Raw genomic sequence first — 57,671 nt, forward strand, 5'->3', positions numbered from 1 at the left:
GCGGTGTGTCAGGTTGAGAAATATCGCCTGACACACCGCTTTCGCGAGCAAGCCCGCTCCCACATTTGATCGCATCTAGCCGAGGTTTTGCTCGGTGAGTCGCTGTACCACCAGCCGCCGGTAATGCGAAGGCGTCATGCCCTTGAGTTGCTGGAAGCGCCGGTTGAAGTTGGAAATATTGTTGAAGCCCGATTCGAAGCAGACATCGGTCACCGGTTTGTCGCCATCGGCGAGCAACTCGCAGGACTTGCTGATGCGCAGGCGATTGACGAACTCGATGAAATTGCGCCCGGTGGCCTGTTTGAAAACCCGGCTGAAATAAGTCGGTTTCATGCCCAGGTGTTTGGCGACTTCCTCCAGCGTCAAGTCCCGGGCGTAATGGGCGAAGATGTAATCCACCGCGCGGTTGGTGCGATCGATGTTGTGCTCGTCGGCCAGTTGCGGGGTCGTGGCACCAGAGAGCAATTGGTAGTCGTCGGTGGCGGCGAGCAATTCGAGCAGGATAAAGAAGTGCCCGAGCCGGGTAATGCCGCTGGTATCGGCAATGCGCTGCATCAACTGCATGGCTTGGGCAATGGTGTGCTTGCTGCGAAACTCGATGCCGTACTGCGCGCGTTCCAGCAAGGGTGCCAGGGTCTTGAGCTCGGCGAACACTTGATAGGCGCTGTCGAACAACTCGTCGGTGAAGTTGACCAGCATGTCGCGCTTGGGCACCACTTCGTCCTGGGCCACCTGGCTGATCCAGTTGTGGGGCAGGTTGGGGCCCGTCAGGAACAGGGATTGCGGATAGAAGTTGCCGATGTAATCGCCAATGAACACCTTGCCGGAACTGGCGACGATCAGGTGCAATTCGTATTCCTTGTGGAAATGCCAACGCACCAGCGGGCAGGGAAAACCATGCTGGCGGTAAATGATGGACAAGCCATTGTGGTCGTCCATCAACTCATAGGAAGGATCGGTGACTCTGGCAATACGGGGCATGTCGATACACTTTTCTTGTTATCGCGTCCTGATCATGCCTCTTGTGGGGGGGCTAATGCCAGTTGTCGATGTCGCGAAACCTGACAGGAGCTTTTTCGGCTTTCGGGACTATCTGGCTTTTCTGGCTTTTCTGGCATTTATCAAGCTCGCGCTTCGGCAGTAGGCAACCAGTTGCGACTCCTCCATGAAATCGACATTGATAATGTTGCACCTTTCGCTTCGGTTGTGGGAGGCGGGATCAAACCAGTTATCCAGTTCATCATGGATATCGACGGGGCCTCCAACCTTTGAGTAGCTTGTGGCGGACAGTGACCACAAGCTGGTACGGGGAGGTGGCGTCCTCAACACGTTCGTGATGTGCTGCTCCAGTTCCTTGACACTCGTGTCGCCAATCCCGCTCCATTTGTGTTCGATTTTCTTGCAGAACCAGTCGGGATTTAAATCCGGATGTTGTTGGGCCGTTACCAGAACTCGCTGCTCGCCGCTGATTTTCTTAAGCACGCCAAGTGGCAGGCCTCTATTGCCGGTAGGGATTATTCTCTCGCCAAGATAACGGAGCATCATCTCGTTGAAGAGTGCGTAGTCGAACAATTGTTGCCCGCCCTTGAGTTGATGAAAATCCAGAATCACAAACTCGTCAGGGTTATCGCGCAAAAACAGATTCACAGCAGCAAATAAATCTAACACGTTACGAGATGAGCGATAGCCATTGTGCTGGAATCGGAATTTTTCAAACTCTATGGCCGGGCCGTCAAAGTCCAGTCGTAAATCGAGTACGCGTGAACCGTTGTTGAGTTGAGTTGCGAACGAATCGTGCTGGCAGGCCAGCCAGTGTGCGCCGGGGATCAGTGGATAGCTCGCTTGCAAGTCGCACCCTGCATTGTGCGTGCCGGGCAGTGTAAGTTCACCAAGCGAGAGGTTATCGATTTCCGGTGTAGCGCTCATCCAGTTATTGAGTGCGTAATCGTCTCGGGTCGTATTGTTCATTAATGCGTCCTTGCATTGATTGATGAATAACAAGTTGCGCCAAAGTAGTGTTGGTTGAAGGCGATTAATTATTTTGTCGTGGGGCGCGCGCGGTCAATCATCAACTTCATACGGGATGTTGGGTAGCGGCAGGCCAGCGAGTGCCGGTCCTGCGCACTTTGCTATTTTCTCGACTCGATCATGTCCCGTGCAGTGAAGGGCCGTAAACGGCCTTCATGCTGCTGGCACTCCAGCAGTAACGGACAATTTCAGATGTGTCGAAAAAGTCGGTATTGATGATGCTGCAACGCGTCACCCAGTCTCCGGTGGTATTGAACCAGTCGTTGATCTCTTCTTTGATATTCCTTGGCCCGCCAAATAGCGTGTACGCAGTTGCCGACAATGACCACAAAAATGTGTCGTAAGGCGCATCTTCCAGGGTTTTCGCAATATAGGTCCGCAGAATGCCGGAACTGGTGAATGTACTGTCGCGCCATTTGTGGGGGATGCGCGGCCAGAAATAGTTATCGTCCAGACCAGGCCTGAACTGCGCTGCCATGACAATTCGCCGACTTGTACTGGAACGCTTGAGTTCGCCCACGGTGGCATACCTGTTGGCGGGAAGGACGACCCGCATCCCGAGTCGCCGCACCAGTTGGTCGTTGAGCTTCTTATAATCGAAAGGCTTGCCGCCATCCCTGAGTTCATGAAAGTCCAGTACGAGGAATTCATCCGGGTTGTGATCAAGAAACGACAGCACTGCCTCGATCAATTCGTCCAGTACCCGACCAGAGCGATGGCCGCTGTGCTGAAAGTAAAAAACCGGTTTCGGATCTTCCGCGTATTCGAGGCGAATATCGAAGGCCCGTGCGCCATTGGCCAGTTGCCAGGCAAATGAATCGCTCTGGCAAGTAGTCCAGTTACCGGTCACATCATCAAAATCAGGTGCTTTTTTGTCCATACCGGCGTTATGGGTGCAGGGCCAGACAATATCGGTGAGTTTTAATCTGTCTACGTCGAGGATGTTGCTCATCCAGTTCTGTTTGTAGATAAATTCCGTTTTTTTGACTGTCATGGTTGTTCCTTTGTCTGAATGCACTGGCAACCCGAAGGCTTCAAGTTCAAGGCATCCCGAAACTATCCGGAGTGACAAAGGTAGGGGTGTTACTTATCTACAGCGTCGCGGTGCCTTGAATATGTTAGCCACCCTGAAATGCAAAACGCCGACAGAATTCAGTGAGTATCCTGTCGGCGTTTAGATGGGGATATGGACGAGCGCTACAAGGTTTGTGCTTGATTGCGATTTTTTTCCTCGATCCATTGCGCCATGTACTGGGTACTTTTGTGTTGATGATGGCGCAACATGCTGCCGGTAAAGTTATCGCGCCTGATCTGTGGCAGATACCTCTGGCATTCGATCAGCCTTTCGATCAACGCAGGGCCATGGGTGGACTGCGGGTAGCGGCTGGTCAATAGGTGACGGGCCTGGGTCTGGGCGACAAGCCACTGCGCCTTGTCCTGATAAAGCCGCACGGCGCTGTCGGCGAACTCGCGCGCCGTACGGGTTATGGCACCGGGCCAGGGCTCTTGATCGTGCATGGCTTCCGCGCCCACTGGCGTGGTGACATTGGGTGTTCCACAGAGCATCGCATCGACGATCTTGCCTTTGATGCCGGCACCGAAACGCAGCGGTGCCAGGCACACCCGCGTCTTCGACATCACCTGCAAGGCATCTTCTGCCCAGTTCAGCACATGAAAGCCCTGTGCCGCGTTGTGCAGGGCAGTGGCCTTGGGCGGGGTGTACGCGCCATAGATATGCAACTGCGCATCAGGCAATTGCGCGCGAATCAGCGGCCAGATCGCGGTTTTCAACCAGAGCACCGCATCCCAGTTGGGCGCATGGCGAAAGTTGCCGATGTGCAGAAAATGCGCGCGATCTTCGTACTCTACTGGCGCGCCGGCCGGAAGATCGACCATCAACGGACACCAGTGCAGCAGGTTACGCGGAAACCTGAATTGCTCGACCAGTAACTCGATTTCCACTTCGGAAACCATCAGCGTCAAATCACAACGATAAAACGAGGCGATCTCGCGCTTCGCCAGATCGGTATTGGCCATGTGCTCGAACTCTTCACGCGACGCCGGGGCGAACAGGTCGCTGAAGTCATTGTTGTCGTCACTGGCTTTCAGGCGCTCCTTGAGTCGTTGATGCCGGCCCTGCCTTAGGCTTTGCAGATCGCAGCTTTCGAGCACGCGCAAGGCATCGGGACAATACTTCTCGACCCGCCAACCGAACTGTTCCTCCATCATGAATTGATCGAACAACACGATGTCCGGCGCCAGTTCACTGATGAATGCGTCGAAACTGCTGTTGTTCAGCTCGATGGGGACTTCGTCAATACCCAGCGCCGTCAGGTCTGCCCGTTGCTCGCCGAAGCCTGCCGGGCTGCTGAACGTGATGTCCCAGCCTTGTTCCAGGAAAGTGTCGAGAATCTGCATGACATGCCCGCTGGCCGCGGAAGAGCGAGGCTCGGGCCAGACGTAACCAATGACCAGGACTTTGGTTGCGCGGGGCAAAATCATGTACGGGAATTCCTTGAAGCGAAGACAGGGCAGGGACGAAAAAGATGCGCATTAAACCATAGCGCAGCGCAGGGTCACCCGAGAATGGCTTTGACATTGTCGCGCAACTGATCAATGGAGAAGGGTTTGCCGATCACGTGCATGTCGACAGGGACTTCGATGCTTTCGGCATAGCCGCTGGCAAACAGGATGGGCAGGTTGGGGCGTAACGTACGGGCGAGGATGGCCAGTTCGCGGCCGTCCATGACCGGCAGGCCGACATCAGTCATCATCAGGTCAATGTGTTGGCTCGCGTCCTTAAGCGTCTCCAGCGCCTGTTCGCTGCCATTGGCTTGCAGCACCTTGAATTCCAGTTCTTCGAGTACGTCAACGATCAGCATGCGCACGATGGCATCGTCTTCGACGACGAGGATGGTGGAGGCGTTGGCGGATGACATGGTCGAATTCCTGAAAAGATTGGCATTGCCGGGCGCTGGAAATCACCGGGCTCTTGTATGAGTAAGTGGCGGATCCCGACAAGTTCCCTGCGTGATGGAGAAAGGATTGTCGGTGCAGGCCAGGCAAGGATAACGCGGGCGCAGCGCATTTAGGACCTTGCGCGCAAACATGTCAGATAATTGGATCAATGTACCAGTTTTGGGGCAAACTCCTTGCATTCTGACAGTTCGACAAGGCCTGCCCCATGACCTCAGCGTCCTCGGTTGATGAGCAACGATTTCGTAAACTGCTGAGCCGCAACATCAGCCTGCCCTTGGGTCTGGGTCTCATCAGCGCCGTGTTCTTCGTGTCGCTGATCACCTATTTACTGTCGACGATCCAGTGGGTGGAGCACACCGACCGAGTGATCAATAACGCCAATGAAGCGGTCAAGCTGACCGTGGATCTGGAAACCGGGATGCGCGGTTTCCTGCTCAGTGGCGACGAACACTTCCTCGATCCCTACGAAACCGCCAAGCCGCGCATCGCCGTGGAGCTCAACTCCTTGCTCGAACTGACCGCCGACAACCCGGCGCAGACTGATCGCTTGCTACGGTTACAGGCCTTGCAACAGGAGTGGACCCACTACGCGCAATCGTTGATCGATTTGCAGCGCAGCGGCGGCGATTATCGCGCCGTGGTCAAGGCCGGACGCGGCAAACGCCTGACCGATGAAATTCGCAAGCAGTTCGAGGCGGTGATCGACGCCGAGCAACAGTTACGCGCATCGCGCAATGATGAAGTGCGCCGTACCACAATCATGAGCATCAGCCTCTACCTGTTGTTCATCGCCGGGGTCAGCGGGTTGCTGGCATATGTCGGGCGCCGCGACTTGATGACCCTGTCGCAGAACTACGGCGTCAACCTTGCCGCCCAACAGGCCAGCGCCCATCGTCTGGAGCAACAGGCCTGGCTGCGCAACGGCCAGACCGAACTGGCCGAGCAGGTGCTGGGGCAATTGAGCCTGAGCATGCTGGGCCGCAACATCCTGCAATTCTGCGCGCAGTACCTGGGCAGCGCCGTGGCGGCTATTTATGTGCGCGAAGACCACGGCGGCCTCAAACGCATTGCAACCTACGGGTTCTCTCGCGAACAGGAGGAGCGTGAACAGCAGATCTGCAGCGACGAAGGCATTGTCGGCCAGGTGGCGCAGCAGGCACGGCTGATTCGCCTGGACGAGGTGCCGGGAGACTACTTCAAGGTCAGCTCTGGCCTTGGTGACGGGTTGCCCCGCAGTGTGCTGGTGGTACCAACCAGCGACGACGAGCGGGTCAACGGCGTGATCGAATTGGGCTTTCTGCGTCCACTGACGGACCGTGATGTTGAATTACTCGACTTGATAGCCGGCAACATCGGCACCTCGATCGAGGCGGCACGCTATCGCCAGCGTTTGCAGGAGGTGTTGGCCGAAACCCAGCAGCTCAATGAAGAATTGCAAGTCCAGCAGGAAGAGCTCAAGACCGCCAACGAAGAGCTCGAGGAGCAGTCGCGGATTCTCAAGGAGTCCCAGGCGCACCTGGAAACCCAGCAGGTGGAACTGGAGCAGACCAACGAACAGCTCGCCGAGCAGGCAGAAGTACTGGCCGAGCAACGCGACGCCATGGATCTGAAGAATACCGAACTCAATCAGGCCCAGGTCCAGCTCGAAGAACGCGCGATAGAATTGCAGCGCTCGAGCAAGTACAAGTCGGAATTCCTCGCCAACATGTCCCATGAACTACGCACGCCGCTCAACAGCTCGTTGATCCTGGCCAAGTTGCTGGCGCAAAACCAGGAAGAAAACCTCACTGCCGAGCAAGTCAAATTCGCCGAGTCGATCTACTCCGCTGGCAATGACTTGCTCAACCTGATCAACGACATTCTGGATATTTCCAAAGTCGAGGCCGGCAAATTGGAGATCCGTCCGGAGAACACCAGCGTGGCGCGGCTGGTGGACGGCTTGCGCGGCCTGTTCCAGCCATTGGCCACGGACAAGCAACTGGATTTCCAGGTGGATATGCACGACGGTGCGCCGCTGATGCTGTTCACCGACCGCCAGCGCCTGGAGCAAGTGCTCAAGAACCTGCTGTCCAATGCCGTGAAGTTCACGGAAAGCGGCAGCGTCAGCCTGTCCGTCGCCACGGTGCCGAACGACGGCATCGCGTTCAGCATCCGCGATTCCGGGATCGGCATCGAGGTCGAGCAGCACGAAAGCATCTTCGAAGCGTTCCGTCAGGCCGATGGAACCACCAACCGGCGTTACGGAGGCACCGGGCTGGGATTGTCGATCTCCCGTGACCTGGCGGCCTTGCTCGGCGGCTCCATCAGCGTGAGCAGCACGCCGGGGCAGGGCAGTGTATTTACCCTGGTCTTGCCACAGCAATACATGGACCCGGGCGATGTGCCTGTCGAGCCGATGCGTGCCACTCCCGTCGCGGCGCCGAGGGTATCGCCGCCCACGTTGTCGCCACTGGTGGCCGAAGTCGACATTGCGCGTTTCGACGATGATCGCAACAAGGGGCCGTTCACCACCCGCTGCATTCTGGTGGTGGAGGATGAGGCGAATTTTGCCCACATCCTCTACGACCTGGCCCATGAACTGGGTTATCAGTGCCTGGTGGCCCACGGAGCCGACGAAGGCTACGAGCTGGCCAAGGCGTTCATCCCCGATGCGATCCTGCTGGACATGCGCCTGCCGGATCATTCCGGCCTGACCGTGCTGCAACGCCTGAAGGAGCACGCCGAGACCCGGCACATCCCGGTGCATGTCATTTCAGTCGAGGACCGGGCCGAGGCGGCGATGCACATGGGTGCCATCGGCTATGCGGTCAAACCGACCTCCCGCGAGGAACTCAAGGACGTGTTTGCACGTATCGAGGCCAAGCTGACCCAGAAGGTCAAGCGTGTGCTGCTGGTTGAGGACGACGACTTGCAGCGCGACAGCATTGCCCGTCTGATCGGCGACGATGACATCGAGATCACCGCCGTTGGCCTGGCGCAGGAGGCGCTGGACCTGCTGCGCACGTCGGTCTTCGATTGCATGATCATCGACCTCAAGCTGCCGGACATGCTCGGCAATGACCTGCTCAAGCGCATGTCCACCGAAGACATCTGCTCTTTTCCGCCGGTCATCGTCTATACCGGGCGCAACCTGACCCGCAATGAAGAGGCCGAACTGCGCAAGTATTCGCGTTCGATCATCATCAAGGGCGCACGCTCGCCAGAGCGGTTGCTGGATGAGGTGACGCTTTTTCTGCACAAAATCGAATCACGGTTGTCCGATGAGCGGCAGAAGATGCTCAAGGTCGCCCGCAGCCGCGACAAGGTCTTCGAGGGCCGCAAGGTGCTGCTGGTGGATGACGATGTGCGCAACATTTTCGCCCTCACCAGCGCCCTGGAGCAAAAGGGCGCAGTCGTGGTCATTGGCCGCAACGGCCGCGAAGCGATTGAACGACTCAATGAGGTGCAAGATATCGATCTGGTGTTGATGGACGTGATGATGCCGGAAATGGATGGCTTTGAAGCCACCGTTGAAATCCGCAAGGACCCGCGCTGGCGCAAGCTGCCGATCATCGCGGTGACGGCCAAGGCCATGAAGGACGATCAGGAGCGCTGCCTGCAGGCCGGCGCCAACGATTACCTGGCCAAGCCCATTGACCTGGATCGCCTGTTTTCGCTGATTCGGGTGTGGTTGCCGAAGATGGAACGGATCTAGTGGAGCGCAATTTTTCAATGGAGCGAAACAGCGAAATCGAGTTGCGATTGTTGATCGAGGCGATCTATCTCAAGTACAGCTACGATTTTCGCGATTACTCCGGCGCTTCGATCAAGCGCCGGGTCAACCATGCGTTGAGCCAGTTCGAGTGCAATACCATCTCGGCGTTGCAGGAAAAAGTCCTGCACGATCCCGCTGCGTTCATGCAATTGCTGCAATTGCTGACCATTCCGGTCAGCGAGATGTTTCGCGACCCCTCGCACTTCCTGGCTATCCGCAAGGAAGTGGTGCCGCTGCTGCGAACCTACCCCTCGATCAAGGTGTGGATCGCCGGATGCAGTACCGGTGAAGAGGTGTACTCGATGGCCATTCTGTTACGCGAAGAGGGCCTGCTGGACCGTACTATCATCTACGCGACCGACATCAATCCGCGCTCGCTGGAAAAGGCCAAGCAAGGGATTTTCTCGATGGAAAACGTCCGCGCCTACACTGTCAATTATCAGCAGGCCGGTGGCCAGCGTTCGTTTGCCGACTACTATACGGCGGCCTATGGGTACGCGATTTTCGACAAGACACTGCGCGAGAACGTGACCTTCGCCGATCACAGCCTGGCGACGGACAGCGTATTCTCGGAAACTCAATTAATTTCATGTCGTAACGTATTGATTTATTTCAATAAAACACTTCAGGATCGAGCATTCGGACTGTTTCATGAGTCCCTCTGCCATCGCGGTTTTTTGGTGCTGGGCAGTAAGGAAACCCCGGATTTCTCAGCCTTCGGCAATCAGTTCGAGCCGTTGGTCAAACAAGAACGGATTTATCGAAAATCATGAACAGTGCAGCGAGCTTACCGGCGATCGAAGCGATCGTGATCGGTGCTTCCGCCGGTGGCGTCGAGGCGCTGTTGAACATTCTCGCCCCGCTGCGCGAAGGCTTTGCACTGCCGATCATTGTCGTGCTGCACATGCCGGACGAGCGCCGTAGCCAACTGGCGGACGTGTTTTCCCGCCGGGTTGCCCTGCCGGTGCAGGAGGCATGCGACAAGACCCCGGTCGAGGCCGGAACGCTGTATTTCGCCGCCCCCGGTTATCACCTGTCGGTGGAGCAGGACCGCAGCTTTTCCCTGAGCCTGGAGCCTCGCGTGCATCATTCGCGACCTGCCATCGATTACCTGTTCGAATCGGCCGCCGATGCGTACGGCGCCAATCTGGCTGCGGTATTGCTCACCGGCGCCAACTGCGATGGCGCGCGCGGCCTGACCCTGGTCAAGCAGCGCGGCGGCATGACCGTTGTGCAAGACCCGCAAGAGGCTCAGGTCGCCACCATGCCCCAGGCCGCGCTGGATATGCACCAGCCGGACCACATACTTCCCGTACGCGGCATCGGCCGTTTGCTTGTCGAGCTGGAACGAATCGCATGCTGAGTAATATCAAGGCCAAACTGCTGATCGTGGACGATCTGCCGGAGAACCTGCTGGCGCTCGAGGCGCTGATCAAGCGTGAAGACTGTATCGTCTACAATGCGCTGTCCGCCGACGAAGCCTTGTCCCTGCTGTTGCAACACGAATTCGCCTTGGCCATCCTTGATGTGCAGATGCCCGGCATGAACGGCTTCGAGCTGGCCGAGCTGATGCGTGGCACGGAAAAGACCAGGAATATCCCGATCGTTTTCGTCAGCGCCGCCGGGCATGAACTGAACTACGCGTTCAAGGGCTATGAAAGCGGTGCCGTGGACTTCCTGCACAAGCCGCTGGACATCCAGGCGGTCAAGAGCAAGGTCAGTGTGTTCGTCGACCTGTATCGCCAGAGCAAGGCGATGAAGGAACAAGTGCTTGCCCTTGAACAAAGTCGCCGCGAACAGGAGACCCTGCTCAAGCAACTGCAAAATACCCAGCTGGAACTGGAGCAGGCGGTGCGCATGCGCGATGACTTCATGTCCATCGTCGCCCACGAAGTGCGCACGCCGCTCAACGGCCTGATCCTTGAAACCCAGCTGCGCAAGATGCACCTGGCCCGGGACAACGCCGCCGCCTTCACCCTGGACAAGATGCATGCGATGGTCGACCGCGACGAGCGGCAGATCAAAAACCTCATTCGTTTGATCGAAGACATGCTCGATGTCTCGCGCATTCGCACCGGCAAGTTGTCGATCCGGCCGAAACGCGTAGACCTTTCGACGCTGGTTCGCGACTTGTTGCACAACTTTTCCCAACAGATCGATGCCGCCGAAGCGTCGGTCTCGCTCGATACCGCGCAACCGGTGATCGGAAACTGGGACGAGTTTCGTATTGAACAGGTCATTTCCAACCTGTTGACCAACGCCTTGCGCTACGGGGCCAAGAGTCCGATTTCGGTGAAGGTCTACATTGAAGGTGGCCAGGCGCTGGTGGACGTGCAGGATCAAGGGATCGGTATCAGCGAGGCAAACCAGAAGCGGATCTTCCAGCAGTTCGAGCGGGTATCGGCCAGGCACGCCGTTGCCGGGCTGGGCCTGGGGTTGTTTATTTCAGAACAGATTGTGGCCGCCCATGGCGGTACTATTACCGTCCAGAGCAGGATTGGCGAAGGCGCCTTGTTTCGCGTTTGTCTGCCGCTGTAGGAAAACAGCCAGGTAAACGCAACCTCTGATCGACCCCACGGTCGTATCAGCAGCAATTGACCGAACAAAGGCTTCCCCATGAGCGAAGATGCACAAGATGTAGTACTCGTCGTCGAGGACGATCCCTCGATTCTGATGGTGCTGTACACTTATCTGTCGGGCGAGGGTTACCGCGTATTGCGGGCCGAAAACGGCGAGCAGGCTTTCGAGATCCTGGCGAGCAAACCGCACCTGGACATGATGATCACTGACTTCCGCCTGCCCGGAGGAATCTCCGGCGTGCAGATCGCCGAGCCCGCCGTGAAGCTGCGACCGGAACTCAAGGTGATTTTCATCAGCGGCTATGCCCAGGAAATCCGTGAGACCGACAGCCCGATCACGCGCAAGGCGCCGATCCTGGACAAACCCTTCGATCTGGATAAGTTGCAGGAATTGATGCAGGACATGCTTTCGTAGGCATTCAGGCGCCGATCATCTCCCTGACCTTCGCCGTCAACAGGTCGAAGGTACGCGGCTTGGTGATCATCCCAGCGCGCACCGCCGCAACGGGCTACCTGGACATTTGCCCCTTGGCCAGGACGACGGTTCAACGAAATTTCAGTCAGGGGTCATAGCCCTTGTTGCAACGCCGGATCATCGGGGTTCATCTGTTCGAGTTGGGCCAACAGGATCTGCACGTTCTGCAACTGCCCGCTTTCCTTCCAGTAATTGATCAGCAGCACCCGGGCCTTGCGATCGTTCGGATGGCGCTGAACGACTTCCTGTAACTGTTTCTGTGCCGCTTCGAGCTCCTGCTCACCGTGCAGTGTGGTGGCCAGGTCGTAGCGGTAATCCCGGTTGTTGGGCTCCAGTTCAACGGCCTTGGACAGGCCGAGCAGGGCGAATTCGCTTTGCTCGTGATGCAGCAGCCACAGCCCCAGAGCGTGTTGCAGATAGGCCGAGTTGGGCTGTGCTTGCAGTTGCCTGGCCAACAGTTGCCGGGCGGCGTCGTTCTGGCCCTGTTTATCCAGCACCTCGATTTGCAGCACCAGCGCCGGCAGATTGTCCGGCGCCAGGCGCAGGGTGTTGTCCAGCGCCTGTTGCGCCTCGTTGAGTTCGGCATTGTGCAAGTGCAGCCGGGCCAGTTGGTATTGGTTCTCGGCGCTTTGCGGCTCGCTCTTGAGCACTTGCTCCCAGGCATCGATGGCTTGTTCCAGAGGTCCGAAATACAAACCCAGTTCATCCGGGGACAACCCCAACAGCGCGTTGATCGCCGCCAGCCGCACGCTTTGTTCGCTGTCATCGAGCAATGGTCCCAGCAGCAGACTGCGCTGGCCGTTCGGTACCAGGCCACTGATGCTCCTGATCGCCGCGATACGCACGTCGGGCGACTCGTTCTGCAAGTCGGCATCCGCCAGCTTCAGGGCCACCGAGCTTGGATAGTTGGGCAGCTCGGCATGCAACCAGATACGACGTTTGGGGGACAGGTCCGGACGGGCCAATTGCTGATAGAGCACCCGCGCGGCACCCGGTTGACCGGCCCGGGCAGCCGCCAGCGCTTCGCTGTAGCCATGCTGGATGGCTTCGGGAACCACTGGGGTGGTATCGCGCAGGGAAAACCATGCAAGGCCGATGACGAGCAGGGCGAAGAGACTGATAAACAGAATGCGGCGGGACTTGGGCATGCAGAATCCGGAAGCTGGCAAGCTATTGCAAAAGCGCCAGCTTCGGTCAGCCACGGCCTTGAGTCAAACCTTGACGACGTTCTCGCGCGATTCAAACCGTTGAACAGCCTTTCAGCCGACAATCAATGGACCGGCAAGCTGCGTCGACAGCAAAACCTGTCGAGGCACTGCGGCAGTGACTACGCTTGCTGGAGGTGTCTCGACGAGTGTTCCCATGCAAGGGTTGTTGCAGTACTTCAAGGCCATGCTCAACCCCGGGCCCGGGGTGTTGCTGTTTGCCTTGAGAACCATCGCGGCCGGGCTGTTGACCCTGTACCTGGCGTTCCTGTTCGATCTGGACCAGCCCAAATGGTCGATCATGGCCGTGGTCATCATCAGCCAGCCCCTGGGCGGCATGGTGCTGGCCCGCAGTTTTGGTCAAGTCATCGGCACCACCATGGGGGCGGTCGTAGCGGTGGCAATCATGGCGATTTTCCCCCAGGCACCGCTGCCTTTCATCACCACCCTGGCCCTGTGGCTGGCGCTGTGCACCGCTGGTGGCACGCTGTTGCGCTACACCAGTTCCGGGGCATTCGTGCTCAGTGGCTACACCGCCGTGGTCATCGCGTTGCTGGCGATTCCCAATCAGGATGGCACCTTTTTGCTGGCGGTGACGCGCCTCACCGAAACCTTGCTGGCCGTCGCCTGCGTGTGCGTGGTCAGCCTGCTCACCGCCAGGCCGGAAGCCGTGGCCCGGGATTACTTCGCCAGGATCGATCAAATCACCCGGTTGCTGGCCACCCATGCCGGCGCCGTCATCCGTACCGAAGAGAGCGAAGCGGATTTCCAGCAGCGGCAAATGCAACTGTTGGGTCAGATCAGTGGCCTGGAGGGCGTGCGCCGGCACATGTACTTCGATGCGCCTCGGCTACGCAGTGCCAATGGCCTGGTGCAACTATTAGGCAACCAACTGGTGTTGTTGACCGCACGGCTGACAGCTCTGCGCCATCAGCGGCTGTTGTTGACCGAGCGCTGGGAGGGTGAGTTGCCTGAAGAGATTCAGCGGTTACGCGCCGAAGAGCTGGCCTTTCTCGATGAACTGGCGCAGAAGGGGCGTTCGCTGTCCAGTGACCAGCGCCATCATTTCACGTCGCTGCAACAACGCTTTGATGAGTTGGCGTACAGAGCCGAACAATTGACCGAGCCGCTACCGGCCACCTTGCGTTCCCTGGCCTGGTCGCTGCGCTGGGAGCAAGCGCGTCTGCTGCAGCAACTGGAGCAGATTCTGGAATTGAGCGATGCAATCCAGAGTGGGCGACCCGCCAGCAGCGTGTTTCGCGGGCGGGAAAATCCGTTGCACCTGGACTTCACCCTGGCGACCATGAATGCCGTCCGGGCCTTTTCCGCGCTGTTGATTGCCGGCCTGATCTGGATCGAAACCGGCTGGGACGGTGCGCGAGGCGCAATGGTGCTGGTGGGAGTCCTTTGCTCGTTGATGTCGACGTTTCCACGGCCGCTGCTGGCCGTTCAAAGCTATGCGAGGGGATTCGGGCTGGCATTGGTGGTCTCGGCGCTCCTTGAGTTCATGTTTGTCCCGATGATCAGCAATTTCGAGATGCTTGCCTTGTTGCTGGCACCCTTGCTCTACGCTGCCGCGGTGGGGCTGGCCAGCCCACTCACCACAGGTACCGGCATGGGCCTGGGGCTCACGACTTTTCTGTTGCTCGGCCCGTTGAACGTGGGGATTGGGCAAAACACCGCCATCCAGTGGTTCGAATTTGCCGGGGCCTACACCTGCGCGACCGTGCTGGCCTTGAGTGTCTACGCGCTGATCTTTCCGTTCAGGCCGGATTTGCGCATGCGCCGGCTCCACAAAGAGAATGGCGAGCAGGTGTACGCCTTGCTGAAAACCTCGGCGACCGATGAACAGCAGTTTGCCTTCGAGAGCCGCATGGTTGATCGCCTGACCATGATGCTGGGGCTTCTGCCGGCGACCCGGGAGCCACAATCGCGGGAGCTGTTTCAAGTCAGCCTGGCCTGTATGGCACTGGGCATTGCCTTGAATCAGCTCAGGCAGCAGGGGCAGAACAACGCACTGCTGAGCCCTGACCTGCAAAGTCGCCTGTTTTCGACGGTCCGGGAAACGGGAAGGCTGGTCGCCGGCCGGCCCGGGGTCGAAGTGGCGCAGGTGCTTGATAGCCTGCACACCCTGGGTGACGATCTGGATGCTCTGCATACCGATGTCCATGAGCACTTGTGGTCGGTGTTCCGCATGCGTGTGGCGCTGTTGATCGTTGTGTCGTTCGTCGAACGCTATCGCGGCTACTTTCAACCCTCAGGCGATGAAGGAGACCCCGTCCTTGCCCATTGATCTGGAAGTGGGTGGCGCCTATCTGCCCCCGATTGCCCAGGCGCTGCTGCTGGGCTTGCCGATTTTCCTGCTGCTGGACTGGACGTTGCGGCGCCTCGGCGTGCTGCAGTTTGTCTGGCACGAGGCGTTGTTCGAAGGCGCGCTGTACGCCTGCGTCTGCGCCACGTTGATTCTGGTCATGGGAGCCTGATGCCATGAAGAACATCCTTTCCCGACTCTCGACGGTAGCGGTGGTACTGCTGGCCTTCATCCTGGGCTGGTTCGCCTGGGAGCATTACACCCGCGCGCCCTGGACCCGGGATGCCCGGGTGCGTGCCGATGTGGTGACCTTGTCCGCCGACGTTTCGGGGCGCATCGTCAGCCTGGCCGTGCAGGACAACCAGCATGTGAACAAAGGACAGGCGCTGCTGGAGATCGATCCGGCGCGCTACACCCTGGCAGTGGAGCATGCCAGGCGTGCGGTGGAGGTGGCGAAGGCCTCGCTGGGGCAGGCCCAGGCGGCCATCATCGCCAGCGAAGCATTGCTCAAACAACGTCAGAGCGAGGAGCAACGGCGGCGCACGCTCAAGGATCGCTCGGCGATTTCCGGTGAAGAGTGGGAAAAGGCCAACACCGATGTGTCGGTGGCCCAGGCCGACTTGCTGCGTAACCAGGCAAATCTGGTGTTGGCCCAGGCCAACGTGCAACTGGCTATTGCGGCCTTGACCCAGTCCGAGCTCGACTTGCAGCGTACCCATGTCGTCTCCCCGGTGACCGGCTATGTCACCAATCTGCTGACCCGGGAGGGCGACTACGCCTCGGCCGGCGGTCCCTTGCTGGCGCTGGTGGACAGCGAATCGTTCTATGTCAGCGGTTACTTCGAAGAAACCAAGTTGCCGCGGATCGGGGAGGGCGACCGGGTCAGGATCGAGTTGATGAGCGGCGAAACGTTCGGCGGCAAAGTGCAGAGCATTGCCTTCGCCATTGCCGACCGGGAAAACCTGCCGGGCGGCCGCCTGCTGGCCAGCATCAACCCCAGTTACACCTGGGTCAAACTGGCGCAACGGGTGCCGGTGCGGATCGAGATCGATGCCGACTATGCCGGTAAAAACAACCTGAGGGCCGGGACCACGGCCACTGTGACCGTCCAGGAAAACCATCGGACTGAAGATCACCGCTAACCCTTGTGGGAGCGGGCTTGCTCGCGAAGGCGGTGTGTCAGGCAATACATATGTTTACTGACGCACCGCCTTCGCGAGCAAGCCCGCTCCCACAGGGAACTGTGGTGGTTTCAGTATTGTGTCAAGGCAAAAAAAGCCCCGCGACCGAATGAGACGCGGGGCTAAGGAACTGGTTGGTTGCGGCCAACCAAAGGAGCGCTTCAGAACCGTATTACTTGCTGGCGACCGTCTCCGGCTGCCAGCCGCCACCGAGGGCCTTGTAGATCGCGACGATGCCGCGATACAGGTCGACCTCAGCCTGGGCCTGGGTGTCTTCGGCGGCCAGGCGTTCACGCTGGGCGTCGAGCAACACGAGGAAATCGGCCGTGCCTTCGCGGTAGCGGATTTCCGCCAGGTCGGCGGCCGAGCGGCTGGACTCGCTCTGGCGAATCAGCGAGATCAGGCGTTGTTGGCGTTTGCCGTAGTCGCTGAAGGCGTTTTCCGATTCTTCCAGGGCCAGCAACACTTGCTGCTCGTAAGTCGCCAGGGCGCCTTCGGCATCCGCGTCGGCGCCGCGCAAACGGGCCTTTACACTGCCCAGGTCGAACGCCGCCCAGGTGATGCTCGGGCCCAGTGCCCAGGCGTTGGCCGCCGAGGAACCGATCTGCGAACCGCGCCCGGCCGTCCAGCCGAGGAAGCCGCTGAGGCTGACCCGTGGGAACAGATCCGCTTTCGCCACACCGATCCGCGCGGTGGCCGAGGCCAGTTGGCGTTCGGCACTGCGAATGTCTGGACGGCGTTGCAGCAGTTCACCCGGATCACCGATCGGCAGGGCCTTGGCAATCGCCGGCAGGTCTTTCGGGCTCAGGTCCACGGTCAGCTTGTCCGGGCGTTCACCCAGCAGGGTGGCGATGCGGTTTTTCTGCCGGATCTGTTCGGCCTGCAATTGCGGAACGCTGGCTTCGACCGACGCCAGTCGCGCATCGGCGCGCTCTACATCGAGCTGATCGCCAACACCGGCATCACGCAGGCTGATGGTGATCTTGCGCGACTCCTGCTGGTTCTCCAGGTTGGCCAGGGCGATTTTCTCCCGCAGTTGCGCGCCGCGCAGTTGGCCGTAGGAATCCACCAGTTCGGCAATCATGGTGACTTGCAGTTGGTACAGGTCTGCCTCGAACGCCTGTTGCTCGGCGTTGGCCGACTCCAGATTGCGCTGGATGCGACCGAACAAGTCGATTTCCCAGGCCATGTCCAGGCCCAGGTCATAGCGCTCGCTGTTGACCCGGTCGGTGGTCTGGCCCGGAATCTGGCCTTTGCCCAGGTCACTGCTGACGCGGCTGGTGATGGTTGGCATGGCGTCGTTGCTGACGTCATCGCGGATCGCCCGCGCGGCTTTCCAGCGGGCGAAGGCGACGCGCAGATCACGGTTGCCTTGCAGGGATTTCGTCACCAGCTGGTTGAGGGTCGGGTCATCGAACTGCTGCCACCAGATGCCTTCGAAACGCGAACGGTCAAAATTCTTTTGGCCGGCGGCGCCATCGGTGACGGCCGTGATGTTGGCCGCCTCCGTCGTTGGCGTCTTGTAGTCCGGACCTACGGCACAGGCACTCAGGGCAAGCACCAGCAGGCTCGGCAGGAAGGCTTTCAAACTCATCAATGCGACTCCAGCTTCAGGGTGGCCTTGGCAGCTTTGCGTGCCTGGCCGCGCTCGACGAAGTTACGGATCAGTACGTAGAACACCGGCGTCAGCAACAGACCGAAGAAGGTCACTCCGAGCATCCCGGAGAACACCGCCACACCCATCGCATGACGCATCTCGGCACCGGCACCGCTGGAGAACACCAGAGGCACAACACCCATGATGAACGCGAAGGAGGTCATCAGGATCGGCCGCAGACGCAGGCGGCAGGCTTCCAGGACCGCCGCCAGCGGGTTGAGGCCTTCCAGCTGTTTGTCCTTGGCGAACTCGACGATCAGGATCGCGTTCTTACAGGCAAGCCCCACCAATACGATCAGACCGATCTGGGTAAAGATGTTGTTGTCGCCACCGGAAGCGATCACACCGGTGATGGCCGACAGCAGGGTCATCGGTACGATCAGGATCACCGCCAGCGGCAGGCTCCAGCTTTCGTACTGGGCCGCCAACACCAGGAACGCCAGCAGTACGCAGAGCGGGAACACGAACAGCGCGGTGTTGCCGGACAGAATCTGCTGGTAGGTCAGGTCGGTCCATTCGTAGGTCATGCCGTTGGGCAGTTCTTCCTTGAGCAGTTTCTCGATGGCTTTTTCGGCCTGGCCGGAGCTGTAGCCGGGGGCTGCCGCACCGTTGATTTCAGCGGTGATGAAGCCGTTGTAGTGCATCACGCGGTCCGGGCCCGAGGTGTCGCTGACCTTGATGAAGGTCGCCAGCGGGATCATCTCGCCTTTGTTGTTACGCACCTTCAACTGGCCGATCTGATCGGATTCGAGGCGGAACTGCTGTTCGGCCTGAACGTTGACCTGATAGGTGCGGCCAAAGCGGTTGAAGTCGTTGGCATACAGCGAGCCCAGGTAGATCTGCAGGGTGTCGAAGATGTCGCTGACGGCCACGCCGTGGGTCTTGGCTTTTTCCCGGTCGATGGCGGCATCGACCTGTGGCACGTTCACCGTATAACTGGTGAACAGGCCGGCCAGTTCCGGCACGCTGTGGCTCTTGGCGATGATGTTCATGGTTTCCTTGTACAGCTCTTCGTAGCCCAGGTTGCCCCGGTCTTCGATTTGCAGGCGGAAACCACCGATGGTGCCCAGGCCTTGTACCGGCGGTGGCGGGAAGATCGCCATGTAGGCTTCCTGAATGTTCGCGTACTGGCCGTTCAAGGCACCGGCAATCGCACCGGCGGACATGCTCGGGTCTTTACGTTGGTCGAACGGTTTCAGGGTCACGAACACGATGCCGGCGTTCGGGCTGTTGGTGAAGCCGTTGATCGACAGGCCCGGGAAGGCCACGGCACTTTCCACGCCGGGCTGTTTCAGCGCCAGGTCGGACATGCGCTTGATCACGTCTTCGGTGCGGTCAAGGCTAGAGGCGTCCGGCAGTTGCGCGAAGGCCACCAGGTATTGCTTGTCCTGGCCGGGCACGAAACCGGTCGGGGTGCTGGAGAAACCGAAGAAGGTCAGGACCATCAAACCTGCGTACAGCAGCAGGGCGATACCGCTTGAGCGGATCACGCGGGCAACGGTGCCGACGTAACCATGGCTGGCCTTTTCAAAGAAGCGGTTGAACGGACGGAACAACCAGCCACCGAAAATCTTGTCCAGCACCCTGGAGAACCGGTCTTTCGGTGCGTCATGGCCCTTGAGCAATACGGCGGCCAGGGCCGGCGACAGGGTCAGGGAGTTGAAGGCCGAGATCACCGTGGAAATCGCGATGGTCAGGGCGAACTGCTTGTAGAACTGGCCAGTCAGACCGGAAATGAACGCCGCCGGAACAAACACCGCACACAGCACCAGCGCCGTGGCAATGATGGGACCGGTCACTTCACGCATGGCGCGTTTGGTGGCTTCGACCGGGGTCAATCCGAGTTCGATGTTCCGCTCGACGTTCTCCACCACGACGATGGCGTCGTCCACCACGATACCGATCGCCAGTACCAGGCCGAACAGCGACAAGGCGTTGAGCGAGAAACCGAACAGATGCATCACGGCGAAGGTACCGATCAGCGATACCGGCACAGCGACCAATGGAATGATCGAGGCGCGCCAGGTCTGCAGGAACAGGATCACCACCAGCACCACGAGGATCAACGCTTCGAAGAGGGTGTGAACCACCGCCTCGATGGAGCCGCGCACGAAGATCGTCGGGTCATAGACGATGCTGAAGTCCATGCCTTCGGGGAAGGTCTTCTTCAGCTCGGCCATTTTCTCCCGAACTTCGTTGGAGATTTCGATGGCGTTGGAACCCGGACGCTGGAAGATCGGGATCGCCACTGCCGGCTGGTTGTTCAACAGGGAACGCAGGGCGTACTGGCTGGAGCCCAGCTCCACTCGGGCGATGTCCTTGAGGCGGGTGATTTCACCGTTGTCGCCAGAGCGAATGATGATGTTCTCGAACTCTTCCTCATTGACCAGGCGCCCCTGAGTATTGACCGACAACTGGAAGCTCTGGGCATTCGGGGCCGGGGGCGCACCCAGGGCACCGGCCGCCACCTGGCGGTTCTGTTCACGAATCGCGGTGACCACATCGGTGGCGGTCAGGTTGCGCGAAGCGGTCTTGTTCGGATCGAGCCAGACACGCAGCGAGTAGTCGCCCATACCGAACAGTTGAACGTCACCGACACCGCCCAGCCGCGCCAACTCATCCTTGATATTCAGGATCGCGTAGTTGGACAGATAGAGCATGTCGTAGCGTTTGTCCGGCGAGGTCAGGTGCACCACCATCGTCAGATCGGGCGACGCCTTGTCCACGGTGATACCGATGCGTGTCACTTCCTCGGGAAGCTTCGGCTCGGTGCGGGTCACACGGTTCTGCACCTGCACCTGGGCGTTGTCCAGGTCAGTACCCAGGGCAAAGGTGATGGTCAGGGTGATCTTGCCGTCGGCGGTGGATTGCGAGGACATGTACAACATGTTCTCGACGCCGGTGATGGCTTGCTCCAGGGGCGCGGCCACGGTTTCGCCGATGACCTTGGGGTTGGCGCCCGGGAAGTTGGCGCGGACCACCACGGTCGGCGGCACCACTTCCGGGTATTCGCTGATCGGCAGCTGGAACAGCGAGATCGCACCGGCGATCAGGATCAGCAGCGAAAGAACCGCTGCGAAGATCGGCCGCGAAATGAAGAATTGGGAAAAATTCATCGTAAAAATCCCTTAACCGCGTGGGGTCGTGGCAGCCAGTTTCACAGCCGTACCTGGCGCAACCTTGGCAGGCGCGACTTGGGGCAGGTTGCTGGCTTCCAGCGCTTGGCGTTGTTGTGCGAGTGCCGCGAGGGTCTGTTCACTGGCCATCGGAATCACTTCAGGGGTGACCGGTGAGCCAGGACGTACCCGTTGCAGGCCCTTGACGATGATGGTGTCGTCCTTGTTCAGGCCGTTGCGCACGATGCGCAGGCCTTCGATCTTCGGCCCCAGCTCCACCGCGCGGTAGGCGGTCTTGTTGTCGGCATCCATCACCAGCACGAACTTCTTGCCCAGGTCGGTACCGACGGCTTCATCGTTGATCAGCATGGCGCTGTAGGTGCCGCTACCCACCAGTTTCAGGCGTGCATAGAGACCGGGGGTGTAGCTGCCATCGCTGTTGTCGAACACGGCGCGACCACGGATGGTGCCGGTCTTCGGGTTGACCTGGTTGTCGACAAAGTTCATCACGCCCTGGTGCGGGTTGCCCTCCTCGTTGGACAGGCCCATGTAGACCGGGGTGGTGGCGCCGCGCTTGCCCTGGCGAGCGAGCTCGGTGTACTTGAGAAACACGCGCTCGTCCGCGTCGAAGTAGGCGTACACCTTGTCGGTGGAGACCACGCTGGTCAGCGGGGTGGTATCGGCGGTGACGAGGTTGCCGGCGGTGATTTCAGCACGGCTGACGCGGCCGGCGATTGGAGCCGTCACGCGGGTGAAGCTCAGGTTCAGCTTGGCCAGGTCCAGCTGTGCCTGAAGAGCACCGACGGCGGCGCGGGCTTCCTGTGCAGCGCTGGTACGCGAATCGGCGAGCTCTGCGGAAATGGCGTTGCTGGTACGCAGGCGCTCACCGCGCTGGGCTTCGTTTTCGCTACGGGTGGCGTTAGCGCGTGATTGTGCAACCAGGGCTTCGAGGCGGCGGACCTCTGCCTGGAACGGACGCGGGTCGATCTGGAACAGCAGGTCACCTTTCTTGACCAGGGCGCCTTCAGTGAAGGCCACTTCATCGATCTGGCCGGAGACCCGTGGACGAATCTCGACGGTTTCCGGCGCTTCGAGGCGACCGGTGAATTCGTCCCATTCGTTGACCGGTTGTTCCAGCACCTTGGCCACGCTGACCTTGGCCGCTGGCATGCTGGCGGCGGTTTCCGGGGCCTTGCCGCACGCGCTGATCACCACGACGGCCAACAAAGCCAACGGGAAGCGCAAATGTTTGAGTGACTGTTCCATGGATGCATCCGCCAATGTGTTGAGATTGGCGAATGATGCGCGGCGGGTTTGTATCTCACGAATCGAATGGGGCGAAGGTAACTATCATCCGGAATGATATAAGACCCCAGACAGCCCTCTAGCCTGCGCCTTGCGTTCGGTCGTCATCAACTGGATTGATGACAATTGTATGTTGCATTGGATGCAATAGTCAGACTTGGAACCGTGTCGCGGCCATCGCGAGCAAGCTCGCTCCCGCAGGAATCTTCGTCGTTCCCAAATCCCTGTGGGAGCGGGCTTGCCCGCGAAGAGGCCAGCAGCCTTCTACACAATCAGGATCAGGCCAGGCTATCCGGATCCCCGAAGAACAGCTTTATGGTAGATAAATCCAGTAGATTGTGGCTAAAGCCAGCAATTAAGCGATAAGACACAGATGTAGGGAATTAAGTAGCTTGATAGGGCTATGCGTTAATTCTATAATTTTGGGGGCTAACTGGCACAGAATGGGCTAGGTACACACTATGTTGGATTTAAGCTTCAGCAAGCCGAGCGAAGTCGTCAAGCGCCTCTGCGATCGCTTGCGCACAGAGCGCTTGGCGCTGGACATGACACAAGCCGACCTGGCCGGGCGTGCCGGCATCGGCACAAACACAGTGTCCAATCTTGAAGCCGGGCGCAATGTCGGATTCGAGAACGTCGTTCGGGTGGCGATGGCTCTTGGCCGAACCAAGGAACTGGAAGGCCTGTTCCTGCCAAAGCTGGACAGCATCGAAGATATTCGGCGCTACGAAAACAGCGCCAATCGTCTCCGTACAAAGAGGAAGTCCGGCAATGCTTGAGCAGGTGAACGTCTTCTACGAGGGATGGGGTGAGCGATGGCAATGGGGCACGCTGGTCTCCACGACTGCCCTGACCGGTCGCCCGCTGATCGTGTTCGAGTACAGCAATGAATCCAGGCAAAGGGGCTTGGAGCTGTCCTCCTACACGCTGCCGTTGGAGGGGACTCAGTTGCGCCGAGATTTCCCAGACCACCAACTGTACTTGCCAGGGCCTGTTTACGACTCCTTGCCGGATGGGTGGGGCATGTTGCTGATGGACCGTATGTTCAGGCGCCGCGGGCTCACCACGGCGCGCATCGGCTCACTGGAACGGCTGGCCTACATCGGTAGCAATGCAATGGGGGCCATGACGTTTGAGCCAGTGGCACCCGAAGGGCAGGAGTCTGAAGTCCACATCCCGCTGGAGCAGCTTGCCGCCGAAGTAAAGGAAGTACTCCATGGAGACGGTGGCGAGTTCCTGCATACGTTGCTGCTGGTGGGCGGCTCGCCTCAAGGTGCAAGGCCTAAGGCCCTCGTCTATCGCGATCCCGAAACTGGCCGGTTTACCACTGCCGTCACGGCGGGCTTTGAAGCATGGTTGATTAAGTTCCCGGCCAAAGAAGAACATGCCGAGGTGTGCGCTATCGAAATGGTCTACGCCGAATGCCTGCGCATGTGCGGTATCGAGACCCCTGACACGCAGTACTTCAGTCTGCCTGATGGCTTGGCTGCGTTTGCCAGTAAGCGATTTGACCGTCGGGATGGACTGCGCGTACCCATGCAAAGCCTCGCGGCCTTTACGGGGGCAAATTACCGGTCTCCGGGGGTGTTGGACTACGTCAACTTCTTGCGGGCAACACAGATGTGTACCAACGACGTGCGAGAGATGGCGGTGGCCTTCGAACGTGCCGTCTTCAATGTTGCGTTCAACAACAGAGACGATCATCCCAAGAACTTTGCCTACATCATGTCGCAAGACGGTCAGTGGAGACTGTCGCCGGCTTACGACGTGACCTTCTGCGAGGGGCCAGGTGGATATCACCAGATGGATGTGATGGGGGAAGCCCTGTCGATTTCCCGCACGCAAATGCTTCGGCTTGCCGAGGAAGCCGAGGTGCCCCCGGACGTTGCAGGCACAATGATTGACGGCATTTGTGATGTGGCGAGCCGGTTTGCAAGCATCGCCGAGGACCTATGCCCACAGGTTATTACTCGAGACACCTTGCGCACGATCCAAGGCCGCATCGATCAGAACGTAGCTCGGTTACACCGCGGTCATGTGGGCAGCGGTCGCCGTTGAAGATCGTGAGGAGCGGGCGACTCTCATAATCGATGCTGCCGTGTGCTTCGAGCATGTAGGGTCCTGTGCTGTCGAAGATGTTGGTGTTCGGTCTATCAAAAGGCAGGAATGATCAGATAAACAGCCTGCTCGACGGCGCTAGAGACTCTCAGGGTCGCCAAAAAACATCTGTATCCGCGACCTCAACCAGCGCTCCCCCGGGTCATTATCCTGCGACCCGCGCCACGCCATGTGCAACTCAAAGCTGCGCACCGGCAACGGCGGATCTTCCGCGCGCACACCGCCTGCGGCCGTCAGCGCATCGGCCGTGTAGTCCGGCACGGTTGCGACGATGTCAGTGCCGGCCAGCAAGGTGCTCAAACCATTGAACTGCGGCACGGCGAGCACTACATGCCGCTTGCGTCCGAGTTTTTCCAGTTCTTCGTCAATAAAGCCGCTGAGGTCGCCGGCGAACGACACCAGTGCATGGGGGCGAGCACAGTAATCATCCAGGCTTAACGGCCCCGGCACGGTGTCGGCACGCAACAGCTTCGGCTGGCTGCGGCGCAGTACCTTGCGCTTGGCGTTGGCCGGCAGGTCGGTGGTGTAGCTGACACCGATGGATATCTCGCCGGATGCCAGCAACCCCGGCATCAGGATGTAGTTGACCCGACGCACCACCAGCACAATCCCCGGCGATTCGGCACGCAGGCGCTTGAGAAGCATGGGCAGCAAGGCGAACTCGACGTCGTCCGAAAGGCCGATGCGGAACACGGCGGTACTTGTGGCAGGATCGAACTCGGCCGCACGGCTGACGGCGGTGGAAATCGAATCCAGTGCCGGCGAGAGCAGGGCGAAGATCTCGACCGCCCTGGCGGACGGCTCCATGCTGCGGCCTGTACGCACAAACAAGGGGTCGTCGAACAAACCGCGCAGGCGCGAGAGCGCCGCACTGATGGCTGGCTGGCCGAGGAACAGTTTTTCCGCAGCACGGGTCACGCTGCGTTCGTGCATCAATGTTTCGAAAACGATCAACAGGTTCAGGTCGACACGACGCAGGTCATTACGATTCATCTGGAGTCCTGGCAGAGTCAGCAAACTTGACGTGGGCGGCCATATGAGAACAATGGCCAGCAGGAATATTACGGGGAAAGACTGGTACTCTGCACCGGGTAATTCAGTTTTCCTACAAAGGTGGCTTCAATTTCTTACGACATTTGACGATGTTGCTGCCCCTGCGGAATCAATGACAGGCATGTCGACTATTAATAGCCACAGATAGTGTTGGGTTGAAAGCCCAGCTAGAGTTCAAGGCATTAGAGGTTCAATTGGCGAGGTTTGTGATGTCCCGCACGATTCGTTTTCACAAGTTTGGTCCAGCCGAGGTGCTCAAATGCGAAGAGCATGCGGCGGCACTGCCTGCACCGGGCGAAGTGCAGGTGCGCGTCGAAGCGATCGGCATCAGTTGGTATGACACGCTCTGGCGCCAGAACCTGGCGTCGTCCCGCGCCCATCTGCCTTCCGGCCTTGGCCAGGAAATGGCCGGTATCGTCACGGCTGTCGGTGAGGGTGTCGATGACCTGGCGATAGGTGACAAGGTCGCCAGTTTCCCGGCCCAAAGCCCGAACGACTATCCGGTCTACGGCGAACTGATCGTACTGCCGCGCTCGTCGATGACCCGTTACCCGGACGTACTCACCCCGATCGAAGCCAGCGTGCATTACACGCCGCTGTTGGTCGCCTATTTCGCTTATGCCGACCTGGCACGGGTCAAGCCCGGGCAATTCGCCCTGGTGACTGACGCGAGTCATTGCGCCGGACCTTCGTTCGTACAACTGGGCAAGGCCTTGGGTGTTCGAGTGATTGCCGCAACCAAGTCAGCAGAAGAGCGTGAGTATCTGCTGTCACTGGGTGCCGAAAAAGTCATCGTTACCGAGGAAGAAGATCTGCTCATGCGGATCAACAAAATCACCGATAACCGCGGCGTGGACGTGGTGTTCGATGGTTTGGGCGGTCCGCAGATGTCGTTGCTGGGCGACGTGCTGGCGCCTCGCGGCAGCCTGGTGCTGTACGGCCTGCAAGGTGGCAACCAGACGCCTTTCCCGGCCTGCGCAGCGTTTCAGAAGAACATTCAGTTTTTCGTGCACTGCATCGGCAACTTCACGGGCAAGCCGGAGCTGGGCATCACCCAGGACCAGGCCGCACTGCAACGTGCCTTGCGCGACATCAACCAACTGACCGCCGACCGCGTTCTGCTGCCGCTCAAGACCCGGGTCTTCCCGTTTTCCGAGTTCGTCGAAGCGCACCGCTACATGGACGAATGCCCGTGTCGCGAACGGGTCGCGCTGCAGGTCGAACCGGCCTGATACTTACCCAACAGCCCCTCCAAGAGTCCGTGCCCACACGGACTCTTTCGTTTACGCCCCGAACCCCGTCGATCCACAGGCCGCTTCAGCAACTGAACTGGTTTTTGTCCGTAATCTGTAGCTTCTAATCAGCCACTAAGCCCTGATAATTGAATGATTACTTTCATCTCAAGGAATGAGTCATGGCTGGGTGTCAGGCTGAAACTTTTCACTGTGCGCCATCGGTGCAAATCTCAAAATTAGTTTGTTGTTTAGTTGCCAAAAAGACAGCGACAACTTCCTTCCTTATTTCTTGTGCTAAGTGTCTGTGGGACCTTGTCGGATATTTCCTAGGACTCTGGTTTAAAGCGAACAAACCCTTGCCATCCGGGCGCCTCAGCTTCACCTTTGCCGCTGAAATGAGGGGGTGTGGCGATCGTTTAAAATGTTTTCAATAAAATTCAAGTGTTAGCATTTGGCAATAAAGTCAATGACTCCATTCGTGCAGACAGTCCAACGGGATTTGCTGTCTGCACGATATTTAACTTACGAGTATCAGGTAAATAAAGATGACCAGCATCCATGACCAAGCGATGAACTATGTCTATCAACAAGTGCTGCAGCGATTGCTGGGTTTTTTCTCCCGTGCCGAACGCACTGCATTGCAATTGTTGATTCAGCGCCTGGCAGTCGCGGCCGGGGGCATGGAGCGCATTGGCGATTACAAGGTGTTGGCGATCCAGTCCGGGACCCGAGACAACTGCTACACCCTGGCACTGTTGCGTGCCGCGCAATTGACCATCGCCACGCGGACACCGGCGACATTCCAGTTACGCATCGCCTCGTTACGGTTGAACGGAACAAACTGCGCGGCCATGGAAAACATGCACCGGACCAACAGCGCGTTGTTTGTCTATGACGATCCCCGGGTCGAGGTGTTGATGGTCGATGATCGGGAGGTCTTGCCGTTCAACCACCTGACCCCGATTTCCGACGCCGGGCGCGAATCCAGCCGCCTGAACCTGCTGCTGATCGGCCATCGCCGGGAGTGGCGCGGCGGGTTCGACCTGTGGGACGACGGTTATCTGGCCACAGGCGAGTTCTACGGACAAATCGCCCGTTGGGACGGTGGTGTCGACGCCTTGCTCATCAGTGACACGCCGCGCCAGCAGAAGCATTTCATCGAGGGTTTGAAACGTGCCGCTACCAAGGCCGGGCTCCAGTTTTCCCACACGGGCGAGGCCGGTTATACGGGGTTGTTTGCATTGCTCGATGAGCTGGGCAGCGACTGTTATCAAGCGTTCTACGCCGATTACGGCCAGGCCCCGTGGCGTCCGCAAGAGCACTTCGAGACCTGTCGTCGTACGGCCTGCATCGATATTCACGACCTGCTGGTCAGCAACCCGGACGAGCGTTGGCCATTGTTGACCGAGTTTCTCGGCTTCCAGCCAGACGAACTGTCCGCGCAGATCAGCGACAACGAATTCGTCAGCCCGTTGATCACGGCGCACATCCGAGGGTTGCATGCGTGCTTCGTGCAGAACCGAAATTACGAATCCGGTGTTGCGCAATACCTGCAAGGTGCCTTGGTGATGATGCGCCGCAAGCACTTGTCCGAGCGATTGTGCGAGCAGGCCATCGAGGTCTTTGGCAATCCGGCGACATTGGCCGAGTTGCGCGCCCGAGCGGCGGCCGAGACACAAAAGAACCTGGGGCTGAGCGAAGCACAACTGGTGTGCCTGCTTTTTGCGCCCTTTATCGAAAACGGCGCGGGGCTCGAGCGTTTTCTGCGTCAGTGCCATCCGGGCATGCTGGTGGCCATGCCCGAGTTGCACAAGGCCATGCAGGGGCACCCGGTCGCCGAACAGATCATGCAATGGATGGTTGATGTCAGCGGATTGCCCGTCAGCCTGATTGGCCAGCTTTACCGCATGGAGTGGACGCCCGCAGGCGGTGGCGAGGCGACCGAATCAATTATCCAAAGGGCCGCGTCGCATAATGCGCTGGGCGATCCTGATGCCGGCATCACGCTGGAGGATGAATGGTCAGCGGGTCACTGAGCGTGGGCGGGTTTTCAGCCAGAACGGTTGGCCTTCAACCATGAAAGGTCCACGAGAAACGGATTTCGCCTATCAGGCGGTTTATCGATACCTTGTCAGCCTGATCAACGAGTCTGAAGGGGATTCGCGCATCCGCCTGCCGTCGCTGCGGCACCTGGCGGAGCGCCTCAATGTGTCGATCTCGACCATTCAGTACGCCTATTCGCTGCTGGAGAAAGAAGGGCGCGTCTATTCAGTGGCCAAGTCTGGTTACTACGCGTTGCCGGTGTCCTCGATCAACCTGCAGGACAGCGGCAGCGACTTGCTGGAAGCGGTCTACGTCAATGCCAGGCGCCCGGGAGTGCTGGTCCTGAGCGCCGATGAGCCGGCGTTGCTGCAGCCGCTCGACAGTCCTTTGTTGCTGCTGGAGCGGGAGTTGCTGCGTCAGTATCCCCGCCAGCCGCAGTCGCCTTCGCAACCCTGTGGCGAACTCGAATTGCGCGCAGCCCTGGCAGCACGCTACACCACGTCGCCCATGCGTTACTGGCACGCCGATGATGTCTACATCGGCGCTGACCTTCGCGGCGTACTGGAAATCCTGATCGCCGTGCTGGGCTTGAAAGACGCCACGGTGGTGGTCGAATCTCCGTGCGACTGGACGATCCTGCGCTTGTTTCAAGCCGCCAGCGTGCGGGTGATCGAGTTGCCTGTGCAAACCGATGCCTGCCTGGATCCGCAACGTCTTGAAATGTTGCTCGATACCGAACCGGTAAGGCTGGTGATGCTGTCATCGGCCCTGAACATGCCCCGTGGCAGCCTGGCGCCTGACGAAAACAGGCAGGCCATTGCCCGGCTTCTGGCCGCGCATGACAGTTGGGTGTTGGAAAACGACTGCTATGGCGAACTTGGATTCGACCTGGGCTGCGTGCGGTTTCGAGACTTGCTGGACCCTGAACGGCTAATGGTGTTTTCCACGTTCGAGAAAATCATCGGGCCTGAGGCGCCCTACGGTTATCTGCTTTCAAGGCATTTGAGTGCGGAACTGCAACGGCATTTTCTGCTGCGTTCCTTCCGACTCTCGCCGATTCGCCAGAAAGCCATCGCCCGCTTGTACAGCAGCGGGCGCATCGATCAACACCTGCTGGTACTGCGACGGCTGCTCAAGGAGCGCAAGAGTCAAATGACCCTGCTGTTGCAGGAGCGATTGGGAGATGCCTTGCATTTCGTCGAGCCAGAAGGTGGTGCAACGGTCTGGGCGCGCTCGTTGCGTCGGGTCAATGTCCGCCGTGTGTTCCAGCGCCTGTTGGCGCATCAGGTGGTCATCGCGCCAGGCGAGCTTTTCAGCCTCCACGGCCTGCACGGGCAGCATTTGCGCCTGAGCCATACCTTCGGCGGCGATCACAACCTGGCGGCCGCACTGGGATTGCTGGGGGATGCGCTGCGTCTGGAATCAGTCGAGTGAGTGACAAAAAATAACAACCTCCACTGTGTTGGATCGATCCCATCGCCTTGCGGTCAAACTGCCAGTAAACTGCGACCCAATTCCTGAACCACTCTATTCCAGAGGTTTTGCATGACACTCAGTCCTTTTGCGGGTAAACCGGCACCGGCAGAATTGTTGGTCGACATCCCGCGACTGGTAACGGCCTATTACACCGGCCAGCCTGATGCCGCGATTTCGACCCAGCGCGTTGCCTTCGGCACGTCCGGGCACCGGGGCAGCTCGTTTGACTTGAGTTTCAACGAATGGCACGTGCTGGCGATCAGCCAGGCGATCTGCCTGTACCGCGAAGCTCAAGGTATCGATGGCCCGCTGTTTGTCGGTATCGACACCCACGCGCTGTCCACGCCGGCCGGCGCCAGCGCCCTAGAAGTACTGGCAGCCAACGGCGTGACCGTGATGATTGCCGCTGGCGACGAGTACACGCCGACACCGGCCATTTCCCATGCGATTCTGTGCTACAACCGTGGGCGCACCAGCGGCCTGGCGGACGGCATTGTCATCACGCCGTCCCACAACCCGCCGCAAAGCGGTGGCTACAAGTACAACCCAACCAACGGTGGCCCGGCCGATACCCATATCACCAAGTGGATCGAAGCCAAGGCCAACGAACTGCTGGCCAACAAGCTCGCTGGCGTCAAGCGCATCAGCTACGAGCAGGCGTTGAAGGCCAGCACCACCCATCGTCACGACTACCTCAACACCTATGTCGCCGATCTGATCAACGTGATCGACTTCGACGCCATCCGCGACGCCAAGCTGCGCCTGGGTGTCGATCCGCTGGGTGGAGCAGGGGTGCGCTACTGGTCGGCGATTGCCGAGCATTACCGCCTGGACCTGGACGTGGTGAACAAAGAGGTCGACCCGACCTTCCGTTTCATGACCGTCGACTGGGACGGCCAGATCCGCATGGACCCATCGTCCAGCCACGCCATGCAAGGTCTGATCGGCCTGAAAGAACGCTTCGACGTGGCGTTTGCCTGCGATCCGGACCACGACCGCCATGGCATCGTCACCCCGTCTGGTGGCTTGCTGGCGCCGAACAATTATCTCGCCGTTGCCATCGACTACCTGTTCCAGAACCGTCCGCAATGGCGTGCCGATGCCGCCGTGGGTAAAACCGTGGTCAGCAGCGGCTTGATCGATCGAGTGGCCAAGCGCCTGGGTCGTCGCCTGTACGAAGTGCCGGTCGGTTTCAAATGGTTTGCCGACGGCCTGTTCGATGGCTCCCTGGGTTTTGGCGGCGAAGAAAGCGCCGGTGCCTCGTTCCTGCGCAAGGACGGCGGCGTCTGGAGCACTGACAAGGACGGTTTGATTCCGGCCCTGCTGGCCGCCGAGATGACCGCCCGTACCGGCCGCGACCCGAGCCAGGCGTACCGTGCCTTGACCGACGAACTGGGTGAGCCGTTCTCGGTACGGGTCGACGCCAAGGCCAATCCGGAGCAGAAAGCCTTGTTGAGCAAGTTGTCGCCGCAACAGGTTACCTCGACCCGACTGGCGGGCGAGCCGATCCAGAGCATCCTCAGTCACGCACCGGGCAATGACCAGGCCATCGGCGGCCTCAAGGTCATGACCGAGAACGGCTGGTTCGCGGCGCGCCCATCGGGTACCGAGGACATCTACAAGATCTACGCCGAAAGCTTCGTCAGCGACGACCACCTCAAGCAACTGGTGGCCGAGGCGCAAACGCTGGTCGATGGAGCCATTTGCGCGAAATAAACACACAACCCTGTGGGAGCGGGCTTGCTCGCGAAAGCGGTGTGTCAGTCACTATCTAAGTAGCCTGATACGACGCCTTCGCGAGCAAGCCCGCTCCCACAAGGGGTTCGCTGCAGCAACTAAAAAGGGGCGACCAGCACGGTCGCCCCTTTTTTGTGATTGCCCTCAGACGATCACGCCAGGTCCACCAACACGATCTCACTGTCCTCGATGGCAGTCACACGCAGTACCTGCTCATCGGCCACCGCGACACCGTCTCGAGCTTCTGCGCGCAAGCCATTGACTTCAATGACCCCGGTAGCCGGGACCAGGTAGGCCCGACGCCCGCTGTCCAAAAGGTATTCGGCCGTTTCGCCGGCCTTCAGATTGGCGGCTACCAACCGGGCATCGGCGCGGATGCGCAGGCTCTGATCGTCGCCTTCCTTGCCGCTGGCCAGGGTGACAAAACCTTCGCGGTCGCCTTTCGGGAACGGCTTGGCGCCCCAGGACGGGGCCAGGCCGGACTCGTTCGGGATGATCCAGATCTGGAAAATCCGGGTCGGCGTCGCTTCCAGGTTGTACTCGCTGTGGGCGATCCCGGTACCGGCACTCATGACCTGGACGTCACCGGCTTCCGTGCGGCCCTTGTTGCCAAGGTTGTCCTGGTGGGTAATGGCGCCTTCGCGGACATAGGTGATGATTTCCATGTCCCGGTGCGGGTGTTGCGGGAAGCCGGTGCCGGGAGCGATCACGTCGTCGTTCCAGACCCGCAGGTTGCCCCAGTTCATGCGCTTGGGATCGTAGTATTCAGCGAACGAAAAATGGTGGTGAGCATCCAGCCAGCCGTGGTGAGCGCCGCCGAGCGAGTTGAAAGGCCTGAGTTCAAGCATGATCGTCTCCAGAAAAGGTTGGTCATGGGGCCAGGTGCCTGAGCCACGAAGCGAGACCGGTGAGTGATGGCGGCCATCATCCAACAGGCAACAATCGATAAAAAGCGTAAAAAATGCAGCATTCCCATCGAATGGATTGATATAAAACGAACTCGAAAGTTTCTCATCCAGCATTCACTTCATCGCATAAGCCAATGAGTCATAAGCAATTGACTAGAACTCGACGGCAAATGCAGACACCATAGCGCTCAACAGCCTCACACCCTGGAGTCAGTCCGCGTGCCGCAACACACCCCCGATCTTCCGCCTGAACTTCGCCCCTTGGCCGAGATGCCGCTGATCAAGCGATTGCTCGCCCGATTCTTCGGCTACAGCCTGACCCGCCTGCACGCACAGCATCGTGCGTCGTGGTTGCATGGCCAGGCCGACGGTTTTCGCAGCGGTCACAGCGCCGGGGTCGATTACGGCTACAAGGAAGGCAAGCTCGAAGGGCTGGAGGAAGGGCGGCAGGTCCTGCTGATCCGCGACTCGCGCAGCACTGAATACCGACCGCCGAATGTCGATGACCTGCTGTTCGACGATTGGCGCCTGCCGTTGAGCGCCGAGTTGAAGAAGCGCATGAAGGCCGATGTCGCCCGGTTGTTGCCGGCCCATGCCCAGCCCAGCGCCGCACAGTGGAAAATGATCTTCAGCGATACGCCATCCACCTCGGTGATCGCGGGTGCCGGTGCAGGCAAATCGACCACGCTGGTGCTGCGTATCTTGCTGTTGACCCATTACCTGGGCTTCGAGCTGAGCTCGATGACGGTGGTGACCTTCACCCGCGAGTCGCGCAAGGACTTCATCAACAAGCTGATCGAACTGTTTGCGCTCTGGGGCCGCGAGATCAGTTTCAAGGAGGCGCGGGACCTGGTGCGCACCTTTCACTCGCGGATCCTGCCGATGGTCCGCAGCCTTCCGGGTTTCGAGCGGTTACAGGCTTTCGAGAACCTCAGCCTGCGGACCGCACAGGGTGATGAGGAGGTCGACAGTAATCCGTTCGACCTGCGCATCAACGACGTTCAACGCCAACAGCTCAACGCCTGCTATCACCGGCTGCACAGTGACGACGAGCGTTTTCGCGAGCTGATCAAGCCGTTGTCCCGGCATGCCCTGCAACTTAAGGAACTGGAGCGCGATCACCCGGATGTGCAGAAACGCATGGGTGTGACCGAGCTCGCCTCCAAACGCGATGAAGAGCTGTGCGATGCCATCGAGGACCTGTGGTTTCGCGCCGGTGCCTGGCCCATCAAGGGCATCGAACCGAATCGCCAGTCGTTCGATATCAACGGTTCGACATTCCATTGTCACGGCTACATCCCGTCCCTGGATGCCTGGGTGGTGCTGGGGTTCGATCCTCGGGAAAACCCGCAGGTCACGCGACCGAACGCCAAGCTGACGGTGCGCGCAGAGTGGGCAGTAAAGCGCACCCTGTTTCAAGCTTTCTGTCGTAAGCCTTTGATATGGCTGGATAGTTATGAATCATCAAAGCGTGTCTTGGCCTCGCTTGCCGGTGATGCCAGCGCCGGGCCGGGCTTCGATTACAAGGTCAAGGGCGAGCTCACTTCAGCGCCGCTGCTCGATTGCTTTGTCGCCGCCGCCGGGTTCATCGAAAACCTCGGCCTGGATGTGCCTGGCGCCGTGGGGCAGATGAGTTTCGCCAAGGACGATCCCGACCGGTTCTTCTTCGAAGCCTTGAGTCTGTACTGGCGGGCGCTGGAAGATCACTTGCTGGATCAGAAACCACCGATCATGACCTACAACCGGATGTTTGCCCTGTTCAGCGAGCATTCGCCGGAGAACCTCAAGCTGCTCGGCGATGAGCTGCTGCGGCCGCTGTCACACCTGATGATCGACGAATTCCAGGATGTCTCGCCGCAGATCGTCTCCTGGGTCAGGGCCAGCCTGGCAGAGATCCGCAGTCGCGGGCCGGCCATGCACGTCGGACGTGCAGCCCAACGTTCCTCGCTGCTCTGTGTGGGCGATGACTGGCAGTCCATCTATGGTTGGCGCGGCAGTTCGCCGACCTACTTCATGGAGTTCAACAAGGAATTCCCGTCGCCGAGCACCACCAAGGTCATGCTCAGCGACAACTACCGCAGCCACCAGCACATCATCGATGCCGCCGAGCACATCGTGCGCGCCGCACCGGCCATTGCCGGGAAGAAAGCCAAGGCCAGCGGCGAACCCAAGGCATTGCTGCCGGTGAACGTCCTCGATCGTGATGACCAAGGCATGGCCCAACGCCTGACGGAACATTACCGAAAGGGTGATTCAATCTTGATGCTTTATCGAAAAAGTAGCGATAAGTCATTGATAGAAGAGCATATCAAGTCTGTAGTTAATGTTGATTCCAGCTTGCCGTATGAGGCGCGCAGGCTCAAGCAACTGACCTATCACAGTGCCAAGGGCCTCCAGGCCGATGCGGTGTTTTTGCTCGGGGACTGCCAGCACCTGACCAGCTCGCCTTACAAGAATCAGGTTTACCGGATGGCAGGCCTGGGCAAGGCCGGTGACAGCGAGCCCTACGACAACGCCCAGAAGGACGAGATCCTGCGGCTGGCCTACGTGGGCATTACCCGCGCCGTCAGCCATTGCTACTGGTACGTCGATGCTCAGGACACCCAAGCCGCGAACATGCCCAAGGCCTCCGACCGGATCGGCAAGGGCAAGGCGTTCTTTGTCGACCATCGTAAAAGCCAAACCATGGCCTGATTTTGTAGGAGCGAGCTCGCTCCTACAGGCAATAGCACTCAACAAAAAGCCCACTTGAAGTGGGCTTTTTTGGGGGTGGACAGGCTTCAGGCATAACTCCTGAGGGCCTGCGGTGGAACGAAGGCTTCAAGTTCATCCTCCACCGCTTCGATTATTCGCTCTACATCCGCTGCATTCATGACGGTGGCGCACGGAATACCGGCAATGGCGATCATGGTCTCGCCAGTGGCACGATCAAAAAGACGGGCAATCATGCTGCCCGGCGCGTCCATGCTCGCCTCGAAACCCATGGGATGAAAATGCCAGCGCATCAGCTGGCAGGCGTTTGGAAACGTAACCTTACTGAACCCTTTATTCATGTGTTGCCCGCCTTCATTATCGAGCGCGTCCGTTAGCTCATGGTAGGAGGGAAGAACCTTCATTGGTTCAACCAGTGACAGTTTTTAAAAGTAGCACCCGGATGTGAAAATAATGTGGAGTTTTCAGGTCGTTTGGCGATTGCCGGCGTTTTTTTTGATCCAGCTCACGCTTATCGGCCATTTGCGAGCACCTGCCATCATCGGTTTAGTCGTTGAAGACATTGCGTAAGTTGGGCAAGCTCGGTCTTTTTCCGTCGAGATGTTCAATGCACGCCGATAATGATGGCCCGCTGCAAACCCAGGTCACGGGCGAGACGGTCATGCGCTATCACTTGCGCTGGAAGCACCGGGATCTGGACGGCGTCATGGCGCTTTATCACCCTGAAGTCCAGTACAACGACTTTTTCCAGAACCGGGTCATGGGCTTGGCCGAGTTGCGCGAATATGTACGCAGCAGCATGCCCCGGGATCCGGATGAGGCGCTGGAGCATTCCGACCGTATTCGACTGGACGGCAACACGGCGTTCATTCAGTACCGCATCACCTTGCGCGGCGGTGAAGGGTTGGTGTCGTTCCGGGCCAGTGAGGCGATCACCGTCAAGGACGGGTTGATCTGGCGGGTCAATGAATACGCCTCGCTGGTGCATGAACAACCCGCAACAAGCCAGGCTTCCAGCAACCAGCGCCCGGCGGTCAGCCGGCTCGGCCTGTCGCCGCGCCAGTTGAGCTTCATGGCCGATGACCTGCAGCAGTATTTCCAGGGTCAACAGCCATATCTGGACCCGGAACTCGATCTGCAACGGGTGGCGAAGGAGTGTGGCTACAGCCGCAACCAGATTTCCTACCTGTTGAATCAGGTGCTGGGCCAGAGCTTCTACCGCTACGTCAACCAGGCGCGCCTGCAACATTTGCTCGCAGCGCTGGATACCGCCACACCGCCAGTGCGTATCGATGAGCTGGCCTTCGCTGCCGGATTCAATTCGCTGTCGGCGTTCTACAGCTGTTTCCGCCAGCACACCGGCCAGTCACCCAAGGCCTACGTCAAACAAATTTCTTTGCGTGCACGCGCGCAAGACAGCGCCTGAGCCCACGCACTAGGATCGACGCCATCGAAGTTCGAGTGGCGGAGTCTTGCATGCCGGCGTGGCGCACTATCAGTTTGTGGATGGACCAGCTCGACGAGCCTCTGTTGGCACGTCCGGCGCTGGAGCGGGACCTGGATGTCGACGTGGCGATCATCGGCGCGGGCTACACCGGGCTCTGGACCGCGTACTACCTCAAGCAACACAAACCAGACCTGAACATCGCCATTGTCGAAGCGCAAACCGCCGGTTTCGGTGCGTCGGGGCGCAATGGTGGCTGGCTGATGGGCAATTTGCTGGGTGAAGATCGCCTGCTGGCCAGGCTGTCGGCCGAAGATCGCCGTGCCTCCTACGATTTGTTGCACAGCATTCCGGATGAAGTGGAGATTATCCTCGAACGCGAGGGGATCGACTGCGACTACCGTAAGGGCGGGGTGCTGTATTGCGCCGCACGCTATCCGGAGCAGGAGGCCGGCCTGCGTCACTACCTGGACGACCTCCATCGCCAGGGCCTCAACGACAGCCACTATCGCTGGCTGAACCCGGAGCAACTGGCGCAACAGATCCGCGTCGCCAAGCCCTATGGCGGTATCTACGCGCCGCACGTGGCGACCATCCACCCGGCCAGGCTGGTACGGGGGCTGGCCCGGGCTGTGGAGCGCCTGGGCGTCAGAATCTACGAAAACAGCCCGGTCACCCATTGGCAGTCCGGCAGCCTGCGCACGGCGAAAGCTTCGGTGCGCAGTCGCTGGGTGGTGCCGGCGGTAGAAGGTTACTCCGTCACGCTGCCGCCGTTGGGGCGTTACCAGATGCCGGTGCAGAGCCTGATCGTCGCGACCGAACCCTTGTCGGCGGCCACCTGGGACGAAATCGGCCTGAGTCGCGGCCAGGCGTTCAGCGAGGCCAGTCGCCAGGTCACCTATGGTCAGCGCACCGCTGACAATCGATTGATCTTTGGCGCCCGTGGCGGCTACCAGTTCGCGGGCAAGCTGCGCCACGATTTCGACCTGAGCACTGACGAAATACAGCTGCGACGCTACCTGTTCGGCGAACTGTTCCCGCAGTTGAAGAACGTGCAGATCACCCATTCCTGGGGCGGCAACCTGGGCATGTCGCGGCATTTCCAGCCGCACATGCTTTGCGATCGGGCCAATGGCATTGCCTTGTCTGGCGGCTATGGCGGGGAGGGCGTTGGCGCCAGCAACCTGGGAGGCCGCACGCTGGCCGACCTGATCCTGGGGCGCGACACCGATCTGGTGCGCCAGCCGTGGGTCATCCCCCAGCGCGGCCTCGACGCCCTGCGGGCCTGGGAGCCGGAGCCGATCCGCTGGCTCGGCTACAACGCGATCATCCGCAGCTTTGTCCATGAAGACCAGACCCTGGCCAACCCGGCCACTGCGCCCTGGCGGCGCAAGCTGGCCAGCGGGGTGGCCGGTTTCATGGAAGGTTTCATGCACTAAACGGTGCGCTCTTCATCTACAGGCTACATCGACAGGTATTCCCATGAGCATCACGCAATTCAAGAACACCGCAACCCTGAAACTGGACGAATCCACTCCGGTCGCCGTACCCCTGGGTACCCCCGTGGCCGTGGCTTCGACCACCAGCGTCGAACGCGACGACGGCGTCGAGACCGGCGTCTGGGAATGCACCCCCGGGCGCTGGCGGCGGCAGATTGTTGCCCAGGAGTTCTGTCATTTCATCCAGGGCCGCTGCACCTTCACCCCGGACGGCGGCGAACCCCTGCACATAGAAGCCGGCGACGCACTGATGTTGCCGGCCAACAGCCTCGGCATCTGGGACATCCAGGAAACCGTGCGCAAGACCTACGTTCTGATTTTCTGAATTTTCATCTTTGATCCTTTGATTGCCTGCCAACAAAAAAAACCTACAGGAATCGACTCATGATCCGAAAGACACTGATCCTGGCCCCGCTGATGCTCGTGGCATCGATCAACCAGGCCGCCGAAACCGTCAAGATTTACAACTGGTCGGATTACATCGCGCCAGACACCACGAAAAACTTCCAGAAAGAAACCGGCATCGGCTTCACCTACGACGTCTACGACAGCAACGAGACCCTCGATGGCAAGTTGATGACCGGAAAATCCGGCTACGACGTGGTGTTCCCGTCCAATCACTTCATGGCCCGGCAGATTGAGGGCGGCGCCCTGAAGAAACTCGACAAGAGTCAGTTGCCGAACTGGAAGAACCTCAACCCGGTATTGCTCAAGGCATTGCAGACCAACGACCCGGGCAACGAACACGGCTTCCCGTACCTGTGGGGCAGCACCGGCATCGGCTACAACATTGCCAAGGTCAAGGCCGTGCTGGGGGACAATGCCCCGGTGGATTCCTGGGACCTGATCTTCAAGCCCGAGAACATGCAGAAGTTGCAGAAGTGCGGCGTGGCCATCCTCGACAACGGCCCCGAACTGCTACCGGCCGCGTTGAACTACCTTGGGTTGCCGCCTCACAGCAAGAACCCGGAAGACTACAAGAAGGCCGAAGCCCTGCTGCTGAAAGTGCGGCCGTATGTCAGTTATTTCCACTCGTCCAAGTACACCAGCGACCTGGCCAACGGCGATATCTGCGTCGCGGTCGGCTTCTCCGGCGACATACTGCAGGCGGAAAACCGCGCCAGGGAAGCCAACAATGGCATCGACATCGGTTATTCGATTCCCAAGGAAGGCGCCGCGATCTGGTTCGACATGGTCGCCATGCCGGCCGACGCTCCGGACGAGAAAGCCGGTTACGCCTTCATGGACTACCTGCTGCGTCCGGACGTCATGGCCGGCGTCAGCAACTACGTGCATTACGCCAATGGCAACGAGAAGGCCGACAGCCTGATCGACCCGGCGATCAAGAACGACACCAAGGTTTACCCAAGCCCGGAAATGATGGGCAAGCTGTTTGCGCTGGAGGCCATGCCACTGAACATCGATCGGGTGCGTACCCGGGTCTGGAACAAGATTCGCACCGGCAGCTAAAGCGGGAGCGGCCATCGGGACAGGACGTCCCGAGGCCATCTTCATCAGCCGACCGGCTCGGCTGCGCAACTCATCTGGCCTGAGCCGGGTATCTGGAAAAACACGTCATCGCCCAGTTGCCAGAAGCTGTAGCTGCCTTTGTAATCCTTTCCCGTATACCGGGTTCCGGAATTATCGGGCACCTGGTTCAGCGTAACCGAGGTGTTGGCCCATTTCAGAAACACCACGCCCGGTTCGACGGTAAAGAAGGTCGCGGCGACCAATGCGTTAAACCCTGCGCAACGATAAGCCAATGGGCCTTCCGTGAGTCTGCTGGGGTCCTTGGTTCTGGCAATGGCCGAACCCTGGCGCAGTTGGAACGCACGCTCGGCGTAACTTCGCACGATGCACGCCTTGGCTTGGGTCCCGCCACCACACTGGTTACGGGACTCAATCCAGAACCGCTGATCGATCTCGACTTTATTCGGGCGCGGCACTGAATGGTCGTCGCTGAGCGCCAGCAGATAAAGACGATTGAGTTCCAGGTCCATGCGCGCCAGTTGAGGGTCGTGACAGACAAGCTTTTCGGCGGATGCCTGGGGCGTGGCGCAATCGAAACTGGTTTTGTACGTTGGCAAGGGCTTTGGCTTGGCTTTTTTGGCGGCGTCACACACGCTCGCCGTCACGCACGCGCTGACGGCGAGCACAGAGGCCAGAAGTGGCATGACCATTTTCATTTCGGCGTCACCTGAGTCTTTGCGTGATGCCCGTATTGCAACGCCTGTGTCGAAGCGTTGCACAGTCATTCGGTCGCACGGGGTCTATCGAGTGTAAAGCAGTGCTCGAAACCTGCCACATCGTGCCAGGAGAAACGTCAGTCTTCTTCTTCGCGAATCGTCGCCACTTCATCGGCCCTGACTTTCACCGTTGCACCGGAAATGTCCTCAAACTCAAAGAACCCGTCCTTGGTTTTAGTCTTCGGCATGTCCTTGGTCAGGTATTGAGTGCCGTTCTGCAGCGTCACCACCGTTGGCGTCGAGCAACCGGCCAGCGCCAGCAGGGCCGCTGTCGCCAAGGGCAAGCCCAATGTCTTGATGTCCATGATCACCTCCCGTTCGTTTAAAGCAGCGCCATCAGCCCGAGGCTGTCACTGCACCTGTATGGCGGTTGGTGCCGCCAGGGGGCAGAAAGTTCTACTGCCTTGGGAAAAATCCGTATTGCGCCGCCATTTATCCTTTTCCGATTGCGCCACGAGGCGTGGAACTGGTATCTGTATGCATAACCAGTATCTATCGCCATGGCCCATTTTCCAGTGACCGCAAATCCCCTCGACGATCCGTTCTACTACTTGAACAACTTCATGCAAGTGCTTGATTGGCTTGAACAGCGCTTTGCCGATGTGCTGAGCGTCGACGAACTGCGTTTCATTAATGAGTTTAAGCGGTTGCCCCGTGAATCGCAGGCACTGCTGGTCAGAATGGTCATGCGCAAGGGCGTTCATTTCAGGGCAAGCAAGCTGCATTACGAGGAGATCGGCGATATCGGCTGCGCCGTCGAACCGCTGTTGGCGCTCGGCTGGGTCGATGAGCGAATGCCGTTGGCGGTCCAAGGGCTGTTCGAGGTGCTGCTCAAGGGGGAAATCCTCCAGGCTTTTGGCCCGGCAATCGATCAACCCAAAGGCAAGAAAGCCGATTGGTTGCCAGCGCTGTGCGAACAGTTTCCCCAGGTGCAAAGCTTCAACGACTGGTGCCCGACCCTGGACGAGCGCCTGTTCAGCCTGACCATCATGCAATTGTGCGATCGCCTGCGCCTGATGTTTTTCGGCAACCTGTATCAGGACTGGTCGGAGTTCGTGTTGGCCGACCTCGGTATCTACACCTACGAAAAAGTTGAATTCTGCGCCGAGTCCCGTGGCTTGCGCAGCCGCGAAGACGTGGACGCCTGCGTCCTCCTGCACGGGTACCAGCAACAATTGGAGGCCGGTGAAGCACTGGAAGAGGTGGCCGAGCGGATCAAGGGCCTGGCGCTGGACAATCCCTGGTTGCAACGCCGACGCGGCAAGCTGCTGTTCCAGATGGCCCAGTACTGCGAACGCATCGCGGATTTCTCCATGGCCCTGAACCTGTACCGCGAATGCGCATATCCCGGCGCGCGGGCGCGGCTCATCCGCGTGCTTGAACGCAGCGGCCAGTTCGAGCAGGCCATGGACCTGGCCGAGCAAGCCGAACAGGCGCCGCAAAGCGCCGCCGAACATCAGCAGTTGCTCCGCGTGCTGCCACGCCTGCGACGCAAGCTCGGCGGGCCGCCCATCAAGCGGGCAGCGCCTCGGGAAATGCAGCGCCTGGACCTGCAATTGCCCAGGACAGACCCGGCGTTATCGGTGGAGTTCTACGTTCAGGCGCATCTGGCGCAAGAGTCGGCGCCGGTGCACTACGTCGAAAACAGTCTGGTCAATTCACTGTTTGGCCTGCTGTGTTGGCCAGCGATCTTCGCGCCTTTGCCGGGGGCGTTCTTTCACCCGTTCCAGCGCGGGCCGGTGGACTTGCTCAGCGAAGACTTCCAGCTCCGCCGTGCCGAACTGTTTCAGGCGTGCCTGGACGAACTCGACGACGGGCGCTATCGGCAGACCATCCGCGAACGTTATGCCGCCAAATGGGGCGTGCAGTCGCCGTTCGTGTTCTGGAGCGTGCTCAGCGAGGAGTTGCTGGCGCAAGCCCTCGATTGCCTCCCGGCCGAGCACCTCAAGCACTGGTTCAACCGCCTCTTGCTGGACATCAAGGCCAATCGCGCCGGCATGCCGGACCTGATCCAGTTCTGGCCGCAACAAAAGACCTACCGCATGATCGAAGTCAAAGGCCCGGGCGATCGCCTGCAGGACAACCAGCTGCGCTGGCTGGAGTTCTGCCACGAACACCAGATGCCGATCGCCGTGTGCTACGTGCAATGGGCGGAGCAGGGCGATTGAGCTACAGCATTGCGGTGCGGGCGCTGTGCGAGTTCACCGCCAAGGTCGGCGACCTCGACCTGCGCTTTACACCGTCACCGACTGCGCTGGAAGGTATCGTCGGGCACCGTACGGTGGCCTCGCGACGTAGCGAGGGCTACCAAAGCGAAGTCGCCCTGGAGGGCCAGTATCAGACCTTGACGGTCAAGGGCAGGGCGGATGGCTATGACCCCGGGCAAAACTGCCTGGAGGAGGTCAAGACCTTCCGCGGCGACTTGAGCAAACAACCGGCCAACCACCGCCAATTGCATTGGGCCCAGGTGAAAATCTACGGCTGGTTGATGTGCCGGAAACTGGATCTGGCACGGATCAATCTGGCTCTGGTGTACTTCGACATCGTCAGCGAGAAGGAGACCTGCCTGGTCGAGCCTTTCGAAGCCAGCGAGCTGCAACAATTCTTCGAATGGCATTGCGCGCTGTTCCTGCAATGGGCCGAACAGGAAGTCGCTCATCGAGAAGGGCGCAACCGGGCGGCGCAGGGCCTGGCCTTTCCCCATGCCGGTTTTCGACCGGGGCAACGCCATCTGGCCGAGTCGGTGTTCAAGGCCGTCAGCACGGGGCGCTGCCTGATGGCCCAGGCGCCCACGGGCATCGGCAAGACCCTGGGCACCTTGTTCCCGATGCTCAAGGCCCTGGCGCCGCAGCAACTGGACAAAGTTTTCTTTCTCACGGCGAAAACCCCGGGACGCCAACTGGCCCTGGACGCCGCACAAGTGATTCTGAACAGCGCCGATGCGCCACCGTTGCGGGTGCTGGAGATGATCGCCCGGGACAAGGCCTGCGAACACCCGGACAAAGCCTGTCACGGTGAGTCCTGCCCGCTGGCCCGGGGTTTCTACGATCGCCTGCCCGCCGCACGGCAGGCGGCCAGCGAACTGAGCCTTCTGAACCAGAGCGCCTTGCGCGAGGTTGCCCTGGCGCACGATGTCTGTCCGTATTACCTGAGCCAGGAAATGGCGCGTTGGGCCGACGTGGTGGTTGCCGACTACAACTATTACTTCGATTTCAGTGCGCTGCTGTTCGGTCTGGCCCAGGCTAATAACTGGAAAGTCGCGGTGCTGGTGGACGAAGCCCATAACCTGGTGGAACGCGGCCGGCAGATGTACAGCGCCAGTCTCGATCAGGCGACCTTCAACGGCGTGCGCAAAACCGCGCCCGAAGTGCTGAAAAAACCGATGCAGCGGGTCAATCGTGAGTGGAATGCCCTGCATAACGGGCAAACCGGCGCCTATCAGGCCTATGACAAGGCGCCGGAAAAGCTGCTTCAGGCACTGTCATCGTGCAGCGCCAGCATCGGTGACTACCTCAACGATCACCCTCAGGGCCTGGACAGCGCACTGCTGGGGTTTTACTTCGACATGCTGCACTTTTGCCGGGTCGCCGAACTGTTCGATGAGCAGTTCCTGTTCGACATCAGCAAGCGCGATCTCGAGCGCCGGCGCAACCTCTCGCAACTGTGCCTGCGCAATGTGGTCCCCGCCGGGTTCATCCGCCCGCGCCTGACCGCCGCGCGTAGCACGGTGCTGTTTTCCGCGACCCTCAGCCCCCGGCGCTATTACGCCGATTTACTGGGAACACCGGCGGACACCGTGTGCATCGACGTCGAGTCGCCGTTTCACGCCGATCAACTGCAAGTGCACATCGTCGACCAGATCTCCACCCGGTTCGTGCATCGCCAGTCGTCTCTGGAACCGATCGTGGACTTGATCGCCAGACAGTTCTGCGAGCGCCCCGGCAATTACCTGGCGTTTTTCAGCAGCTTCGATTATTTGCAGCAGGTGGCGCAGTTACTCGCCGAGAAGCATCCGCACATCAGTCTGTGGTCGCAGTCCCGAGGCATGGGCGAAGCGCAACGCCAGCAGTTTCTCGATCAATTCCACGCCGACGGCCAGGGTGTCGGCTTTGCGGTGCTGGGCGGGGCTTTTGGTGAAGGCATCGATTTGCCCGGTGCCAGGTTGATCGGCGCGTTTATCGCCACCCTGGGGCTGGCGCAACTCAATCCGGTGAACGAGCAACTGAAGCGGCGCATGGCCGCCATTTTTGGCGCCGGTTACGACTATACGTATCTGTTTCCCGGCGTACAGAAAGTGGTGCAGGCCGCTGGACGGGTGATCCGCACGCAACAGGATCGAGGGGTGGTGATGTTGATCGACGACCGTTTTGGCGAGAGCAAAGTCAGGCAGTTGCTGCCGCGTTGGTGGGCGATAGCCGGCAATTGTGCGGAGTATCACAGCATCGGGTTGTCACCCTGTGGGAGCGAGCTTGCTCGCGATGGCGCACTGTCAGGCAACATCATTGCCGACTGACAGGACGCCATCGCGAGCAAGCTCGCTCCCACAGGGATCTTCGTTGTTGCGGATGGCGGGTCAGGCTTTGAGATTGCGCAAACTGCGCTCTATCCGTGCGATGCCTTCTTCCAGCAGTGACCGTGGGCAGCCGAAATTCAGGCGCACGAACTGCTTGCAGTCATCGCCGAAGTCCAGGCCGGCGCTCAAGCCGACCTTGGCCTGTTCCAGGAAGAACTGCTGCGGGTTGTCCAGCCCCAGTGCCGTGCAGTCGAGCCATGCCAGGTAGGTGCTTTGCGGCAGGTTCATGGTGATGCCCGGCAGGCGGGTGCGCACGGCCTCTGCCAGGAAGTCGCGGTTGCCTTGCAGGTAGACCTTCAGCTCGGCCAGCCATGGCGCCGCTTCGCTGTAGGCGACGCGGGTGGCTTCCATGCCCAGCGGATTGACGCTGTCGACCATGCCGCAACGGGCGTGGTTGACCTTCTCGCGCAGGTGGCGGTCCTGGATGATCATGAACGAGGTTTTCAGGCCGGCGATGTTGTAGGCCTTGCTCGCCGACATCAGCGTGATGGTGCGCTGGGCGATTTGCGGGCTCAGGGTCGCCATCGGAATGTGCTGGCGACCGTCGAAGCACAATTCGGCGTGGATCTCGTCGGAAATGATCCAGGCACCGTGCTCAAGGCAAATGTCGGCAATGGCTTGCAGCTCTGCGCGGGGGAAGGCCTTGCCCAAGGGGTTATGCGGGTTGCTCAGCAGCAGTGCGCCACCACCTTGCAGCGACTGGCTCAGGGTATCCAGCGGCGTGGAGTAGGTGCCGTCGGCTTGGGCATCGAAGTTCAGTTCGACCTTGTTCAGGCCCCAATGCCCGGGCGCATGGCGCAGCGGCGGGTAGTTCGGGACCTGGACCACGACGTTCTGTGGCGCCTGCACCAGTGCCTTCAACGCCATGTTGAAACCGGACTCGACGCCCGGCAGGAAAATCAGCTCCTGGGGCTCGACGCGCCAGGCGTACTTGTTCCAGAGGTCGGCAACGATTGCCTCGCGCAGGTCATCCTGGGCCACGCTGTAGCCGACCATCGGGTGTTCCAGTCGTTTTTGCAGGGCCTGGATGATCACCGGCGGCGCGGCGAAATCCATGTCGGCGACCCACATCGGCAACACGTCGGCCGGGTAGCGGCTCCACTTGGTACTGCCGGTGTTGTGGCGGTCGAACACCTGATCAAAATCGAAAGTCATGCTTAGTCTCATGAAAGCTGGGTTGGAATGCTGACCATGATAATCGCCAAGCCCTGTGGGAGCGAGCTTGCTCGCGATGACTGACACCACAATCCCTGTGGGATCGCCGCACCGCCGCTCCCACAGGGATTGTGTCCGTCAATATATTGCCCGACGGTCGGCTCTCGTGGCGAATTCGACAGCCCTGTCTAAAATTCAACTGTCGGCAGCCAGACTGCCCAGACCGTGGTTGTTCAAAAAGCCCGGCCATGTACCGGGTTCCACCTGATCAGGAGTGCACGATGGATCTCAGCCGTCGTCAGTTCTTCAAGGTCGCCGGTATCGGCCTTGCAGGCTCTAGCCTGGGCGCGTTGGGCATGGCCCCGACGCTTGCCTTTGCCGAACAGGTGCGTCACTTCAAGCTCGCCCACACCCATGAAACCCGCAACACCTGCCCGTATTGCTCGGTCGGTTGCGGCGTGATCATGTACAGCCAGGGCGATACGGCGAAGAATGTCGCGCAAAATATCATCCACATCGAAGGTGATGCCGACCATCCGGTCAACCGCGGCACCCTTTGCCCCAAAGGCGCAGGCCTGCTGGACTTCATTCACAGCCCCGGACGCCTGCAATACCCGCAGGTGCGCAAAGCCGGCGGCACCGAGTGGACCCGCGTCTCCTGGGATGAAGCGCTCGATCGCATTGCCGACCTGATGAAGGCCGACCGCGACGCCAACTTCATCGAGAAGAACGCCCAGGGTCAAACGGTGAACCGTTGGCTGACCACCGGTTTCCTCGCGGCCTCGGCGGCGTCCAACGAAGCCGGCTACATCACCCACAAGGTGGTGCGCAGTCTCGGCATGCTGGGGTTTGATAACCAGGCGCGTGTCTGACACGGCCCGACGGTGGCAAGTCTTGCCCCGACGTACGGCCGTGGTGCCATGACCAATACCTGGACCGATATCGCCAACGCGAATCTGGTTCTGGTGATGGGCGGCAACGCAGCAGAAGCGCATCCGTGCGGCTTCAAATGGGTGACCGAAGCCAAGGCGCACAACAAGGCTCGCCTGATCGTGGTCGATCCGCGTTTTACCCGGACCGCCTCGGTGGCCGACTATTACGCGCCGATCCGCACCGGCACCGACATCGCCTTCATGGGCGGGCTGATCAATTACCTGCTGACCGAGGACAAGATCCAGCACGAATACGTGCGCAACTACACCGACGTGTCGTTCATCGTCAAAGCCGGCTATGGCTTCGAGGACGGAATCTTCAGCGGCTACGACGTCGCCAAGCGTGCCTACACCGACAGGTCCGGCTGGGGCTATGAGCTTGGCGAGGACGGGTTTGCCAAGGTCGATCCGACGTTGCAGGACCCGCGCTGCGTCTATCAATTGATGAAGCAGCACTACAGCCGTTACACCAAGGAACTGGCGAGCCAGATCTGCGGCATGCCAGTCGATGCCATGCAGAAAATCTGGGAGGAAATCGCCACTTGCTCGACGCCGGGCAAGACCATGACCATTCTCTACGCCCTGGGCTGGACCCAGCACTCGGTCGGTTCGCAGATGATCCGCAGTGCGGCGATGGTGCAACTGTTGCTGGGTAACGTCGGCATGCCGGGCGGCGGCGTCAACGCCTTGCGCGGGCACTCCAACATCCAGGGGCTGACCGACCTGGGCCTGCTCTCCAACGCACTGCCAGGCTACCTCACGCTACCTGGCGATGCCGAACAGGATTACAACGCCTACATCGTCAAGCGCACGCAAAAACCGTTGCGCCCGGGGCAACTGTCTTACTGGCAGAACTACGGCAAGTTCCACGTCAGCCTGATGAAAGCCTGGTACGGCGCCAACGCCACGGCCGAGAACAACTGGGCCTACGACTACCTGCCTAAACTGGACATTTCCCAATACGACATCCTCAAGGTGTTTGATTTGATGGGCCAGGGCAAGGTCAACGGCTACATGTGCCAGGGCTTCAACCCGATTGCCGCGCTGCCGGACAAGAACCGGGTGACCGCGGCACTGGCCAAATTGAAGTGGCTGGTGGTGATGGACCCGCTCGCCACCGAAACCTCGGAGTTCTGGCGCAATGTCGGGCCGTACAACGATGTGAAGAGCGCCGACATCCAGACCGAAGTCATTCGCCTGCCCACCACCTGCTTTGCCGAGGAGGACGGCTCGCTGGTAAACAGCAGCCGCTGGCTGCAATGGCACTGGAAGGGCGCGGATGGCCCTGGCGAAGCGCGCACCGACATCCGCATCATGAGTGAACTGTTCCTGCGCCTGCGCCAGCGTTATCAGGCCAATGGCGGCAAATTCCCCGATCCGATGCTCAAACTGTCGTGGCCGTACAAGATCCCCGAGGAACCTTCGCCGGAAGAGCTGGCCAAGGAAATCAACGGCTCTGCCACCACCGACTTCACCGATGCCACTGGCGCGGCGATCAAGGCCAATGCGCAACTGGCCGGATTCGCCCAGCTCAAGGACGACGGCAGCACGGCGTCCGGTTGCTGGATTTTCTGTGGCAGCTGGACCGAACTCGGTAACCAGATGGCTCGCCGCGACAACAGTGACCCGTACGGCATGCACCAGACCCAAGGTTGGGCCTGGGCCTGGCCGGCCAACCGACGGATTCTCTACAACCGCGCTTCGGCGGACCTGCAAGGCAAGCCGTGGGATCCGAAAAAACGCCTGGTGTGGTGGAACGGCAAGACCTGGGGCGGCACCGATGTGCCGGACTACAAGGCTGATGTGGCGCCGGAAGCGGGGATGAATCCGTTCATCATGAACCCTGAGGGCGTGGCGCGATTCTTCGCCGTCGACAAGATGAACGAAGGCCCGTTCCCTGAACACTACGAGCCGTTCGAAACGCCGATCGGCATCAACCCGCTGCACCCGCAAAACAAGAAAGCCACCAGCAACCCGGCGGCGCGGATCTTCGATTCGGTCTGGGATTCCCTTGGCGTGGCCAAGGATTACCCGTACGCCGCCACCAGTTACCGGCTGACCGAGCACTTCCACTTCTGGACCAAGCATTGCAAGCTCAACGCGATTACCCAACCGGAGCAATTCGTCGAGATCGGTGAAGTGTTGGCCAAGGAAAAAGGCATCGTCGCCGGCGACCGGGTACGGGTCAGCAGCAAGCGTGGCTTCATCGAAGCGGTGGCGGTGGTGACCAAGCGGATTCGTCCGTTGCAGGTCAACAATCAGGTGGTGCACCAGATCGGCATTCCGTTGCACTGGGGCTTTACCGGCCTCACGCGCCACGGTTACCTGACCAACACCCTGGTGCCGTTCCTCGGCGATGGCAACACCCAGACCCCGGAATCCAAGTCATTCCTGGTCAACGTGGAGAAAGTCTAAATGGCCAGCCAAGACATCATTGCCCGCTCGGCCACCACCACACCCGCGCCCTCGGTGCGCGGCATGGAGGAAGTCGCCAAGCTGATCGACACCACCAAATGCATCGGCTGCAAGGCCTGCCAGGTCGCCTGCTCGGAATGGAACGAGTTGCGTGACGAGGTCGGCCATAACCATGGCACCTACGACAATCCGCAAGACCTCACCGCAGAAACCTGGACGCTGATGCGCTTCACCGAGCACGAGACCGACGCCGGCAACCTGGAGTGGCTGATTCGCAAGGACGGCTGCATGCATTGTGCCGAGCCCGGTTGCCTGGCGGCATGCCCCAGCCCGGGGGCGATCATCAAGCACGCCAATGGCATCGTCGATTTCGATCAGGATCATTGCATCGGTTGCGGTTACTGCATCACCGGGTGTCCGTTCAACATTCCACGGATCTCGCAAAAGGATCACAAGGCCTACAAATGCACCTTGTGCTCTGACCGGGTGGCGGTCGGGCTGGAACCGGCCTGCGTGAAAACCTGCCCGACCGGTGCCATCGTGTTCGGCTCCAAGGACGACATGAAGGAGCATGCGGCCGAGCGCATCGTCGACCTCAAGAGCCGGGGCTTTGAAAACGCCGGCCTGTACGACCCTGAAGGCGTCGGTGGCACCCACGTGATGTACGTGTTGCACCACGCCGATACGCCAAGACTGTACGCCGGTTTGCCCGATCACCCGGCAATCAGTCCGTTAGTGGGGCTGTGGAAAGGCATCAGCAAACCGCTGGCGCTGCTCGCAATGGGCGCAGCGGTACTGGCCGGGTTCTTCCACTACGTGCGCGTCGGCCCGCAAATCGTCGAAGAGGATGAACATCCGCAGCCGCCGGACACCGCCGTGCATGAAGTCGATCCGTCGGTGCACACCTTCGATCCCCGTGGGGAGGGCAGGCCATGAGCAACAAGACGATCCTGCGCTACACCGGCAACCAGCGCACCAATCACTGGCTGGTGGCGATTCTGTTCCTCATGGCCGGGCTGTCCGGGCTGGCGCTGTTCCACCCGGCGCTGTTCTGGCTGAGCAACCTGTTCGGCGGCGGACCATGGACACGCATCCTGCACCCGTTCATGGGCGTGCTGATGTTCGTGCTGTTTCTCGGCCTGGTGTTTCGCTTCTGGCGCGCCAATTACTTCATCGCCAATGATCGCCTGTGGCTCAAGCGCATCGACCGGGTGATGAAGAATGAAGAGGAGGGCGTCCCGCCCATCGGCAAGTACAACCCCGGGCAGAAGCTGCTTTTCTGGACTTTACTGCTGTGCATGTTGGTGCTGTTGTTCAGCGGGCTGGTGATCTGGCGTGCGTACTTCAGCGAGTATTTCGGCATCACCGCGATACGCTGGGCGATGTTGCTGCATGCGTTGGCCGCTTTTGTGCTGATCCTGAGCATCATCGTGCACATCTATGCCGGTATCTGGATCAAGGGCTCGGTCAGCGCCATGTTGCACGGCAGGGTCAGCCGCGGCTGGGCCAGGAAACACCATGAACTCTGGTATCGCCAAGTGACTCAAGATGAGACCCGCGACGAAGCTCCTACGCGTCCGATCACCAAAAAGGGCTGACATTTGCCAACCATCCTGGAACCTGGAGAAATCGAAGCGGCGGCCAGTTCGCCGCCGTTCCTGTACATGCCGCCGCATAACCTGTTCAGCCTGCGCGCCCAGCGCCTGGAAGCGTTGGCCGAAGGGCACCCGTTGGCCGATTACCTGCGCCTGATCGCCGGGGTGTGCCGGGTGCAGCAACAGGTGCTGGACGACCCGCCGCAAAGTGAACCCCTTGACCGACAACGCATCGAATTGTGCCAGCAACACGGTTTGCCGCCGTTCGCGGCCGACAGCCTGGCACGCGAAGACGATTGGCAGCGTTACCTCGATGCCCTGTTACAGCGCTATAACGCACCGCCGCAATCTGCCGTGGCCGATGCCGTGGACACCTTGCGCCTGGCCGATGCCGGGCAACGCCGTGCCTGGGCGGTGGCACTGATCAGCGGCCAGTATTCGCTGGTGCCGGCCGCGTTGGTGCCGTTTCTCGGTGCGGCGTTGCAAACGGCCTGGAGCCACTGGCTGTTGAGCACGCCGAACCTGGTGCTGACCGCCGGCGACAGCCTCAGCCAGTGCCCGGCCTGTGGCTCGCCGGCCATGGCCGGGGTGATCCGCCATCGCGGCAAGCACAACGGCTTGCGTTATCTGGTCTGTTCGCTGTGTACCTGCGAGTGGCATGTGGTGCGCGTCAAATGCGTGTATTGCGAGCAGAGCAAGGGCCTGGAATACCTCAGCCTTGAAAGTGATCGCCATGCCGCCAACCAGGCGCCGTTGCGCGCCGAAGTCTGCCCCGGTTGTAACAGCTATCTGAAGTTGCTTTATCTGGAGAACGATGCGGATGCCGAAGCACTGTCGGCAGACCTGTCCAGCCTGATGCTCGACATGCGCCTGAGCCAGGACGGTTATCAGCGTCTGGCACCTAATCTGTTGTTGGCGCCGGGAGACGAGTAACCGCAGCGTCTACACTCTGGCGCGAGGGTCATTCGTTTTCAGGAGCGCCAGATGTCTGCACGCAGTGCCAGCCAACCCCTGCGTCTACCTTCGATCGACAGTTTGTTGCGTCACCCGGCGTGCCAGCCGTTGGCCGAGCGCTATGGGCGCGATGCCTTACTGGCTGCCTTGCGGCAATTGCTTGATGAACTGCGCGAAGGGGGGCGGCAGGGTTTACTCGAGTCTGTTGAAGTCAGCCCTGAGGTACTGGCGGGCAGGGTAGGCGAGCGCTTGGCCATCCAGCATCGCAGCCATGTGCGCCGGGTGTTCAACCTCACCGGCACGGTCTTGCACACCAACCTTGGCCGGGCGCTGTTGCCCGAGGAAGCGATCGAGGCGGTGCAAATGGCCGCCCGTTATCCGCTCAACCTCGAATTCGACCTGCGCAGCGGCAAGCGCGGAGATCGCGACGACCTGATCGAAGGCTTGATCCGCGAACTGACCGGCGCCGAAGCGGTGACCGTGGTCAACAACAATGCCGCGGCGGTGCTCTTGACCCTCAACAGCCTGGGCGCACGCAAGGAAGGGATTATTTCCCGGGGCGAACTGATTGAAATCGGCGGCGCCTTCCGTATCCCCGACATCATGGCCCGCGCGGGGGTGAAGCTGATTGAGGTCGGCACCACCAACCGCACCCATGCCCGCGACTACGAGGCGGCCATCGGCCCGCGCAGTGGTTTGATCATGCGCGTGCATGCAAGCAACTACAGCATTCAAGGTTTCACCACGAGCGTGCCAACTGCGGAGCTGGCACAAATTGCCCTCCAACATGGACTGCCACTGCTCGAAGACCTCGGCAGCGGTAGCCTGCTGGACTTGACACGCTGGGGGTTGCCGGCGGAACCGACGGTGCGCCAGGCGCTGCTGGATGGCGCGGACATCGTCACCTTCAGTGGCGACAAACTGCTCGGCGGACCACAGGCCGGGGTGATTGTCGGGCGCAAGGAACTGATCGCCAGGATCAAGAAAAACCCCCTTAAACGTGCGCTACGGGTCGACAAAATGACCCTGGCGGCCCTGGAAGCGGTGCTGGGTCTGTACCGCAACCCCGATCGCCTCGCCGAGCGTTTGCCAAGCCTTCGCCTGTTGACCCGGTCACAGGCCGATATCCTCGCCCAGGCTGAGCGTTTGCGGCCGGCGCTGGCCCAAGTGCTGGGTGATGGCTGGAGCGTCAGTGCCATGCCCGCACTGGGCATGATCGGCAGCGGCAGCCAGCCGGTAGCGCGGCTGGCCAGCGCCGCGCTGTGTCTGCGCCCGTTGACGTCCAAGCGCTTGCGCGGGCGCTCCCTGTTGACGCTGGAAGAAGCCTTTCGCGCCTTGCCGATTGCGGTCCTGGGGCGCATCGACGATGACGCCCTGTGGCTGGACCTGCGGCAACTGGACGACGAACCGGCATGGCTGGCGCAACTCGATCAATTACAGGTGGAGGGCCGGGCAGGGTGATTGTCGGCACCGCGGGGCACATCGACCATGGCAAGACGGCGCTGCTCCAGGCGTTGACCGGTCAGGCGGGTGACCGGCGCCGCGAAGAGCGTGAGCGCGGCATGACCATCGACCTGGGCTACCTGTATGCCGCGCTGGAGGCGGGTGCACAGTTGACCGGATTCATCGACGTTCCCGGCCATGAGCGCTTCACCCACAACATGCTGGCCGGGGCGCAGGGCGTCGATCTGGTGTTGCTGGTGGTGGCCGCTGATGATGGGGTGATGCCGCAGACCCGCGAGCATCTGGCGATTGTCCAGTTGTTGGGCATTCCCCGGGCATTGGTGGCGATAAGCAAGTGCGACCGGGTCGACAGCGCCCGGGTACAAGACGTGCGCGAGCAGATCCGTACCTTGCTGGCGCCCGGACCCTATGCCGATGCACCGCTGATTGCGTTGTCGAGCGTGACCGGCGAGGGCATCGAAACCCTGCGCCAACAATTGCTGCAAGCCCAGCGTGAAGTACAGCAGCGCAGCACCGACGGTGGTTTTCGCCTGGGGATCGACCGGGCTTTCAGCGTGGCCGGGGCCGGTATCGTAGTGACCGGCACGGCGCTGTCCGGTCAGGTCGCGGTGGGCGATACCTTGCTGCTGGGGCCACAAGGCAAACCGGTGCGCATCCGTGGCCTGCACGCGCAAAACCAGGCCACCGACCATGCCTTTGCCGGCCAGCGCGTGGCGTTGAACCTGAGTGCCGAACGGCTGGCGCTGGAGCACATCCATCGCGGCCACTGGCTGCTGGCCGAGGGCTTGTACGCGCCTACCCGGCGCCTGGATATCGACATGCAGTTGCTTGCCGGCGAACCCCGGGCCTTCGAACACTTTCAACCGGTGCACGTGCACCTCGGCACCCAGGACATAACCGGGCGCGTCGCCTTGCTGGAAGGCATCAGCCTGGCACCCGGTGGGCGGATGTTTGCGCAACTGCTGCTCAATACACCGGTACATGCGGTGAAGGGCGATCCGCTGATCCTGCGTGACCAGAGTGCCCAACGAACCCTGGGTGGTGGCCGGGTACTCGATCCGTTTGCACCCGCACGGCAACGCCGCAGCCCTGAACGGTTGGCGCAGTTGGACACGCTGGCGAACTGTGCCGGGCTGGAAGAGGTTTTGCCGGCTTTGCTGGCCCATAGCGACACCGGGATCGATCCTCAGCGTCTGGAGCGGCAATTCAACCGACCGCGCAACAGTTGGGTGTTGCCCGCTGACGTGCGCCTGATCAATACCCGTCAAGGCCCATTGTTGTTCAATGCAAGTCGCTGGGAATCCTTGAAAGCGCCTTTAGTGGACCAGCTCGCGCGTTTCCATCTACTCGAACCGGATCAGATGGGGCCGGACCGGGACCGACTGCGTCGATTCAGCGGCAGCACTCTGGAGCGTTCAACCTTTATCAGTCTGCTCGATGAGTTGTTGGTCGGCGGTGACATCGCCAGCAGCGGTCCGTGGTTGCACCTGCCCGGACATCAAGTGCGCTTGAGTGATGAGGATGAAGCCCTATGGCTACAATTGCAGCCGTTATTCGAACAGGCCGGATTCGACCCGCCCTGGGTGCGCAACCTGGGACAAGACGAAGCGACCGTGCGCGCATTGCTGCGCAAAATGGCGCGCCTGGGCTTGATGCACCAGGTGGTACGCGACCTGTTTTACACCGACGGCATGATTCGCCGATTGGCGGCTATGCTGTTGCAACTGGCGGACGCCAACCCGGTGATCCAGGTGGCGGCGTTTCGTGATGCGGTGGGTCTGGGGCGCAAGCGCAGTATCCAGATACTGGAGTACTTCGACCGTATCGGCCTGACCCGGCGCATTGGAGATCGACGGCAGATTCGCCTGGACAGTGCGTTGGCCCGGCGAAATGAGCTTTGATTCAGAGGCAATAATTCAAGGAAGGCAATCGCGCCCGGTGGCGCGGCCGGGCTTCAAACCCGGTTGGGGACGGCATCCGTTCCCGGGCAGGTTCGACTCCGGCTGCCTTCCGCCACTTTCCGCTCAGAACGGCCCGAAGCCCAGCGGGTACTGAATGACTACGTACACCCGGTCTATGTCGTCGCCGGCCTGGGCGGCATTCGCCCGGTGCGACACATGGGACAGTTGCAACGACAAACCCTTGGCCGCTCCGGACTGCACGACGTAGTGCAGGTCGATGTCCCGCTCCCAGTGCTTACCCCCATCACCTTGTTGCGGCGTGAAGGTACCGGTCGCCGGGTCGAACGGGTTGTAGGCTCCGCCTTGTGGTGCATGGGTGCCGTCGATCTGGCCGCCGGTGACGTAGCGGGTCATGAATTTCAGACCGGGTACCCCGAAGTTGGCCAAGTCCAGGTCGTAACGAACCTGCCAGGAGCGTTCGTGGGCGCCGTTGAAGTCGGCGTACTTGATCGAGTTGGCGAGGTAGATGGAGTCGCCACCGACGAAATCGAACGGCGTATCACCATCGACTTTCTGGTACGCCAAGGTGAACCCATGGGCGCCGATCGTGTATCTGCCGGACAGGCTGTACGCCGTGTTATCAATGGCACCGGCCAGCGCCTGGCCAGTGTCCCGGGTGTGATAGAGGTTGGCGTCGAGGAACACTTCGGACTGCTTGAAGTGCAGGTTGCCGTAGTACTGGTGCCAGGTGTCGGTCAGATCCGACGCATACAGGGCGCCGCCAACCGGGCTTTGGGTGAACAGATCGGCGCCGACAAACGAAATGCCGCCGGCCTCTGTGTTGGCGCCATAGCCGAAAAAGTTGCCCTTGCCTGAAGCACTGTCCTGATTCTTGAATGCCGTGAAGTGGCCGGCTTGCAGGTTCATGCCGGCGATTTCGCGGCTATCGAGCAGAAATCCGGTGGCGTACTCCGGTTGCAGGCGTTTGTCCGCGGTGTCGAATACCGGGCTTTCGACCTCCATTTCACCAAACGCCAGGGTGGTGTTCGAAGCCTTGAGCTTGATCGCGCCGCCACCGCTGGAGTAGTTGCTATCGCTACGACCTTCACTGTCCAGCGGCAGCAATCCGGTCCCGGCGTGGCCCTTGCCGCCATCGAGTTTCAATCCAAGAAAGGCATGGGCATCGAGGCCGAAGCCTACGGCACCCGGCGTGAAGCCGGATTCAAAAGCACCGATAAAGCCTTGAGCCCATTCGGCTTTGTAGCTCTTGCCGGTCGGCGAGGGGGACCGATAGTCACTGTTCAGATAAAAGTTGCGGCTGAGTACGCCAAGCGTCGCACCGTCGAAAAATCCTTCTGCGCCTTGCGCCGGTTCATCGGCCAGTGCGTGGGTGGTCAACAGGCAGAAGCCCAGGGCAATGGCCGCCCTGAAATCTTGCGGGGAATGGATCATCAATGGGTCACCGCGGGGGCAGCGACAGCGTCGGGATGACGCAGTCGCTGGTTTTTTCAACGGACCTTAATGGCCTTCGGACGCACCAAACATTGTCTTGGCGTAGATCAGGCCCAGACCGTAGGCACCACCGTTGGCAATCGAGGTTTTCACCGTTTCGTCGTAGGTC

At 60.0% G+C, this 57,671-nt stretch carries 44 protein-coding genes and 1 tRNA gene (1 of these 45 running past the window's edge); 28 read left to right on the top strand and 17 right to left on the bottom strand.

Annotated features, from left to right (window positions below; translation table 11 throughout):
- Positions 1-75: 75 nt before the first annotated feature.
- The 5 genes from AC07W4_RS18330 to AC07W4_RS18350 form a co-directional block, all read right to left on the bottom strand.
- Positions 76-981 carry a helix-turn-helix domain-containing protein gene (locus tag AC07W4_RS18330; protein ID WP_495033427.1) on the bottom strand — a complete coding sequence of 302 codons (906 nt, stop codon included), beginning with the start codon at positions 979-981 and terminating at the stop codon, positions 76-78.
- Positions 982-1,089: 108 nt separating this feature from the next.
- A complete protein-coding gene (locus AC07W4_RS18335; RefSeq protein WP_495033428.1) occupies positions 1,090-1,968 on the bottom strand; it encodes a phosphatidylinositol-specific phospholipase C domain-containing protein in 879 nt (292 codons plus the stop codon).
- A 178-nt stretch (positions 1,969-2,146) separates the two neighbouring features.
- The gene (locus AC07W4_RS18340; protein WP_495033429.1) at positions 2,147-3,022 is read right to left on the bottom strand and encodes a phosphatidylinositol-specific phospholipase C domain-containing protein; all 876 of its coding nucleotides are present in this window, start codon (positions 3,020-3,022) and stop codon (positions 2,147-2,149) included.
- Positions 3,023-3,225: 203 nt separating this feature from the next.
- Positions 3,226-4,530, bottom strand: a complete 1,305-nt coding sequence (locus tag AC07W4_RS18345; protein WP_495033430.1) for a glycosyltransferase — start codon at positions 4,528-4,530, stop codon at positions 3,226-3,228.
- 74 nt (positions 4,531-4,604) lie between these two features.
- Entirely contained in the window at positions 4,605-4,967 is a 363-nt protein-coding gene (locus AC07W4_RS18350) for a response regulator (RefSeq protein WP_008053668.1), read from the bottom strand.
- A 245-nt stretch (positions 4,968-5,212) separates the two neighbouring features.
- On the opposite strand from AC07W4_RS18350, the gene AC07W4_RS18355 reads away from it, so the two are divergent.
- The 5 genes from AC07W4_RS18355 to AC07W4_RS18375 all read left to right on the top strand — a co-directional run bounded on the left by AC07W4_RS18355 (position 5,213) and on the right by AC07W4_RS18375 (position 11,755).
- The gene (locus AC07W4_RS18355; RefSeq protein WP_495033431.1) at positions 5,213-8,701 is read left to right on the top strand and encodes a response regulator; all 3,489 of its coding nucleotides are present in this window, start codon (positions 5,213-5,215) and stop codon (positions 8,699-8,701) included.
- A gap of 17 nt (positions 8,702-8,718) precedes the next feature.
- Positions 8,719-9,534: a CheR family methyltransferase gene (locus AC07W4_RS18360; RefSeq protein WP_008053665.1), complete on the top strand. Its 816-nt coding sequence runs from the start codon at positions 8,719-8,721 to the stop codon at positions 9,532-9,534.
- A complete protein-coding gene (locus tag AC07W4_RS18365) occupies positions 9,531-10,124 on the top strand; it encodes a chemotaxis protein CheB (protein ID WP_495033432.1) in 594 nt (197 codons plus the stop codon). The genes AC07W4_RS18360 and AC07W4_RS18365 overlap by 4 nt, the downstream gene beginning before the upstream one ends.
- Positions 10,118-11,299: a hybrid sensor histidine kinase/response regulator gene (locus tag AC07W4_RS18370; RefSeq protein WP_495033433.1), complete on the top strand. Its 1,182-nt coding sequence runs from the start codon at positions 10,118-10,120 to the stop codon at positions 11,297-11,299. The genes AC07W4_RS18365 and AC07W4_RS18370 overlap by 7 nt, the downstream gene beginning before the upstream one ends.
- Before the next feature lie 78 nt (positions 11,300-11,377).
- Positions 11,378-11,755, top strand: coding sequence for a response regulator (locus AC07W4_RS18375; protein ID WP_495033434.1), 378 nt, complete (start codon positions 11,378-11,380; stop codon positions 11,753-11,755).
- A gap of 152 nt (positions 11,756-11,907) precedes the next feature.
- Here the strand turns inward: AC07W4_RS18375 and AC07W4_RS18380 are convergent, their stop codons facing one another.
- Positions 11,908-12,963 (bottom strand): tetratricopeptide repeat protein, encoded by a 1,056-nt coding sequence (locus AC07W4_RS18380; protein WP_495033435.1) that lies wholly within the window; start codon positions 12,961-12,963, stop codon positions 11,908-11,910.
- A gap of 214 nt (positions 12,964-13,177) precedes the next feature.
- On the opposite strand from AC07W4_RS18380, the gene AC07W4_RS18385 reads away from it, so the two are divergent.
- Genes AC07W4_RS18385 through AC07W4_RS18395 form a run of 3 tightly spaced genes read left to right on the top strand, consistent with a single transcriptional unit; the run spans position 13,178 to position 16,473 of the window.
- On the top strand, positions 13,178-15,313 hold the full coding sequence (locus AC07W4_RS18385; protein ID WP_495033436.1) for an FUSC family protein: 2,136 nt from the start codon (positions 13,178-13,180) through the stop codon (positions 15,311-15,313).
- Positions 15,303-15,503 carry a DUF1656 domain-containing protein gene (locus tag AC07W4_RS18390; RefSeq protein ID WP_032829912.1) on the top strand — a complete coding sequence of 67 codons (201 nt, stop codon included), beginning with the start codon at positions 15,303-15,305 and terminating at the stop codon, positions 15,501-15,503. The genes AC07W4_RS18385 and AC07W4_RS18390 overlap by 11 nt, the downstream gene beginning before the upstream one ends.
- Positions 15,504-15,507: 4 nt before the next feature.
- Positions 15,508-16,473, top strand: a complete 966-nt coding sequence (locus AC07W4_RS18395; RefSeq protein ID WP_008053651.1) for an HlyD family secretion protein — start codon at positions 15,508-15,510, stop codon at positions 16,471-16,473.
- 211 nt (positions 16,474-16,684) lie between these two features.
- On the opposite strand, the gene AC07W4_RS18400 is transcribed toward AC07W4_RS18395, so the two are convergent.
- From AC07W4_RS18400 to mexE, 3 genes are read right to left on the bottom strand one after another with little or no spacing between them, the layout of a single operon-like run.
- Positions 16,685-18,106, bottom strand: coding sequence for an efflux transporter outer membrane subunit (locus tag AC07W4_RS18400; RefSeq protein ID WP_495033437.1), 1,422 nt, complete (start codon positions 18,104-18,106; stop codon positions 16,685-16,687).
- Positions 18,106-21,285, bottom strand: coding sequence for an efflux RND transporter permease subunit (locus AC07W4_RS18405; RefSeq protein ID WP_495033438.1), 3,180 nt, complete (start codon positions 21,283-21,285; stop codon positions 18,106-18,108). The genes AC07W4_RS18400 and AC07W4_RS18405 overlap by 1 nt, the downstream gene beginning before the upstream one ends.
- A gap of 12 nt (positions 21,286-21,297) precedes the next feature.
- Positions 21,298-22,551 (bottom strand): multidrug efflux RND transporter periplasmic adaptor subunit MexE, encoded by a 1,254-nt coding sequence (gene mexE, locus AC07W4_RS18410; RefSeq protein WP_495033439.1) that lies wholly within the window; start codon positions 22,549-22,551, stop codon positions 21,298-21,300.
- Between the two features lie 500 nt (positions 22,552-23,051).
- Between mexE and AC07W4_RS18415 the strand changes: the two genes are divergently transcribed.
- Both AC07W4_RS18415 and AC07W4_RS18420 read left to right on the top strand, forming a co-directional pair.
- On the top strand, positions 23,052-23,369 hold the full coding sequence (locus tag AC07W4_RS18415; RefSeq protein ID WP_008053646.1) for a helix-turn-helix domain-containing protein: 318 nt from the start codon (positions 23,052-23,054) through the stop codon (positions 23,367-23,369).
- Positions 23,362-24,648, top strand: coding sequence for a type II toxin-antitoxin system HipA family toxin (locus AC07W4_RS18420; RefSeq protein ID WP_495033440.1), 1,287 nt, complete (start codon positions 23,362-23,364; stop codon positions 24,646-24,648). The genes AC07W4_RS18415 and AC07W4_RS18420 overlap by 8 nt, the downstream gene beginning before the upstream one ends.
- A 138-nt stretch (positions 24,649-24,786) precedes the next feature.
- Here AC07W4_RS18420 and AC07W4_RS18425 read toward each other — a convergent pair whose 3' ends face one another.
- A complete protein-coding gene (locus AC07W4_RS18425) occupies positions 24,787-25,701 on the bottom strand; it encodes a LysR family transcriptional regulator (protein ID WP_008053644.1) in 915 nt (304 codons plus the stop codon).
- Between the two features lie 269 nt (positions 25,702-25,970).
- Here AC07W4_RS18425 and AC07W4_RS18430 point away from each other — a divergent pair, with 269 nt between their 5' ends.
- The 4 genes from AC07W4_RS18430 to pgm all read left to right on the top strand — a co-directional run bounded on the left by AC07W4_RS18430 (position 25,971) and on the right by pgm (position 32,231).
- Positions 25,971-26,993 carry a zinc-dependent alcohol dehydrogenase family protein gene (locus AC07W4_RS18430; RefSeq protein WP_495033441.1) on the top strand — a complete coding sequence of 341 codons (1,023 nt, stop codon included), beginning with the start codon at positions 25,971-25,973 and terminating at the stop codon, positions 26,991-26,993.
- Between the two features lie 548 nt (positions 26,994-27,541).
- Positions 27,542-29,032 carry a hypothetical protein gene (locus AC07W4_RS18435; RefSeq protein WP_495033442.1) on the top strand — a complete coding sequence of 497 codons (1,491 nt, stop codon included), beginning with the start codon at positions 27,542-27,544 and terminating at the stop codon, positions 29,030-29,032.
- 40 nt (positions 29,033-29,072) lie between these two features.
- Positions 29,073-30,473: an aminotransferase-like domain-containing protein gene (locus AC07W4_RS18440; protein WP_495033443.1), complete on the top strand. Its 1,401-nt coding sequence runs from the start codon at positions 29,073-29,075 to the stop codon at positions 30,471-30,473.
- A 111-nt stretch (positions 30,474-30,584) separates the two neighbouring features.
- Entirely contained in the window at positions 30,585-32,231 is a 1,647-nt protein-coding gene (gene pgm, locus AC07W4_RS18445) for a phosphoglucomutase (alpha-D-glucose-1,6-bisphosphate-dependent) (protein WP_495033444.1), read from the top strand.
- Positions 32,232-32,404: 173 nt separating this feature from the next.
- On the opposite strand, the gene AC07W4_RS18450 is transcribed toward pgm, so the two are convergent.
- Positions 32,405-33,100: a pirin family protein gene (locus AC07W4_RS18450; protein ID WP_495033445.1), complete on the bottom strand. Its 696-nt coding sequence runs from the start codon at positions 33,098-33,100 to the stop codon at positions 32,405-32,407.
- 279 nt (positions 33,101-33,379) lie between these two features.
- On the opposite strand from AC07W4_RS18450, the gene AC07W4_RS18455 reads away from it, so the two are divergent.
- Positions 33,380-35,854, top strand: a complete 2,475-nt coding sequence (locus AC07W4_RS18455) for a UvrD-helicase domain-containing protein (RefSeq protein WP_495033446.1) — start codon at positions 33,380-33,382, stop codon at positions 35,852-35,854.
- An 86-nt stretch (positions 35,855-35,940) separates the two neighbouring features.
- Here AC07W4_RS18455 and AC07W4_RS18460 read toward each other — a convergent pair whose 3' ends face one another.
- Positions 35,941-36,213, bottom strand: a complete 273-nt coding sequence (locus AC07W4_RS18460; protein ID WP_008050083.1) for a DUF1652 domain-containing protein — start codon at positions 36,211-36,213, stop codon at positions 35,941-35,943.
- A gap of 266 nt (positions 36,214-36,479) precedes the next feature.
- Between AC07W4_RS18460 and AC07W4_RS18465 the strand changes: the two genes are divergently transcribed.
- Genes AC07W4_RS18465 through AC07W4_RS18480 form a run of 4 tightly spaced genes read left to right on the top strand, consistent with a single transcriptional unit; the run spans position 36,480 to position 40,285 of the window.
- Positions 36,480-37,298, top strand: a complete 819-nt coding sequence (locus tag AC07W4_RS18465) for a helix-turn-helix domain-containing protein (protein ID WP_495033447.1) — start codon at positions 36,480-36,482, stop codon at positions 37,296-37,298.
- 50 nt (positions 37,299-37,348) lie between these two features.
- Entirely contained in the window at positions 37,349-38,755 is a 1,407-nt protein-coding gene (locus tag AC07W4_RS18470; protein WP_495033448.1) for an NAD(P)/FAD-dependent oxidoreductase, read from the top strand.
- A gap of 43 nt (positions 38,756-38,798) precedes the next feature.
- Positions 38,799-39,140, top strand: coding sequence for a cupin domain-containing protein (locus tag AC07W4_RS18475; protein WP_495033449.1), 342 nt, complete (start codon positions 38,799-38,801; stop codon positions 39,138-39,140).
- Positions 39,141-39,199: 59 nt separating this feature from the next.
- Positions 39,200-40,285: a polyamine ABC transporter substrate-binding protein gene (locus tag AC07W4_RS18480; RefSeq protein WP_495033450.1), complete on the top strand. Its 1,086-nt coding sequence runs from the start codon at positions 39,200-39,202 to the stop codon at positions 40,283-40,285.
- A gap of 44 nt (positions 40,286-40,329) precedes the next feature.
- Here AC07W4_RS18480 and AC07W4_RS18485 read toward each other — a convergent pair whose 3' ends face one another.
- Together AC07W4_RS18485 and AC07W4_RS18490 are read right to left on the bottom strand one after the other, a co-directional pair.
- Positions 40,330-41,001, bottom strand: a complete 672-nt coding sequence (locus tag AC07W4_RS18485) for an MliC family protein (RefSeq protein ID WP_008050090.1) — start codon at positions 40,999-41,001, stop codon at positions 40,330-40,332.
- Between the two features lie 137 nt (positions 41,002-41,138).
- On the bottom strand, positions 41,139-41,366 hold the full coding sequence (locus AC07W4_RS18490) for a YgdI/YgdR family lipoprotein (RefSeq protein WP_495033451.1): 228 nt from the start codon (positions 41,364-41,366) through the stop codon (positions 41,139-41,141).
- A 195-nt stretch (positions 41,367-41,561) separates the two neighbouring features.
- Between AC07W4_RS18490 and AC07W4_RS18495 the strand changes: the two genes are divergently transcribed.
- Complete coding sequence (locus AC07W4_RS18495) at positions 41,562-43,229, top strand: VRR-NUC domain-containing protein (protein WP_495033452.1); 1,668 nt, start codon at positions 41,562-41,564, stop codon at positions 43,227-43,229.
- Positions 43,226-45,574 (top strand): ATP-dependent DNA helicase, encoded by a 2,349-nt coding sequence (locus AC07W4_RS18500; RefSeq protein ID WP_495033453.1) that lies wholly within the window; start codon positions 43,226-43,228, stop codon positions 45,572-45,574. Before AC07W4_RS18495 ends, AC07W4_RS18500 begins: the two co-directional genes overlap by 4 nt.
- Before the next feature lie 60 nt (positions 45,575-45,634).
- Here the strand turns inward: AC07W4_RS18500 and AC07W4_RS18505 are convergent, their stop codons facing one another.
- On the bottom strand, positions 45,635-46,789 hold the full coding sequence (locus AC07W4_RS18505) for a MalY/PatB family protein (RefSeq protein WP_495033454.1): 1,155 nt from the start codon (positions 46,787-46,789) through the stop codon (positions 45,635-45,637).
- A gap of 281 nt (positions 46,790-47,070) precedes the next feature.
- Here AC07W4_RS18505 and fdnG point away from each other — a divergent pair, with 281 nt between their 5' ends.
- The 7 genes from fdnG to AC07W4_RS18540 all read left to right on the top strand — a co-directional run bounded on the left by fdnG (position 47,071) and on the right by AC07W4_RS18540 (position 56,165).
- Positions 47,071-50,136, top strand: coding sequence for a formate dehydrogenase-N subunit alpha (gene fdnG, locus AC07W4_RS18510; RefSeq protein WP_495033455.1), 3,066 nt, complete (start codon positions 47,071-47,073; stop codon positions 50,134-50,136).
- Entirely contained in the window at positions 50,137-51,072 is a 936-nt protein-coding gene (fdxH, locus tag AC07W4_RS18515; RefSeq protein ID WP_150723815.1) for a formate dehydrogenase subunit beta, read from the top strand.
- Entirely contained in the window at positions 51,069-51,734 is a 666-nt protein-coding gene (locus AC07W4_RS18520; protein ID WP_495033456.1) for a formate dehydrogenase subunit gamma, read from the top strand. The genes fdxH and AC07W4_RS18520 overlap by 4 nt, the downstream gene beginning before the upstream one ends.
- A gap of 3 nt (positions 51,735-51,737) precedes the next feature.
- Positions 51,738-52,664, top strand: a complete 927-nt coding sequence (gene fdhE / locus AC07W4_RS18525; protein ID WP_495033457.1) for a formate dehydrogenase accessory protein FdhE — start codon at positions 51,738-51,740, stop codon at positions 52,662-52,664.
- A gap of 51 nt (positions 52,665-52,715) precedes the next feature.
- A complete protein-coding gene (selA, locus tag AC07W4_RS18530) occupies positions 52,716-54,146 on the top strand; it encodes an L-seryl-tRNA(Sec) selenium transferase (RefSeq protein WP_495033458.1) in 1,431 nt (476 codons plus the stop codon).
- Positions 54,143-56,050, top strand: a complete 1,908-nt coding sequence (gene selB, locus AC07W4_RS18535) for a selenocysteine-specific translation elongation factor (RefSeq protein WP_495033459.1) — start codon at positions 54,143-54,145, stop codon at positions 56,048-56,050. The genes selA and selB overlap by 4 nt, the downstream gene beginning before the upstream one ends.
- 19 nt (positions 56,051-56,069) lie before the next feature.
- Positions 56,070-56,165, top strand: a tRNA-Sec gene (locus tag AC07W4_RS18540).
- Between the two features lie 8 nt (positions 56,166-56,173).
- Here AC07W4_RS18540 and AC07W4_RS18545 read toward each other — a convergent pair.
- A complete protein-coding gene (locus AC07W4_RS18545; protein ID WP_495033460.1) occupies positions 56,174-57,502 on the bottom strand; it encodes an OprD family porin in 1,329 nt (442 codons plus the stop codon).
- A gap of 66 nt (positions 57,503-57,568) precedes the next feature.
- Positions 57,569-57,671: the 3' end of a hydrolase gene (locus AC07W4_RS18550; protein ID WP_046043338.1), read on the bottom strand. 551 nt of this gene lie beyond the right edge of the window; the window shows 103 of its 654 coding nt (coding positions 552-654); its start codon lies off the right edge, out of view; the stop codon is at positions 57,569-57,571.

The sequence above is a fragment of the Pseudomonas sp. GW821-FHT02A08 genome, assembly GCF_059422045.1.

What these genes read in the sequence shown, in the direction of transcription:
- AC07W4_RS18335 (WP_495033428.1), bottom strand. Translation starts at nt 1,968, where the DNA reads ATGAACAATACGACCCGAGACGATTACGCACTCAATAACTGGATGAGC.
- AC07W4_RS18485 (WP_008050090.1), bottom strand. Translation starts at nt 41,001, where the DNA reads ATGAAAATGGTCATGCCACTTCTGGCCTCTGTGCTCGCCGTCAGCGCG.
- AC07W4_RS18505 (WP_495033454.1), bottom strand. Translation starts at nt 46,789, where the DNA reads ATGACTTTCGATTTTGATCAGGTGTTCGACCGCCACAACACCGGCAGT.
- AC07W4_RS18470 (WP_495033448.1), top strand. Translation starts at nt 37,349, where the DNA reads ATGCCGGCGTGGCGCACTATCAGTTTGTGGATGGACCAGCTCGACGAG.
- AC07W4_RS18435 (WP_495033442.1), top strand. Translation starts at nt 27,542, where the DNA reads ATGACCAGCATCCATGACCAAGCGATGAACTATGTCTATCAACAAGTG.
- AC07W4_RS18520 (WP_495033456.1), top strand. Translation starts at nt 51,069, where the DNA reads ATGAGCAACAAGACGATCCTGCGCTACACCGGCAACCAGCGCACCAAT.
- AC07W4_RS18375 (WP_495033434.1), top strand. Translation starts at nt 11,378, where the DNA reads ATGAGCGAAGATGCACAAGATGTAGTACTCGTCGTCGAGGACGATCCC.
- pgm (WP_495033444.1), top strand. Translation starts at nt 30,585, where the DNA reads ATGACACTCAGTCCTTTTGCGGGTAAACCGGCACCGGCAGAATTGTTG.
- AC07W4_RS18405 (WP_495033438.1), bottom strand. Translation starts at nt 21,285, where the DNA reads ATGAATTTTTCCCAATTCTTCATTTCGCGGCCGATCTTCGCAGCGGTT.
- AC07W4_RS18360 (WP_008053665.1), top strand. Translation starts at nt 8,719, where the DNA reads ATGGAGCGAAACAGCGAAATCGAGTTGCGATTGTTGATCGAGGCGATC.
- AC07W4_RS18545 (WP_495033460.1), bottom strand. Translation starts at nt 57,502, where the DNA reads ATGATCCATTCCCCGCAAGATTTCAGGGCGGCCATTGCCCTGGGCTTC.
- AC07W4_RS18400 (WP_495033437.1), bottom strand. Translation starts at nt 18,106, where the DNA reads ATGAGTTTGAAAGCCTTCCTGCCGAGCCTGCTGGTGCTTGCCCTGAGT.
- AC07W4_RS18465 (WP_495033447.1), top strand. Translation starts at nt 36,480, where the DNA reads ATGCACGCCGATAATGATGGCCCGCTGCAAACCCAGGTCACGGGCGAG.
- AC07W4_RS18415 (WP_008053646.1), top strand. Translation starts at nt 23,052, where the DNA reads ATGTTGGATTTAAGCTTCAGCAAGCCGAGCGAAGTCGTCAAGCGCCTC.
- AC07W4_RS18440 (WP_495033443.1), top strand. Translation starts at nt 29,073, where the DNA reads ATGAAAGGTCCACGAGAAACGGATTTCGCCTATCAGGCGGTTTATCGA.
- AC07W4_RS18350 (WP_008053668.1), bottom strand. Translation starts at nt 4,967, where the DNA reads ATGTCATCCGCCAACGCCTCCACCATCCTCGTCGTCGAAGACGATGCC.
- AC07W4_RS18460 (WP_008050083.1), bottom strand. Translation starts at nt 36,213, where the DNA reads ATGAATAAAGGGTTCAGTAAGGTTACGTTTCCAAACGCCTGCCAGCTG.
- AC07W4_RS18340 (WP_495033429.1), bottom strand. Translation starts at nt 3,022, where the DNA reads ATGACAGTCAAAAAAACGGAATTTATCTACAAACAGAACTGGATGAGC.
- AC07W4_RS18330 (WP_495033427.1), bottom strand. Translation starts at nt 981, where the DNA reads ATGCCCCGTATTGCCAGAGTCACCGATCCTTCCTATGAGTTGATGGAC.
- AC07W4_RS18425 (WP_008053644.1), bottom strand. Translation starts at nt 25,701, where the DNA reads ATGAATCGTAATGACCTGCGTCGTGTCGACCTGAACCTGTTGATCGTT.
- AC07W4_RS18420 (WP_495033440.1), top strand. Translation starts at nt 23,362, where the DNA reads ATGCTTGAGCAGGTGAACGTCTTCTACGAGGGATGGGGTGAGCGATGG.
- mexE (WP_495033439.1), bottom strand. Translation starts at nt 22,551, where the DNA reads ATGGAACAGTCACTCAAACATTTGCGCTTCCCGTTGGCTTTGTTGGCC.
- AC07W4_RS18475 (WP_495033449.1), top strand. Translation starts at nt 38,799, where the DNA reads ATGAGCATCACGCAATTCAAGAACACCGCAACCCTGAAACTGGACGAA.
- AC07W4_RS18490 (WP_495033451.1), bottom strand. Translation starts at nt 41,366, where the DNA reads ATGGACATCAAGACATTGGGCTTGCCCTTGGCGACAGCGGCCCTGCTG.
- AC07W4_RS18395 (WP_008053651.1), top strand. Translation starts at nt 15,508, where the DNA reads ATGAAGAACATCCTTTCCCGACTCTCGACGGTAGCGGTGGTACTGCTG.
- AC07W4_RS18385 (WP_495033436.1), top strand. Translation starts at nt 13,178, where the DNA reads ATGCAAGGGTTGTTGCAGTACTTCAAGGCCATGCTCAACCCCGGGCCC.
- AC07W4_RS18355 (WP_495033431.1), top strand. Translation starts at nt 5,213, where the DNA reads ATGACCTCAGCGTCCTCGGTTGATGAGCAACGATTTCGTAAACTGCTG.
- AC07W4_RS18495 (WP_495033452.1), top strand. Translation starts at nt 41,562, where the DNA reads ATGGCCCATTTTCCAGTGACCGCAAATCCCCTCGACGATCCGTTCTAC.
- AC07W4_RS18430 (WP_495033441.1), top strand. Translation starts at nt 25,971, where the DNA reads ATGTCCCGCACGATTCGTTTTCACAAGTTTGGTCCAGCCGAGGTGCTC.
- AC07W4_RS18450 (WP_495033445.1), bottom strand. Translation starts at nt 33,100, where the DNA reads ATGCTTGAACTCAGGCCTTTCAACTCGCTCGGCGGCGCTCACCACGGC.
- selA (WP_495033458.1), top strand. Translation starts at nt 52,716, where the DNA reads ATGTCTGCACGCAGTGCCAGCCAACCCCTGCGTCTACCTTCGATCGAC.
- AC07W4_RS18380 (WP_495033435.1), bottom strand. Translation starts at nt 12,963, where the DNA reads ATGCCCAAGTCCCGCCGCATTCTGTTTATCAGTCTCTTCGCCCTGCTC.
- AC07W4_RS18480 (WP_495033450.1), top strand. Translation starts at nt 39,200, where the DNA reads ATGATCCGAAAGACACTGATCCTGGCCCCGCTGATGCTCGTGGCATCG.
- AC07W4_RS18345 (WP_495033430.1), bottom strand. Translation starts at nt 4,530, where the DNA reads ATGATTTTGCCCCGCGCAACCAAAGTCCTGGTCATTGGTTACGTCTGG.
- AC07W4_RS18365 (WP_495033432.1), top strand. Translation starts at nt 9,531, where the DNA reads ATGAACAGTGCAGCGAGCTTACCGGCGATCGAAGCGATCGTGATCGGT.
- AC07W4_RS18370 (WP_495033433.1), top strand. Translation starts at nt 10,118, where the DNA reads ATGCTGAGTAATATCAAGGCCAAACTGCTGATCGTGGACGATCTGCCG.
- fdxH (WP_150723815.1), top strand. Translation starts at nt 50,137, where the DNA reads ATGGCCAGCCAAGACATCATTGCCCGCTCGGCCACCACCACACCCGCG.